Raw genomic sequence first — 57,671 nt, 5'->3', positions numbered from 1 at the left:
TTGCAATCCGTGATGATATTGACGTCAAGGAAGAACTAAGAATGAAGTATCGTTTCTTAGATTTAAGACGCCCAAAAATGCAAAAAAATATTATTTTGAAAGATAAATTTATGTTTGCTGTCCGTCAATTTATGCATCAAAATGGCTTTTTAGACATTGAAACTCCTATGCTAGCTAAAAGTACACCAGAGGGAGCAAGAGACTTTTTGGTACCGACTAGAAAAGCTAATGAATTCTGAGCTTTGCCTCAAAGCCCACAACTGTTTAAACAATTATTGATGATTTCAGGCTTTGAAAAGTATTATCAATTTGCTCGTTGTTTTAGAGATGAAGATAGCAGAAAAGATAGACAACCTGAATTTACGCAGTTAGACATTGAATGTGCTTATCAAAATGTTGAAGATTTTCAAGCTTATATTGAAAAATTATTTAAATATGCAATGCATGAACTAGGCCATGAAATTCAAATACCATTCAAACGTGTTAATTATTTTGATGCTTTACGCGATTATGGGTCAGATAAACCGGATTTGCGCTTTGGTTATAAAATTCAAGATATTGATTATTTTTGCAATGATACAGACTTTAATATCATTAAAAATGCTAAAGCTAAGCGTTTATTACATGTGGATACAATAATTAGTAAAAAAGAATTTAAAGTTTTAGAAGAAATAGCAACCAAAAATTCAGCTAACATTTTATTCTATTTTACGTATGATAAAGGCGTTTTGGGAACAACAAACTTTGCTAATAAAGTACCAGAAGCAGTTGCTAATTTATATAAAGAATTAGGAAGCAAAGATGGATCATACTTTATTGTTGCACACGATTTTGATAAAGCAACTAAGGCATTAGGTGCTCTACGGGTAACTTTAAATGAAATATATCATTATTCCGATGATAATGAATTTAACTTTTCATGAATTGTTAATTGACCAATGTTCGAATACAATGAGGAAGAGAATCGTTGAGATGCTGCCCACCACCCATTTACCCAATTCGACCATGAAATAGATGAATTGGATAAATTAGACCTATCGCAAGTTAGAGCAAGAAGCTACGACTTAGTCTTAAATGGTTTTGAATTGGGATCGGGTTCAGCTAGAATTTATGATCCAAAAACTCAAAAGAAGATGTTTGATTTAGTCGGCTTAAGCGAAGATCAAATACAATCACGTTTCGGTTGGTTTATTAAGGCTTTAGAATATGGGGTCCCTCCGCATTGCGGAATCGGTTTAGGTCTTGATAGAATTATTATGATTTTAGCGAAGGAAAAATCTATTCGTGATGTTATTGCCTTTCCAAAGAATGCTAAAAATCAAGATATTTTTACCGATGCACCAAGTTCAGTTGATAAAAGTCAACTTGATGAGTTATTTTTAATGTTAAAGGAAACTAATGAAGCCTAAAAAAATTAAATATTTATACCCTCTTATAAAACCTTATGAAGTTAAAAAAATAAAAACTAGTGACAATATTTATGAGCTTCATGTTGAATTATTCGGTAATCCTGATGGCATTCCGGTTATATTTATTCACGGTGGACCAGGGGGTGGAACATCAAAATATGCACATTGCTTTTTTGACCCAAAATACTATAAAATAGTTACTTTAGATCAAAGAGGATGTGGTAAAACTGTGCCCCAAATGTCACTGGTTAATAATACAAGTCAGCATTTAGTTGAAGATCTTGAGCTTGTTCGTAAAACATTAAATATTGATAAATGAATTCTTTTCGGCGGTTCATGAGGTAGCACTCTTAGTTTACTTTATGCCATTAAATACCCTCAAAATATTTTAACAATGGTGCTTAGAGGCGTTTTTTTAACAAGAAAAATTGATATTGATTGATTATATCAACAGGGTGCATCATTTTATAAGCCATTCGAATTTGAGCGCTACCAAAATGTTATCGAACCAAGTAAAAGACATAATATGGTGCATGCCTACCATGAATTAATGCATTGTGGAGATCCGAAAATCCGTGAAAAAGCCCTTTTAGAATGAGCATACTTTGAATCGGCTTCTGCATCAGTTAAAAAATATACTTATCCAAAAGAAAGTGAAGATAAACAAAAATATTTTGAAATTGCTTTAATCGAAAATCACTTTTTCTTTAATGATTCATTTATGCCTGAAAATTACATTTTGGATAATTCTAAAGCTTATGAAGAAATTCCAACATTTATTGTGCACGGAGAATATGATTGGGTAACTTTACCAGAAGGTGCTTATTTACTATCGAAAAAGTTAAAAAACTGCAATTTAAAAATCACAAGAAGAGCTGGACACAGCGTTTTTGACACTAATAACCGCAAAGAGCTAGTCAAAATTATGGATGAACTAAAATTAAAATTTAGCTAATTTTAATTAAATATAATCACGCGCCAGTGTGGTTATTTATTTTTTTCATAAAAAATAAATTAATTGCTAGAATTTTTACTCTTTTAATCTAAAATATTATGGGACTTTTTAAAGGAGGTAAAAATGAGACGTAAACCAGTTATATTTAGTGATGTCGACGGTACAATTTATAGCCGCGATAATTATGTTTCAAACTCCAATTTAAGCATTATTAAGGGTAATGATTTGAGTTTTAATATTGCAACCGGGAACCCAATTTGTCCGAAAATGATAAAATTAGCCAAATTAACAAATGCGGAATTTATCATTGGTTCTTCAGGTGCGCAAATTTACTCAACCAAAAAATTTAAATATATTCATGAAGTTTTCATTGAACCAAAAATTGTTAAAATTATTTTTGAGCTATTTAAAAAATATAATGTTTCTTCTGCGGCATGGAGTTCAGATATCTTTTATGTTTTTAAAGAAGAAGATATGGAGTTTTTAAATAGAATTTATTTTAAATATGAAAATTTTGACCAATTTGAGCTATATACAGGGCAGAAAGATTTATTGCCAATCTCAAAAATGGAAGTTTACTTTGAAAATTCTTCAAACGTAGATGAGTTAATGACTGAGTTAGAAAAGCTTGATTGCCAAGTAATTAAAACTCATATGAATATTGAAATTATCCCTAAACAAACTTCAAAAGGGCAAGCAATTTTATGAATGCTTGAAAACGTATTTGATAATAACACTAAAGATGATATTATGGTTATCGGCGATAGCGAAAACGATTTCTCTATGTTTAAAACATTTAATTATTCATATGCAATGGACAATGCCAAAGATTATGTTAAAAACGAAGCGAAATTCGTTACAAAAGCCGTAACAGAACACGGATTAGGATTAGCAATCCTAGATTATCTATCAAAATGAAATAAATAATCATAAAATTAACGTTATCAAATGTTAATTTTATTTTAATATCATTAGAATAATATATTTACTTTAGTAAAATAAGTGTAATTTAAGGAGCAAAAATGGCAAGATTTATTGACGAGATAAAATTAATTTTACAAGCCGGTAAAGGTGGAGACGGTATTATTTCTTTTAGAAGAGAAGCACATGTTGACAGAGGAGGACCTGACGGTGGAGACGGTGGTAACGGCGGAAACATCTATTTTGTAGGTGATTTAGGAAAAAACACACTACTTTCACTATATGGGAATAAAAAAATAACTGCACAAGATGGAGTTAATGGCGGACATAAAAATCTTTATGGCGCAGCTGGAAAAGATACCTATGTCAAAGTTCCACTTGGTACGGTTGTTTATAATGGTGATAAAATAATTGCTGACGTTGTTGAAGCCGATACTCCATACTTAGTTGCTGCCGGTGGTAAAGGCGGACGTGGAAACACGAAGTTTAAAACACCACGTAAAACTGCTCCTAGAATTTGTGAAAACGGTTTAAAAGGCGAGACATATGAAGCGCATATTGTTTTAAAAGTTATGGCCGATGTTGGAGTTGTGGGCAAACCATCATCTGGGAAGAGCACTTTATTAAGCGCTATTTCAAATGCACAAGCAAAAGTTGCTGAATACGAATTTACAACTCTAGTACCACAATTGGGTTTAGTTAAATTTTATGACAATTCATTTACTGTTGCTGATTTACCTGGTTTAATCAAAGGTGCTTCGCTCGGCAAGGGCTTAGGATTTAGATTTTTAAAACATATTGAAAGATGCCGTGTAATAGCTCATATAATTGATTTTGGCGATCCTGAAAAAGATCCTGTTAAAGATTATGAAACTATTAATGAAGAGTTAGCTAAATATAGCGATTTATTGAAAAATAAAGCTCAATTAGTTATTGCTAATAAATCCGATTTAGACGCTTTTGATAACAATCTAAAAGAATTTAAAAAAGTCTATCCTACAGTTAAATTAGTAAAAATTTCAGCTTTAAACAGAGATAATTTGGATGAAGTTAAAGCGACATTATGGCAACTAATAGAAGAAAATAGAAATGTTGTTACAAATGAAGCGGAAGACAAGGTTGTTGAAATAATTCTTGAAGAACAATTTAAAGTTGTCAAACTATATGAAGGTTTTTGAGAAATATCTGGCAAAAAAGTTGAAGAAATATATGAAAGAATTCCTTTGATAAGCTATGATAACCTTTTAAGATTTAATAATTTATTAAAATCAATAGGTGTTTGAGACGAGTTGCTTAAAAAAGGTATTGAAGTTGGTGATACTGTTAGAATCTTTGGCTATGAATTTGAATGAGATGGAAGTTATTAAAATAATAAAAAAAGCAGGTGACTGCTTTTTTGTATTAAAAATATTATAAATTTGATTGACTAAAACTATTGTGAAACAATGTTTTTAGATATATTTTTATTTTTTATAAATTTTATAAGTTTAATAAATTCTCATATTATTGTAACACCAAAACCACAAATTATTGAGGTAATAACTGCATTATTATCATTATAGATTGTTCCCATTTTAAAGAATTTCGCAATATCTGGGACAAATCCAATAATTAAAATTGATGTAACTGATGAAAGCGCAGCAACATAAACTAATCAATATTTTTTTAAGCTTGAAGCAAAAATACTTTTACCACTAAATAAGTTTATTGTGTTAATTCCGCAACAAATTCCAAGAGTAATGAATGCCGGCGTAGATGCATAATGGCTAAAGTCACTTCCGACTAGTCCTTGGTTTTTTGCTGATAAAGCACCAATTGTATATGCCACCATTGTTAAGAGTGATGCAAACATTGACTGTCAAAGCAGGTGATAACCCATTCCGCGCGAGAAGATACTTTCATTTTTGTTAAATGGTTTTCGATTCATAACATTATCTTCATTTACAACGAAACCAAGAGCAATTGCTGGTATGCCATGAGAAACCAAGTTAATTCACAATAGTTGCGAAGCACTAAAAATGAAAAATTCATCTTGGTAATTATCTTTAAAAATTAAATAGAATAGCACCATTCCAAACAGCATTACAATAATTTCTGCGATGGAACTTACTAATAAGTTCATTATAACGGCTTTAATACGATCAAATATTTTTCTTCCATTTTCAACGGCACCAACAATCGAAGAAAAATTGTCATCAACTAAAATTAAATCTGAAGCTTGTTTTGAAACTTCTGTACCGGTTATGCCCATTGCACAACCAATATCACTAACTTTTAATGCTGGAGCATCATTAACGCCATCACCAGTCATAGCTGCAACTTTATTATGCATTTGTCAAGCCTTAACAATTCTTAATTTGTCCGCAGGATTAACTCTTGCATAAACTGAAATTTTTTCGACATTATTAAATAATTCTTCATCAGTCATTTTTTCTAATTCAGTGCCTGATACGCACATATCACCTTCGCTATAAATGTTTAATTCCTTAGCTATAGCTTTTGCAGTTGAGATGTGATCACCTGTAATCATTACAACTTTAATTCCAGCTTTATGAGCTTTATTAATGCTTTCATATACAGAAGCACGAGGTGGGTCCATTAGGGCAACTAAACCTACAAATTCTAAATCTTTTTCATCATTGTGTGTTATCTTTGCCTGTGCTACAGTCCTTTTGGCAACAGCTAAAATTCTATAACATTTTTCTGCCCATTCATTATTGATTGCTTCAATAGTTTCAAAATCAATGTTTTTGCACCTAGCTAAAACTTGATCTGGTGCACCTTTAGTTATCATTAAATAATTATTATTATCATTGACTAATACAGAGTGCATTTTGCGATCACTATCAAAAGGAAGATTATCTAAAATAGGAAAATCTTGAGTTATTTTTTCTTTTTCTATACCATATGAATAAGCAAATCTTAATAATCCTGTTTCAGTTGGATCACCAATCTCTTCAAAGGTATTAGTTTTTAAATCATAATTAATAAATGCATCATTGCATAAGGTTAGGTACTTAGCCAATGATAAAAATTCGATATTATTATCTGCTTTTAATGAAGATAATTTTATATTTTTATCATTAATATAAGCATCCATTAATGTCATTTTGTTTTCTGTTAGTGTACCAGTTTTATCTGTACAAATTACATTTGCTGAGCCTAGAGTTTCGACGGCCAATAAATTTTTAGCTAAAGCTTTATTTTTAGCCAGTTTAGATACACCAATAGATAATAAAACAGTTGTAAAGGTAATTAGCCCTTCTGGAATTGCGGCGACAGCAAGAGAGATACCTGTCACTAATGCATTTGTATAAACATCATAATTATTTCATTTACCCGTTGAAATATTATTTAATAAAACTTGAATAATAAAGCTTAAAAATAATAAGATAATTCCAGCAAAACCAAATATTCTACTTAATTTATTTAATTTGGTTTGCAATGGAGACAAACCTTTTTTATTTTGTTGCACCATTTGGTTGATTTTGCCCATTGCAGTATTTTTTGCAATAGCTATTACAATGGCGGTTGCCTTTCCCTTAGTTACGTATGTACCTGAATAAAGTAAATGCTTATTTTCGGCATAAATATTTGAATCAATGGCATTAAGGTTAGCTTCTTTAATTACAGCATCACTTTCACCGGTTAATGATGCTTCCACAACTTCTAGATTGTGTGCGCTAATAATTTTGCAATCAGCATTAATTGTATCACCTGCAGCTAAAATTATTAAATCACCTACCACTAAATCTGAAGAAGGAATAATTTTAACTTGCCCATCGCGCATAACTGTGGTATTGCTTTGGTTTAACTTAGCTAAAGCTCTTACGGCTTGATCACTTTTTATTTCTTGATAAGCCCCAATCATACTATTTAATATAACAACAAGCAAAATAATGCCTGGTTCAATATATGAAATAATTAAGTCTGTAGTGCTTTTATTACCACTTACATGTTCATAAATACATAGTCCTAAGCTTATTGAGGCACCAATTAACAGCAAAATAATCATCGGATCTGCAAATTGCTTAAAAAAAGCTATAAAAGGGCTGATTCTCTTCTTTTCTGCTAGTAAATTTTTACCATTAGTTTTTTGTAAATTATCAGCTTCTTGGCTTGATAACCCATTGTAGTTTAAAAGTTCTGTTTCGTTCATAATTTCTCTCTTAAAATTAATAATAATTATTATATAAGAATATTTTTTATTTAATCAGGAATAGTTCAAGAAGCTAAAAAAAAGTAATAAAAAAATGGCGGAACAGAGAGGATTTGAACCTCCGCGGGTGTTTCCACCCCTACAGTCTTAGCAGGACCGCCTCTTCAGCCTCTTGAGTACTGTTCCATTAGTTCATATTATAATATAATTACTTAAAAATAAAAATATAAAAAACACAGCATTTTCTTATCTAAAAATACTGTGTGTAGGTAAAATTAGTTAATTTTGATCATCAGGGTTAAGGGCTAAATCAAAATAAATTGGGCAATGGTCAGAAACTAATTTACCTAGATAAGAACCATCAGTACTATATTCTTTTTTTAAATTATTCGACACATATGATATTCAAGATTCTTTTGAGTCAATATTATAGTCTTTGAATAAACCAGTGTCTGGTAAATTATAAAGATCGTAAACTGTTGGATTTAAGGTTTTTAAATTTGTTTTTACTATGAAGCGGTCATATGGTTCTGATTTTTTGCCTCAATTTTTTGTACCGAGAGAAGATCGACTAGCATCGTCTGAATCGTCAAAAAGCGCTTCGTAACCTTTATCATAAGCTCTTCTGAATAATTCTTTACCATTTTTAGCTTTGATATTAGTGTCACCCATAAAAAATAAATCATCATTTTTTTCATCTAAAAGGTCAAAATATTCCATTAAATTGTCAAGATTAGCTGCTTCATTCGATTCAAACGCACCTTGACCACTAATACCATTAGATTCATTTGCTGATTTTTTACTACCTGGGCTGTCAAAGTGTGAAACAACTAAAGTAAAATCATTTTTAACTAAACCCAATGTTTCGAAAAATGCCCCAAAAGGAGGACGCACATAACCATTTTGTTGTTGGTATATTGATTCAAATGTTTTATTATCGTATGAACGTCCTTTAGTGCCATCGCTAAATTGTTTTACTTTTAATTTTGAACTTTTATAGATAAATGCCGCATCTTCACTTTGTGCATCGCTTGAAGCTGGGTTATATGCACCCTTGTTCTCATCAGTAGCTACATAAGTTCATTTTGCTTGCGAATCTAATCTATTTAATTCATCGATAATATATTTTAATTTATCAACCCTGCCTTTATTAATTTCACATATTCCAACAACATCCATTTTGTTGTAGTGCATAGTTCTAGCTAATGACACTGCTTTAAACTGGTTGATATCGTCTCATTTATTTTTAGGTCCATAATTAAGAATATTTCAAGAACCAATTCTAATTTTATCTTGGGTTAAATTGTTATTGCCTTGATCATCGCCAGCTTGATCATCTGATTCGGTTTTACTATCATTAATCTTTTGATTAACTTCTTTTTTAATTTTGGTTAACTTACTATTAAATTCTTCTGTTTTAGCATTAATTTCATTTGTTTTTAGTTGTTTATTATTTCAGCTCTCTATCTCTTGTTTTAATAAATTGATTTTGATCTTTTGTTCACTTAAATCAACTTTATCATTATTATTTTTATTGATTTTGTCTTCTAAAATTTTAATTTTCTCAGATATAACACTAAAATCAGATTTAGTTGTACTATTTGAACAAGAAATGGATAATGGAAAAAGTAGAGAGCAACTTACAGTTGATAAAATTAATCTTCGTTTCATAATTTCTCCTTAATAATTTTTAATAATGTAGGGCAATTCAAATTGCATCCTCACTAGTTATTAATATTTTATGCTTTATTTTGGGTGAAATTTTTAATGTATCACCAGCTTTCATATCTATTATTAGTCCTTCATTGGTTTCTAATCTTGCTGAACCTTGAATTAATATTGCTAATTCATAGTCTTTATTAGCCATAAATTCAGTTTTAGCTCGATTTGAATAAATAAATTTAACTTTTGTTTTTGGTTTTGATAGTATTAATTCTTCGCTTTCTTCGCCTTCTTTTGGTTTTAAAAAATTTTTAAATAAGTTTATATCAAGCTTTTCTATTGTTGATTTTTTCGGCATAATATTATTATACATTATTTAATGCATAATATTTTATTTATCAATATTGCAAATTTAAAAAAAGTTTTAATTTTTATTATTTTATTTAGATTTTTTAAATGTTTTTTTATGCAGTAATATCTCTATTATTGTGTTATTTTTTTATTATTAATTTTTGATTTTTTCAATAAATTAAGACGAATAAAAAAACAATACCATAGGTATTGTCGGCTCATCGCATTTAGCGAAATGGTGCGAACGAATGGACTTGAACCATCGACCTCACGATTATCAGTCGTGTGCTCTAACCAGCTGAGCTACGCTCGCATATCACTGTTTTACTATTATATAAAACAATGAGAAAATTTGTAGTATTTTTTTAAAAAATTAACGTTTAGAGAATTGACGAGCACGACGTGCTGCGTTAAGACCAGGTTTTTTACGTTCTTTGATACGTGCATCACGTGTAAGCATTCCGGCAGGTTTTAATTTAGCGCGGTAATCTGCACTAGCTAATAATAAAGCTCTCGCTATTCCTAATCTAATTGCGCCAGCTTGACCACTTAAACCACCACCACGAACATTAACAGATACATTGAATTGACCTTTAGTTCCAGTTAATACAAATGGTTGTTCAGCATCTTGAATAAAAATATCTGATGTTAAGTATTCTTTTGCTTCTCTACCATTGATTAAGAATTTTCCACTTCCTGGACGTAATACAACTCTAGCTGTTGAGCTTTTACGACGTCCTAAGCCACGATATTCAACTAATTGATTTGCCATATTTTATCTTACCTCGATGCTTTCTGGTTTTTGTGCTTGATATTTGTGTTCTGGACCCGCAACAACGAATAAATTACGACGTTGTTTGTTTCCTAATTTGGTGTGTGGTAACATACCATGAATTGCTTTTTCAACTAATGCTGTAGGTTTTTTAGCTCTTAATTTTGCAGCTGTAATACTTTTTAGTCCGCCTGGGTAACCAGAGTGTGAGTAGTATACTTTATCACTTTCTTTGTTAGCTGTTAAGATTGCTTTTTCGGCATTAATAACGATAACATAGTCCCCCATATCAGCATTAGGTGTAAAAGTTGGTTTATTTTTACCCCTTAAAATTGTAGCCACAAAAGCTGCTAAACGACCTAGAACTTGCTCTTCAGCATTGATGACGTATCATTTTTTATTTGCTTTTTCACGATTTACGATAGTTGTTTGTCTCATGCTTTCTCCTTTTGCGTTAATTTAAATAAATGCTTATCTATTATATATTTAATTGTTTTTTTTAATAGAAATAATTAAAAAAGTTAGGCAATATTTTTTACCGATTTTTTTGCAACTAAATATTAGTTGTTATTATAATATAAAAAAATATTTTTAAAGAGATTTTGGGGGCTAACATGGAATTTTCTCGTGGCTTAGTTTTATTCAAAAAAATTGATGATATGTGGAAGGTTTTATTGGTTAAGCAAATCAATGATAATTATGGATTTCCTAAAGGGCATGTAATCGGAGAGGAAAGCGATATTGAAACTGCTTTACGTGAAACTAGAGAAGAAGTGGGTATCACTGATATTATTGTTTTTAACGAATTTAACTATACTACAGTGTATTTTGTCGAAATGAATAATAACTATAAAGAAGTTATTTATTTTTTAGCAATACAAAAAAGTGATGAGAAAATAAAAATATTACCTTCAGAAATTAAAGAAGCAAATTATTATGATTTTAAATCGGCTTTAAAAATAATTTCACATAAAGACAATAAAAAAATCCTTAAAAAAGCATATAAGGATTTAAAAAAAGAGTCTAAAAACTTATTTATAACTTGTGATTAATCTTTTAATCGCCTCGTGCATATTGGTTATTGGGCCAAGAAACTTATTTTTAAATTCAAGTTTAATTAATGAATCATTAAAAATAAATTTTTGAGATTCATTAATTTTTGCTTTTAATTTTTTCATTAATTCTTTTAAGTTAATATCGAAAATAAATTGATCTTTTTGAATTCTTAGAAATAAATCTTTGGCTTTATTTTGATCTGTTAAAGATTCATAAATTTGTTCATATTCAGCAATAAAATTTGCTAAAAGAGTAATTTTATTATTTTTATTTTTTGCTTCAATCATTGAATATCATTCGTTTCAAATGTTGATAGCCGCATGGGAGTGCTGCCCTGATCCTTCAGAATTAACTAGTGTTTCAAATTCAATATCTTTTTTATTTTCATCAAAATAACGGTTTTGAATTTCTACCTTTAAATCATTTTCGATTTTAACAACTTCACCATAAAAATATTGTTTTGATTGAAAGGGATTATTATTTTTTTTAAATAATGGGTATCCTTCATTTTCATCTAGTAGATTTTTAAAGCCATAAATTTGGCTGCCAAAGGCAAAAATAACATTAGCTCAATCTCGAAAAATTGCTTCCATTTCGTTATTGATTGAACGCATATAAATAAGATGTGTAAATATAGTTAAACTATTATTTTTATTTTTCTTGCCGAAAATAAAATTATTTCCAAATTCATCAAATTCAGGAATTTTTACAAAATTGTTATTGTCTAAAAAGCCTATGTTACTCGTGTATTGGTCAGTTTTTCTAAAAAACTCATTAATTCCAATTTTTCCATCTTCAGATTTTTTATATAATATTTCCTTATCTCAAATATCAGTGATGCTTAATAAATATTTAAAATTATCGTGATAATATTTTTTGTAATTATCGCTATTATTAGTATCTAAAAAGTTTTTAAGTTGTGCATAATTGTCGTCAAAAACCTGCACCTCTGATCGTACATTTTCAACTAATTCTGCATCAATTATTCTTTGCTGATTATAAAAGCTACTTTGACAACTTGTAAGCAAAAAAGTTGTAGCAACTAATGGGGCTACAGTAAGATTCAACGATTTTTTTAATCATTTTTTCATTGCTCTTCTTGCTTTCTAACTATATTTTTTAAATCTTTAACTTCTTTTAAAGTTAATTGTCTGTATGTTCCTAAAGGCATTTTTTCAATTGTTAAATTTGCGAATGCAATTCTTTTTAAATTGATAACTTTATGTCCAAAGGCTTCAAATATTTTTTTAACATGGTGGTACGAACCAACATTTAAAGCTACCAAATAGCTTTTATCGTTTGAAAACACCACTTCCTGATACGATATTTTACCATTTACCATTACACCAGAATTAAGTTTTTTTAATGTGTCATTGGTTAATGGATTGTCTAATCTTGCTCGGTAAACTCTAATAATTTGATATTTCGGGTGGATTAATTTATTTACAAGATCATAATCATTAGTTAATAAAAGCGCTCCAGTAGTGTTGTAGTCTAGTCTTCCCACAGGCACTAGTCTTTTTTCTCTCGGAACTAAATCAAGCACAGTTTGCCGTCCGTGTTCATCTTTGGCTGTGGTTACCGTTTTAGCTGGTTTATTGAGTAAAAAGTAAATTTTTTGCTGGTCTTTGCTAATTTCAAGTGGTTTATTTTTAATTAAAATTTTGTCAGTTATTAGGCATTTTTGCCCTAATTTTGCAACTTCGCCATTTATCTTGATTAAGCCTTTTTGAATTAGAACTTCAGCATTCCTGCGAGAATAACAGCCATAATGTGCAATGATTTTTTGAATTCTAATTGGTTCATTTTTTCGGTTATTTTCCATAACTAAATTTTAGTACCTCATTTAAGATTTATTTGTTTTTGCTCTTCGGTAAATGTTACTCCCTTATCTAAATTATATTGTATCGATAAGTCAACAACTGCCTTAAAACCTTCTTCAAAATTTTCAAGTGCCAAAGCTCGTAATTTTTGCACACCTTTATATGCTCGGCCATCACAAATTTTATCAGCAACATAAATTATTTTGTCTAGTGTTGTTAACTCAAAATCTAGTGAAGTATGTTTTTTTACTGCGCTTACAATTTCATCATCATTTATTTGATAAATGTATTTCAATCAATAGGCGCCAGCTGTTTGATGTAGTTTATAATGTGGATATTTTACTTTATCAAAGGCGTCTTTATCAAATTGATAAATGAATTTTCTAGACTCATCTTCTTCCAATTCTTTACAAATATCGTGAAAAAGGCCAGCAATATAAGCTCGTTTTGGATTTATGTATGTAACGCCTTTTTTTGCATTTAAACTTTGTGCTAATTTAGCTGCAAATTCAGCACATTTTACACAATGATTTGCTCTTTTATGGCTTAAAATTCCATGTACTATTTCGAATGCATATAAATAATTTTCACCAATATATTTGCGCACCTTATCACTAAGGAACGATAAATTTCCTTGTCTTATATTCGTTGAAGAATGGCTGTATACAGGGTTATTTAATACAAGCAAATTAAATTTTTTTATATTTACTTTAGAAAATTTATTAGACCTTTTAAAAACAACAAATTGAACTAATGTGCAAATTTCTTCGATAAATTCTCATTTATGTAAAGTTGATAATGTATCAGTTCCTGCTAGAAAAAACAATTCATCATTTGGATATTTTTGTTTGAAATATCTTATTGTTTCAAATGTATAGCTAACTCCACCTCTTTTTGTTTCAAATTCTGAAATCTCGAAATTCTCTTCACATTCGCTTATTGCAAGCTTTATCATATTTATTCTATGCTCATTTTTTTCGATTTTTTTATTCTTTTTAAAAGGATTTTTATTCGCAGGAATAAAAATTAATTTATCTAATTTAAGCTCTCTATAGGCAAATTGGGCAATTTTTATATGCGCTTCATGTATTGGATTGAAGCTTCCACCAAATAATGCTATTCTCATATTTATCCCTTTCAAACAATGTCTTCTTGTAAATATCGATTTTGTATATTTTCCTTAGTTTTATTTCTCTCATATTCATCAGCAGTATAAAGTTTTTTGCTTCTTAACTTATCGTTTAAATCTTTAGAGATTCTTTCGATTAATGTATCTTCACGATATGAATCATCAAAAAGTGAAACTGGTTTTAAGATACTAAATTCGTTAACCAATGTCCCCAGTCGGACACCCACGCCACGGACACTTTCGCCATTTCATTTTTGATAAAAAATTTTGGTTATTTCCTTAAAAATTTTATCAGCTTCATTTGTTGCGTATTTAATTTTCTTTTGCTTTGTGCTTCAAGTTCTATCTGCGCTTCTTAAGTTTAATGTCAATGTATAAGCCACAACATTTCTATTTTTTGCCCGCATTGAAACTTTGTTGCATAGCGATTTTATTACTTGTAATATATCTTCATCGTCTTCTAAATCTCAACTTAAAAAAGTTAATTCATTACCAATATTTTTTAAATCATTATGGTCCGAATTTATTTGATCTGTTCCCAATCCTAGGCAGTTATAGATATATTCATTACATTTTTTCCCAAAAATATTAATTAATTCAACATTGTTAATTTCTTTTTTAGCCAAATCTCCAATGGTGTGGATGTTGATTTTATGTAATTTTTCTCCTAAAGGATCACCGATTCCAAAATATTTTTCAATCGGTAAATGATAAAGATTTTTGGCAATTTCATTATCTTTAGTTTGAGTTATTCCATATGGTTTTCCTAATCCAGTTGACATTTTTGCCACTCATTTGGTGTGCGCAATTCCGATTGATATAGGTATCCTAAACTTTTCTTTAATGGCTTTTTGAATTTTAGAAGCAAAATTAAAAGCATTTTGAATATTGCATTCATCACTAACATCTATTCAGCATTCATCAATTGAATACACTTCGATTTTTTTTGAATAATTATCAGATATGAATTGAAAAATTTTATTTGACAATGAAATATAAAGGTCAAAGTTTGGCTCAATAAATTTAGTTTTCGGTTCAATTTCTTTTATTTTAAAAACTGGCCAGCCTGATTTGACGCCTTTATTTTTTAATTCATAACTTACCGCAGCACAAATTGCTCTCTTTTTATTTTTTCCAATTGCTATAGGCTTATTATCTAAACCAGGATTCAAAACTCTATGAGCAGATGCAAAATATGAATCGAAATCAATATGAAAAATTATTTTTTTTGCTTCATTATTCATTTAATATTTCCTTGATTGAACTTGATAACATTGAGGCGCAAAATAAACGATTATGATGTCTTGCTACATTTTCAAAGATTAATAATTCACCTAGTTTCTCCTTTTCATCTTCGCTTATGCTTTCATTATTGATTAATTTTTCATAACTATTAATTATACTTAGCGCTGTATCTATGCTAGTTAAATTAATTTTGTCGATTAATAAATCTGTACTTGCAATGAAAAAGGCACAACCTTTTGCATTAAAGGTTAAATTGATGATTTTATTATCTTGAAGTGAATAAGAATATTCAAGATAATCAGCACATGATTCGCCGTGCTTAATTATTTTGTCTTGCGGCTGATTCACCTGTAAATGAGTTGGTTTTAAGTAATGTTCCATTATTATTTGGCGAACGATTTCGGGTTTATATAACAAGGAAATCACCTCCGTTTTCTAGAGCATACACTAATTTATCTATATCTTCAAAATTATTATAAACAGCTAAGGAAATGCGAATATATGAATTTGGTGCGTATAAATTTTTGAGATAATGCGCACAAAATATTCCACTTCTCACATAAATATTTTTTGTACCTAAATAGTGTGCAACATCGTGACTATCAACATTTTTTACATTGATTAAGATAATATGTTCATAATCTTTTGTATAAATTTCAACATTTTTTAAAGATGATAATTTAGTGAATGCATAGTGGCTTAATTCTTTTAAAATACTGTTAGATTTTTCATATCCAAGATACTCATTGAAAAAATCTAAAGCAGCATTAAACATTCATATACCAGCAAAATTTGGAGTTCCAGATTCGAACGCAGATTCACCAGTGGTTAAGGAATAGTCATTATCTTCACTTATATGAGTTACTGATCCACCACCAAATGAGCTTGGTTTAATTTGATCAAAAAGTTCTTTCTTAATCACTAAAACACCCAAACCAGTCGGCCCATAAAATTTATTACAACTAAAGGCTATAGCATCACAATAATTCATATCAACTGGTTCATAAACAATCGCTTGTGCAGCATCATTAATAATGAAGGTATTATGTTTTTTTGCTACTTTATAAATATCTTTAATATTATTATTATGACTTAGATTATTAGTTAATTGTGATATAGCCACAATCTTTGTGTTTGCATTAATTGAGTCTAAAACACCCTGTTTTACTAATGTTTTAGCATTTTTTCGCTTAGCTAATTCTATTCATGGAATGAAATTTGATGAGTGGTTTTGTGCATCGATAATTATATTATCATCATTTTTAATTAAGCTAGACATTGATCGGGCAAGTGAATTTAATGATTCTGTTGTACCGCTTGTAAAAATAACTTTGTCATCATCAGAAGCATTAACTAGTTTTCTGATTTTAGATTTTACTAACTTAATTAATTCATAATTCTTAATTCCTAATGGCGAATTTATTGTTCGAATGCTTACAGAATTATTTGAATAAAAATCATTTGATGCTTCAATAGCTTGTATTGGTTTAAGCATTAAAGCAGCACTGTCTAAGTAAGTGATTTTATCGGCCATAGGGAAGAATTTTCGTAATTTATACATATTCATATTATATTATCTATATTGAAAATTAATATTAATAATTAAATAGTAGCTGAATTCTTACATTTTTCACATTTTTATTTTTTAAAAAATAAAAATATTCCTAAAACACTTGTACTATAGGTGTTTTAGGAATATTAAATTAATTAATTTCAGATATTGGTTAATTTTTAGCTACAGATTTTGTTGTTTTTCTCTTTTTTACTATTGTATATACACCTCAGAAGATAAAACCTAATAAGATAACTGATGTATAACTTGGTAACAAGAAAAGTGATTTAGTTGTAAACTTTTCACCGATAATTGGAGGAATTAAGTTGCTAAATATAATAAAGGAAATAAGAGCGATCGATATAATATAAATAGTTGTTTCCCATCAAGGCAATTTAAATTCTTTGCGTCGATAAGCAATCATTAAAATTGAAATTATAGTTAGTAAATATTGCATTAAAAAGACTATGTTTCCTGCATCTAATATAAATTTAAATTGATCTTCAATTCCTAAGTATAGGGGAATTAGTGTAAATATAATCATTGAAACTATTGAGACAAAGGTAGATAATATTAATGCATTGCGATATTCACCATACTTATTTTTTTTGGCAAAAGTCGAAGGTATAAAACCGTCTAATGCAAGTGGGGCTATAATTCTTGCATAGTAAACATTAGATGATAATGTGCTTGATATTCTATTAAATAATGTTCCTATTATGAAAATTGCTATGCCAGCTGAAGATAGAGTTGATTTAAAAAAGAATAAGAAGCTTGTTGATGTCGCTAGACTTTCTTGATCTAGGCCCAAAAGCAATAAATAAAGTGATAAATAAATAATTAAAATAGTAGCGAAAATTAGCATTAAAACTTTTTTAAATCTGTTTGTATTCACCTCGGTTCTAATGCCTGCCAACGCCTCTGCACCACCAAAAGCGTATATGAAATTAAGAACTGATCCAGTAATAATTGAGATACTAATTTGGTGGAATCCACTGGTGTTTTGGGCAAAATAATTAGTTTTAAAAGATAAGTATATACCTAAAATTATTCCTAAGATCACCGTTATTCATTTAATAATTGCGGATACCAAAATAAATCATTTAGAAAGTCTTAAGCCAAAAGATGCGATAATCGTTAAAGAGATAAAGAAAATAAGCGACCCTATTTGATATATTGCTTGATGCGATTTATCTACTTCACTTAATAATTGTGATAAAAATAAAATTGTAGTTGCTGAAAATAGTGGAATTTGCGCAAATTGATTTCAACCATTAAAGAAAACTCAAAAACGATTATCAGATGCTTTTTTCGCATAAACATAAGTTCCGCCTACTTCATCTTGATATTTTTGTGAACCTCTTGCAAAAGCTAGAATAACACTAAAGGCAATGAATGAGGTCAAGGCAAAAATTAACATTCCTCATAATCCGTGTTTAATAATTCCTGTAATTGTAGCTATGAAACCAAAGCCGACAATAAAGTTAATTCCATAAAAATAGAATTGTTTTTCGCTTAATTTACCACTCTTTTTAGTTTTCATAAAAAACATTATAAACAAAAAACATTGAAAAAGAAAGTAAAAAACAGTCTTTTTTCAATGTTTTTATTTAAACTAACACCATTAACCCTTATCAACTATTTTGGTGTTTATATCAAAAATAATATCTTTGAAATATAATCCATCAATTTTTCAATTATTTCAAACATTATCTAACGAATTAAATTCTTCAACACTCCCTATTTTTCTTTCTATATAACCTTCAACTGTTTTTATTTTTGTAACTCAAATGCCATATAATTTTCTTTTTGTTTCATCGTCTCCTGTATAAGAACAATCTTTTTGGAGCATATATGTTTTTTTATTATGAACAAATTCAACATAATTTCATGAAAAACATTCATGATTAGGTGAATCTCGAAAGTCTTCCAAAAACATTTCAGGATAAAAATAACTATTTAATGTTTTTTGCCCGCAACAAATATAAAAAGGTGTGTTTGGTATTGAATTAAATAATTCACTAAATTGGATGGTTCATGTTTTTAATGAATATCTCACTTGTTGTTCTTTTAAATAATTCTTAAATGGTTTATTTTTTATTTTAAAATTCTCTAATAAATCATCTAAATTATTGAAGCGACCCAATATGTATTGATCATTGGTTTCTAAGGTTATTTTATTTTCTTCTCTTTGCCCCTTATACACTGCATATGTTAGTGTATCAAAGTCATCAGAGAACTCTTGAGACAGCATAAAATATTCTTTGTCCAAGTTAAACAATAACAATCCATATCTATTTTGTAGGGGATCTTGTGGATATTGAAAATCTTTTTTAAATCCTTCTATTGATTTGTATCACTTTACCATTGTATATCACCTTATGAATTTATTTCTAATTTGAATTTTTTAGCTATTTCTTTTACTAACATAATATCTTTATCTTCAATGTTTTTGGTTTTTTCTTTAACATATATGCCATTTTTTGAATAATTATGAATATGATAATTTTGGTTTTTTTGGGGATCAAAATGATCAAAATGGATGATTTTCTCTTGGTAATTATTTTCCCCAAAAAAAACCAATGTTTTTATTTTGCTGTTTTTTATTATTAAATATTTATCATTTGCTTGCCTTGAAAACAATGGTGTAGGAACATAAATATTTTTATTTATTTGTTCAATAATTTTTATGCCTTTATATATTCAAATTGTTTGAAAAAGTTTTCCATTTTCGTTAAAATCTAAAATAGCTTTTCCCATTAACATCTCCTTACACAAAAAAATTAGTTTATATTACCTTTTTCTTTAAGTTTTCTAGTTATTCTAGAAATCAGCCTTTTATCTTTTTTATTTGGTTCAATTGCCATTTCATCTTTTTTATGTATTAAATTAAAGTGGACATGAGGTGATATTTTATTTAAACCATGTTTATGGCCAAAATCAATTATTTTATGCTGTTTATGAGTTTCATCAAAAAAAATGATGTGCTTAATTTTATTGGCTTCAATCACAACATATTTATCAAACTTATGGTGAGAATATATTGGTGCAGCAAGTGGCCCACTTCTTATTTTTTTAATTATTTTCAATCCATAAATTATTTCCAATGTGTTGTAGAGTTTGCCTTCTTTAACAAACGAGAAATCCCCACAATCAACATTTTTAAACGATCCTCTACCTCCCATTATGTTTTGATTCTCCAATTATTTGATTATATTGATTATCATAATTCAATAGGCTTATGTGTTTATTTTTTGATTTAGGATTGAATGTATCTTTCATGACTAAATTTATTATTTGTTCATTCATAAAATCATACAATCGACCAACAACAATAATGGATTTAGGTTGTATTCTTTTGACCATTTCAAGATAACCACTTTTAAAGGCGTCTAGATTATTTTTAACACCAAATGTTGAAATTATAACCGTAGAACCTTTCGCTATAGCATCGAAACATATATCAAAAGTTTCGGGTCCGCCCCAAGAAACTGTTGGAATTATATTTATGCCGTTATTCATTAAAAAAGAACCAATTCACCTATTTTTATAAGTGTTGTGAGCAACAGTTGGTTGCGTCATTTGTTTATAAATACTAAAATCAGGTGTGGCTACAGCTTTAAATCCTTTTAATTTTTCAAGATATTTTAGAGGATCTCTTCATAACCTTTCTAAATAAGAGTCGATGGTAAACATTGTTATTATAGTCTGTGATTTATTTTTGATGCTGGATAAGTTAGAGAAGTTGGTGAATTTTGAGTTTTTCAATTCATCATAGCTTAACTCTAATGATTTTATTACAGGCATATCTTTTTTTGATTTTCTAACCCAAGGATAAACTGGTCTAATTGTCAAAAAAATATCATATTTTTCTTTTTCCTTTTTTGTAATTATTGATACCTCCAATAAATTATTGTTGACTATGGTTAATAAGATTTTTTGTAATATATTCCGCAGCAGACCGTGATATCTGATTTTTTTTCATCAATTCTTCAGTACTCATAATGCCAATACTATCAATATCTACTAGTATTTCACAAGCCAGCGCTTTAGCTTGTCACTCTGCACTTTCATAGTTTGGTAGCGAGTTGTTTTCTCATACAACATCATCCACTGGGACAAAACCATTTTTTAACAATATGAAATGTGATATTTCGTGAGCAATATGCATCCTACTTGCTCCATCTTTATATTTGCTCGCCTTGATATAAACAGATTCCTTGATCTTAATATTAAATTCATTTTCACTATAACAAACCATCGAAGGCGATTCTTCATATTGTTTATCCCACTCTTTATCTTCGATAATTGAATAGTTAAAATTATCAATTAGTGTGCATAATTTTTCCAATGTGAGTAAAATAGGGAATGGTGTTACTCCGTTTAAATTTAATCATGATTTAAAAACTTTAGCAATCCTTCTAATTTCAGCCCTTGTAATTGGTTTTGTTTTAAAATCCATATCTACTCCTTATCCTTTTTATTGAAAGATCTTAGTAATTTAAAAAGTTTACCTTTTTGATTTTGATCATATTTGCTTAAATCAATTTTGATTGATTTTTTAGAATTTTCAATAGATTGAATTAACTTTTCCTTTTGTTTTTCATCCAAATTATAGTGGCCAACTATTTTATCAGCTCAATCATCTGGTATTTCTTTGATACCATTCTCTACATTGGAAATAAAAGCTACTGAAACACCTAAAAACTCTTGTGCATCAATCAGAACTTCATTATTGTTAATTCTTAATAATCTAAAAAATTTACCAAACTCAGTTAGACTAGACACATTAACCCCTTTCTTATCTCACTAATATCATTATACCGCTTTTGTAATTTTTTTTAACCAAAAAAGTAAAAAAATTTCATAAAATAAAATAAGAGATCAAAAAAAGAATCACTTAGATATGATTCTTTACAAACCTTATTTTTTTTAACTAGAAATTAATTCATTCCAATAAGTGTTAACATTTGTTTCAACAATTTGCTCAATAGGAGACATTTTTACATGATGAACTTTATATTCATATAATGAGTTATTTTTTGATAATGGATCAATTATTGTACTTTCGCTTCCGATTGCATATAAATTTTGCGCATAGTATTGTTCATATGCTTTAGTTTTATCGTCAATTTCTTTTGACTCTTCATCATCAAAATTAAAATAATTTTCCTTTATATAATCAAAAGCACATTGATAAGCTGAAGTATAACCAACATTGTCATAATTATGGTAGTAAGCATATTTTTCAACAATTTCACTATCTATGTTTAATCAGCTATGCTCTTGTTCATTTTTTTGAAGGCCGCCATAAATGTATTTACGAGCATCTCGTATAATATTTTGATAGGTTTGTTGATCTTCGTGGGCAGAAATAATTAAACCATCGACAAGTAATAAGTTACCGCTAGGACGAAGAAAGCGGATATTTCTATCAAGAGCCCTTGAATCATTGTCATTGGCAAAATATGCATCAATAGCATCACCATTATATAAAATGGCGGCTTGTGGTGCTTCATTAGGATCAACTAATTTATTAACTATTTCTAAGCCATCACCGCTAAGATAAATATTTTTAGAGTTAAAACTATGACCGATTCCAGTTTTAATTAAGTTACTATAAGCGTTTAATCATACTTTATATAAGTCTTTATTATTTTCAGTGCTAGCTTCACCTGAAAGGTGTTCAGATGTATATTCTTTTTCGCCAGTAAGCGGATTAACTGATGTTTCAATAAATGTTGAACCATAAACCATACTATCTCGAACTGAATTTGTTAGAGCTCAGCGTTCATAACCTTTATTTCTTAAACCTTTTAAAATACTAATCAAATCTAACTTATTTATCTGTGTTTGGCTAGTTTTGGTATTTTTTTGTTGTTGCAAAATTTCATCAATAATTAACTTATCGTATTGATATAAATCATCAGATAATGAATCTAAATTGAGTTTGCTCTTAATTTTTTTAGGATTATATGCAACGACCATATCTTGGCTAAAATAAGGAACAAAATAGTCTACTAAGTGAACCTCTTTTTTATCTTTTGTTTCTAAAACATTAGTAGCTAGCCAATTATCGTATGATTTTAAGTGTTCATTAACCTGAGCTGTAAAAAGTGATTCTTGATATTTTCTATATTCTGGACTATTGATATACTCATTTAATTTTTTATCCTTTGCCCAGCTTGGTTTTTCCTCGTTTTCTGGTCAGAAAATGTCTAAATAATCGATTTTCTGTAGCAAGTTTTGTTTAATCAACTGTGTGGCTTGCATATCACTGCCGATTCCGGCACTGGCTTTATTGAGCTTAATGTCTTGGGTGAATTCATTAATTGAATCAAAAGCCTTGTAATCGTATTGGTGGCTAAGTTCATCGATATAATCTGGGTGAAAGTAAGATTTATAATTAAAAAATGTTTTTTTACTCGAACATGAAATAACAGTAGATGCAGATAATACTAAAGCTAAAGAAGATAAAGATGCTACAAATTTTTTATTGCTTTTTTTCACTAAAACCCCCGTTGTACTGTGCTTTTAGTAATTTATTCTTTTTTCTTAGTTTAATTATTTTATAACTGATGTAGCTTACATTTAAAGTTAAAGTTATGAATAGTAAAATTGCACCAATAACAAGACCTCAAGATTTAAAGTTTTCTGAATAAAGTTTTGTACCTAGAGTTGATACATTTGTTGTTGTTCTAATGATAATAAAATCATCAAATGATAGGAACATTGCAACTAAAGCTGCGAAGATTATTGACGGAAGCATATGAACAAAATATGTTTTAAATCATGATCTTATTTTGTTATAACCCAAATCCATACTTGCTTCAAAAAGGTAATTATTGAATTTTTCGCTTCGTGGATACATTAAGGTTATGCCATAAGGTAAGGCCATAACTGTATGTGCAATAATTCCGCGATATAAACCTGAACCTGTAATATTAGATAAACCACCAACAAATAAAGCGAAAACTAATACCAAACCAATCGCGATAATATTATCAGGGTTAATTAAAGAAACTTGGGTTACAGTTTTAACTAATTTGTCTGCTGCACGGTTCTTTTGGCGATAAAGAGCATAAACAGTAACAAGTGAAATTGCCGATACAATTATAGCTGTTATTAATGCAATAATGATTGAATTAAGTAATGCACCAGCTCTACCTTCATTTAAAAATGTTTTTCAAGCCTTATCGCTAACTCCGTTTCAGCTAAATGATAAGAAATCTTTATCGCTGGTTTTATTAAATGAAAATATCACTGCAAAAAACAAAGGAATATAAACTAATAGAAGAATAATATGCACGTAAAAACTTTTAAGAAAATTTAAAGCTTTAGACATTTTTACCTCCTCTTATTAATCTTTTGATAATTTTTGGTGTGAAATTAATAATTGCATAGCAAGCTATAAATACACCAATCACAACTAAAACCAAAGTTGAAACTTGAGCAAAGTCATATTCATTTGTTGGGTTAGCATAAGCATTAATTACCGATCCGATAGTTTGCAATTGTTTTGGTCGGCTCAATAATTTATCGCTAATAACGAAAGTAGTGGCTGAAGAAAGGAAAATTAATGAAAAACCGCTGATTATAGCCTTATAAGCGTAAGGCATAACAACTTTAACGATTGTTTGGAACTTGTTATATCCTAAATCCTCCGAAGCTTCAATAATGTTATTGGGCATATCTTTTAAAATTGAGTAAAGAGGCATTATCATAAATGGTAAATTAAGGTAAGTTAATGCCAAAATCATGAATCAAATATTTTCTAAATTATCAGCAGGAACAATAGAAAGGAAAAATCCTCTAATAGCATAAATTTTAGCGATTGTAAAAATTGCCATCGGACTAAGCATCAAACTTAAGGCATAAATTGGTAAAATTTTGCTTTTATTTCGCGCTATAAAATAACTGTAAGGTAAAGCAATAACTAAACACAATAAGGCGGCAATTATCCCAATAAAAATACTGCGTCCAATAAATTTTCAGTTTTTTATGCTTTTAACTAATTTGAACGAATCAAAGCCGTCTATAGGCGTAAAAGCACGAATAATAATTAATAAAATTGGTAATACTATGAAAATTAATGCAATTAAAAAGAATGGCATTAATAATGATAAGCGTTTATTGAATTTCATGACACTTAATTTATTTTTGAGATTCATCAGCTGAATAATCCCATTTAGTATCTTTATGCATTATGTGAATTGAGTCAATAGTTCATGAAAGAGAAACGCGGTCATTAAGTTCGAATTTTTTAGCTGTTTCAACTAAAATTGTATTACCATCTTTTAATTCAACTTTAATATAGTAGTAGCTTCCACGGTATGTGATATTAATGATTTTACCTTTTAATGTACCTTTTTTACGGCTGTCGCTGCTTAAAATAATATCGATATCTTCAGGGCGAATTAACACATCAACTTCTTGATTAATTTTAAATTCTTCCTCTTCATGGATTGTTTTAAAAGTGTGAGAAAGCACTCTAATTTCGCCATCTTCTAAAAATGTACCACTATAAATATTACTTGCTCCAATAAAATTAGCTACTCACTTATTAACTGGGTAGTCATAAATATTTTTTGGTGTATCGAATTGTTCAATTCTACCATCACGCATAATTGCAATTCGATCAGATAATTCTAAAGCTTCATCTTGGTCATGAGTTACAAAGATAAAAGTTAATCCAAGCTGCTGTTGTAGCGAACGCAATAAAACCTGCATTTTTTGTCTAATTTTAGCGTCCAAGGCGCTTAAAGGTTCATCAAGCAAGAGAATAGACGGTTTTAAGATTAAGCTTCTAGCTAAAGCAACACGTTGCTTCATTCCTCCTGAAAGCTCACTAATTTGTTTGTTTTCGCTGCCTTCAAGGCCAACCAATTTGACGATTTTATCAACTTCAGCGTCCATTTCTTTTGAAGTCATTTTGCGAGTTAAACATCTTCTTTCATATGCTTTAGTTTTAAAATCAACATAATTTTCTCATCAAGAATAGTTGAAGTCACTTTTATCCAATCATTTTTGACGTTTTTTATATTGGCGTGTATTTGGCTTTAAGCTTTTCATTTCTTTTTCAAATTGTTCTTGAATAGAGTCAAGCTTACGCATTTGATTCATAGCTTCAATTTCTCATTTTTTTTGCAATTGCTCTAATTTCTCGATGTGTAAAGGATTAATATTTTCTTTTGGTACACGAACTAAATTTAGGCCATAACGAATATTTCTTTCAACATTTAAAAACGGAAAGAGTGCATAATCTTGGAAGATAGTGCTCAAATCACGCTTGTATGGTGGCAAATCCTTAATATCGCGACCATTAAAATGCAATTCGCCACGAGTAACTCTTTCAAAACCTGCAATCATACGTAAAATTGTTGTTTTACCTGATCCACTAGCACCTAAAAGAGTAACGAATTCACCTTTTTTTATTTTTAAATTAATGTTATTCAAGACAACTTTGCCATCGAATTCCTTGACTACATCCCGAAGTTCGATTACATTAGTTCTACGATTTGTGTTTACATTCATATCGTCTCCATTTCAAAATATAAATTATTATTGTTAAGATAAAATCTTAAATTTTAATTTTATAAAACAAGAATACTAAATAAACGAAATGGACTTTTTAGTCCCGTTTATTTAGTCATCAGGGAGGCTAAATCGTAGATATTTTGACTATATTCAATAACAAAAAAATCTAACAAGGGATTCTTGTCATCATTGTAATTTAAGAGAATAAATTTACTCTTATAATGTTCATTTTTTAATACAGTCATAAGCATTTTAGAATTATAATAATAATTATAATAAATTGAAACATATTTATTAAAAATAAATTTACCTAAAAGCGCTGTATTACAGTCATTTTAGGTACAAAAGGAGTAAAATGAAACAATATAAAAACCTGAAAGAAGTACCAACTAAATATCAATTTGACTTAGAAAGCATTTTAGAAGGTAAAAAAATTGAAGATTGAATAGCTCTTTATGAAGCGAAAATGCGTGTAGCAATTGCAAATAAAGATAGTAAATATGAGACTCTTGATGCTTATTTAGCCGACTTGAAGTTAAACAGTGAAATAGAAATTATTACAAATAAAATTTCCAACTATATTTCTAACAATTTAAACCGTGAATTAACTAGTGAAAAATACAATAAGCTTAGCTATGATTTTTCATTTTTAAACCAAAAACTATCTGATGAATTAGGCTCTGAGCATGTAAGATTAGTTAAAAATATCGATAAACTAAGAGTTTGAAAAAATGATGAAAGAATGAAAAATTATCGTAACGGTATTGAGATGCTTGAATTAAGTATTAAGCATAAATTAAGTGATGAAATCGAAGAATATTTAGTTAAAACATCGATTGCTGATGCAGATTTTCATGAAGTTTTCTCGCTTATTACCGATAGTGAATTAGATTATGGTTTTGTGACTGACAAAAAAGGCAAAAAAATCAACCTTTCACCTGCTGTTTTGGAAAAATATTCAAAGAGTGATGATAAAAATGTTCGTCATGGCACAATAAAAAACAAGAAAAAGGCATACTTGAACCATAAGGCATCTTTAGCTAGTTTACTTTTCCAACATTTTCAAACAATTGTGCAGGAAGCAAAAATCAGAAAATATAATTCCGCCGTTGAAATGTTAACTTTTAGTGATCGTGTCGACGATAAAATTTTACAAAAACTATTTGAAAAAGTAGCTTCTCTAAAACACGCAACAGCCAAATATAGCAAGTGACATAAGAAATTTTATGAAGCAAAATATAAAGAAAAATTTGACAAAAAATACGATGGTGCACGTGAATTAGTCAAAATTAAAAATACCTTTAGTGTTGAAGACGCACAAAAAATTATTCTTGAAGCATTTAAACCTTATGGTGATGAATACTACAGAAAAATTAAAGAAGCTTTCGACACAAATTGAGTAGATTATATGACTATTGATAACAAACGTTCAGGTGCCTACTCAATCGGTGAAAGTTATGGGCTAGATAAAAAATATATTTTAATGAACTGAAATGACCAGCTTTCATCAGTTGAAACCTTAGCACATGAACTTGGGCATTCTATGCATTCTTATTATAGTGACAAAAATAATCCGATTGAGCTATCAAAATATCCAATTTTCTTAGCAGAAATTGCTTCTATCTTTAATGAACAAATGCTTTTTGATTACTTATTAAAAACATCTAATGATGATAAATTTAAGTTCAAAATTTTACAATCAATGATTGATGGCTTTTTTGGGACAGTTTCACGTCAAGTTAAATGAGCTAACTATGAATATGATTTATATAATGCAATTGCTAAGGGTGAAGCTTCGCCTTCATACGATTCATTAGCTAAAATTTACTTTGAAGCGCTTAAAAAATATTCAATTAAGTATCCAAAATATAATAAAGATGATCAATTTGGTTGCATTTATGTGCCTCATTATTACTATGGGTTTTACGTTTATAAGTATGCTATAGGGCAATTGGTCGCAAACTACTTCTACCAAAATTATTTAGATAAAGGTAAAGAATACTTACAATATTACATTGAAAACTTTTTAAGTAGCGGATGCAGAGACTTTCCAATTAAGATTTTAGAAAGTATTGGTGTTGATTTATCAAGCGATAAATTCTATGAAATTGGTTTTAATTACATTAATGGATTAATCGATAAATATATTGAAATAGGAAAAAAACTTTTTAAAATTAATTAATATAAAGAGCTATATTAATAGCTTTTTTTATTAAAAAATATTCTTTGTTTTAAAATAAGTTAAAGCAAGGAGGATAGATGGCTGTTGGAATTATTGCTGAATTTAATCCTTTTCATAATGGGCATATAAGGTTATTGAAATATGTTAAAAAACGTTTTCCAAACGATAAAATAATTGTTCTTTTAACTGGTAAATTTTCTCAACGGGGAGAATATAATGTGATCTCTTTTGCTCAAAGAAAAAAATATGCTTTAGCCTATGGCGCTGATAAAGTTATAAAATTAAGTTTTGAGCAAAGTGTTCAAGCTGCGCACATTTTTGCTAAAAATGCTGTAGACAGCCTTTATAAGCATAAAATTGATAAACTAATTTTTGGTAGTGAAGATAATAATATTAAACAAAAAAAAGAGTTAGCACTTTTTTTAAAAAATAATGAAAATTTATTTAATTCAGTTTTTAAAAAGCATATAAAAAATAAAGGAATGAGTTATCCGGCTGCATTTGCTAATACATTAATGGAATTGACGGGCAAAAACTATACATTGCCAAATGATATTTTAGGTTTTGAATATATTAAACATATTGTTAACAATGATTTACCAATTAGGGTTTATTCAATAAAAAGAAATGTAAACTTTCATGATAATAATGTAAAAGGAAAATACGCTTCAGCAACTTATTTAAGAAAATTAATTAAAGATAAAAAATCAATTGAAAAATTTAGCCCAATAACTCTAAAAAGAACATACTTTATTGAGAAAAAATATAAATATTTTTGTAAAATAATACAGAATATACAAAAGGAAAAACTATTTTCAATTCCTTTAATTAGTGAAGGAATTGAAAATTTGCTTATTAAGCAAAGTTATTTAAATAATAATTATGATTCGTTTATTGAAGCTTGTACATCTAAAAGGTATACAACAAGCAGAATTAAACGTATATTCGCCTGAATCGTCTTTAGAGCAGGTGAATTAGTAGAAGGTTAATAATGAAAAAAAGCTTAATTTTATTCAGTTCGTCAATTATGACTTCAACAGCTTTATTGTGTTCTGCATCTTGCGAGGATCAAGTTGCAGTTAAAAATTTCACTGAAAAATTAGAATATGGTAAAGATTTTATTTTTGAAATTGATGAAAATCAATCGATTTTGGATAATGAATATCAAGACATGTTGAAGTTAATTAAACAAGGAGCAATTAAAGATAAAAACGGTAGTGTAATAACTGAAAAAAATGCTCCCAAAAACAGTCAAAAATCATCTTTTACTGCCGACTATTTATTTGTTCGCAATTTGTTAAAACCTGTATTCAAAGATAAAAAACTCAATGATAAATATTTAATTTCTTTAGAATCATTAAGTGATGAAAATTTTGCTGATAAAACCTATAAGATGCACATTAAAATAAAATCTAAGAAATTAAATAAAAGTTTTATTAATTCTAAAAATATATGGAAATCGGAAACATTATTTTATAGCATAGAAAGACATAAACATATAACATTAGTTTCAACCAATAAAGACAAAGATATTATTTCAGCTTATCCATTTATTTTGGATGATTTTGGTATCTATGGTTAAAATATTTTGTTTTTGCTTTTACTTAAATAACTGTAGTGCAGCGTTTTTAGGTAAAGAATAAAATAAAAAAAATAAATCAAAATATTTTTATAAATTACATATTAATATATGTATTTTTTTATTTTAGTGTTAAAATATAAAAGCAATTTTTAATTGCAGAAAGTAGATTTATTTCTCACCTGATGGCCAATAGCCTTGGGTTTCTAGCTACAATTAAAACATATTTTTAATAGTAGTCAGAAGTGGAAATCCACTTTTCTTTATTATTTATCTTAAGGAGTTATCATACAAACATTAAATAGAAACCGTAAACCGACGGCTGAACATATGGTTAATTACGATATTCCTTTTCCTAAGGTTTTTGTAATTGGTTCAAATGGCGATAAAATCGGAGTTTTACCTACAACTCAAGCTGTGCAAATGGCTAAGGATGAAGGCAATGACTTAGTTTTAATTGCTACCGAGCCAAAGCCAATTGCTAGAATTTTAAATTACGGAAAATTTAAATATGAACGCAAGAAGAAACAAAAAATAGCCAAAGAAAAACAAACTACTATCCAAAACCGTCAAATTCGTTTAACTGCAATGATTGGCGATAATGATATTTTGGTTAAAGCACGCAAAGCTAGAGAATTCTTGCTTGATGGCGATAGAATTAAAGTTAGCTTAAAATTCCGCGGTCGTGAAGTCGCTCGTCCAGAACTAGGGCATCAAGTTTTAAACAAATTTTATGCACATGTTGAAGATTTAGCTGACATCGCGAAAGAGGCGACTTTGGTAAATGAACGTTTCTTGGATTTATATATTCAGCCTAATAAAATTAAGGTTCAAAAGTTTAAAAAACTTAATAACTTGACAGATAAACCTCGTTCGACAGAACAAGTTGAAGCTGATGATGACAATGACGATGAAGAGTAATTGTCTCTAAAAAAGCTGTATTACAGTGATTTTAGTAAAATTAGCTTCTTGACTATAAGGAGAAAATATGCCAAAAATGAAAACCAAGAGTGCCTTAACAAAACGCATTAAGGTAACAGGAAGCGGAAAAGTTATGCGTGAGCAAGCTTACCGTTCACACTTAGCCCAAAATAAAACCACTAAACAAAAACGTCAAAGCCGTAAAACCACAACTATGCATGCTTCAGATCTTAAGAGATTTAAAGGCTTATTTTAATTAAATACTAAATAAATTTTAAGGAGAAAACATGAGAGTTAAAGGCGGAACCGTTACAAGAGCAAGACGTAAAAAATGATTAAAATTAGCTAAAGGTTATTTTGGACATAAGTCAATTGGATATAAAGTTGCAAAACAAGCAGTTGTTAAGTCATGAACATATGCATTCCGTGATCGTAAACAAGTTAAAAGAGACTTCCGTAAATTATGAATCGCACGTATTAATGCAGCTGTTAGACCAGAAGGTCTTAGCTACTCAAGATTCATTAATGGTCTTAAAAAAGCAAACATTACAATCAACCGTAAGATGCTTTCAGAATTAGCAATTAATGAACCAAAAGTATTCGCAAACTTAATCCAAATTGTTAAAGAAACTAAATAATAAAATGCAGCAAGAGCTGCTTTTATTTTTTTATTTTGCTGCCAAAATACTGTAGCACAGTGCTTTTAGTAAATATTATCTACAATATTTTTTATCATTTTAATATATACATAATTATATATATTTAGTAGTTTTTATTTATATTTAATATATAATACGTTCATGCTTGCTTTGCAGGCATCATGGTTGGAGGCGTATATGATCAAAATCAAAAATGAAAAAGAAATTATAGCCTTGAAAAAATCATGCAAAATCTTGGCGGAGGTAAAGCAAGTGCTTTATGACTACATAAGACCAGGAATTTCATTAAAAGAAATAGATTCAGCCGCTTTTGATGAAATAATTAAACGTAACGCTAAACCAGGGTTTTTAGGTCTTTATGGCTTTAAAAATACTTTATGTGCTAGCGTAAACGAAGAGCTGATTCATGGAATTCCGGGAAATTACATTCTTAAGGATGGCGATTTGCTAAAAATTGATATAGGATGCATTTATGACGGAATGAATAGTGACAGCGCATTTACGATTAGCGTTGGCAAATCTACTCCTGAAAATGATCTTTTAATAAGAGCTGCAAAAGAGTCTTTTGAAGCTGGATTAAAAGCTATTAAACCAGGAGCTAGAGTTGGTGATATATCGGCAGCTGTTGGTGCCGTGATTAAAAAATACGGCTTTTATACACCTAGTGAATATTCGGGGCACGGAATTGGTTATGAATTACACGAAGACCCGTATGTTTTCAATGATGGCAAAAAAGGAACAGGCGAATTATTACGTGATGGTATGGCAATTTGTATTGAACCAATGATTGTGCAAAATTCACCTAAAGTTAAGGTTCTTAGTGATGGTTGAACAGTTGTTGCAAAAAGTGGCAAAAAAACTTCACACTATGAACATACTATTTTGATTGAAAACGGCAAAGGTGTAAATTTAACGAAAGGAATATAAAATATTCAATGGCTAAAGACGCAATTAAGTTAAAAGCCACTGTGACACAGTCTTTTTCGATGGATGAATATGAAGTTGAATTAGAAAATGGAGCTGTTATTAAAGCTCATATCTCAGGAAAAATTCGTGTTAATAAAATTAGGATTTTACCTGGCGATGTTGTTGACGTGGAAATTAGTCCTTACAACTTATCATTAGGACGCATTACTTATCGTCATAAATAACACAAGGAGAAATTATGAAAGTTAGAGCAAGTGTTAAAAAAATGTGCAAAGACTGTCGTGTTATTAAACGTAAAGGAATTATCAGAATTATCTGTTCAATTCCAAAACATAAACAAAGACAAGGATAATTAAGATGGCTAGAATTTTAAATATTGAAATACCTAACAACAAACGTGTTGTTATCTCATTAACATACATTTACGGAATTGGTTTAGCAACAGCTAAAGAAATTTGTGCAACAGCAAAAATAGATGAAAATATTCGTGTTAAAGATTTAAGTGAAGAGCAATTATCAGCAATTCGTGACGCAGCTAAAGAATATACTACAGAAGGTGAATTACACCGTGAGGTTCAATTAAACATTAAGAGATTAATGGAAATTAAATGCTACCGTGGAATTCGCCACCGTAAAGGTTTACCTGTTCGTGGTCAAGTTACTCAAAAGAATGCTCGTACACGTAAGGGTCCTCGTAAGACTGTAGCTGGCAAGAAATCAACTAGATAATTCATAATCATTTTTTATTAAAAGTACTATAGTACAGTATTATTAGAAAATTTAGGAAGGAAATTATCATATGGCTAAAGCTAAAAAGAAAGTTGTTGTTACAGGAATTGCACACATTCATTCAACAAATCAAAACACAATTATTTCATTTACAGACGAACAAGGTAATGTAGTTGCTTGAAGCTCAGCTGGAGCAATTGGTTACAAAGGCACAAAGAAGAAAACACCTTATGCAGCAGGTTTAGCTGCACAAGCAGCTACTGAAGCAGCTAAAGAAAGAGGTATGAAATCTGTTAGAGTGGAAATTAAAGGTTTAGGAGCTGGCAAAGATGCTGCTCGTAAACAAATCGAAGTTTCAGGTATTACAATTACTGAAATTAAAGATGTTACTCCAGTTCCACACAACGGAACAAGACCTCCAAAAAGAATTCTTAAACGTGAAAAAGCAAGAAAATAATAAAGGAGATTTCTAATCATGGAACAAATGGCAAAATTAGAATATACCGAAATTAAAAGCAATTCACGTCATGCAGATGACGAAGCAACTTTTGTATTACAACCTCTTGAAAGAGGGCATGGACAAACTATTGCTGTAGCATTAAGACGTGAATTATTGTCAAACATTTCATCATTAGCATTATTTGCTATCAAAATTGAAGGAGTTGACCATGAATTCCAAACTATACCTGGTGTAGTTGAGGACGTTACAACTCTTATTATGAACCTAAGAAAAGTTAAATTCCAATACGATCCTGAATTAGTTAGCGATGACGAAATTGTTAAAGCCACAATTAAGGTTGATGAAGCCGGCTTAGTAACTTCTCGTTCAATTGAAATTAACAATTCAAGTGTAGAAATTATCAATAAAACCCTAGAAATTGCAAACGTTTCGTCAAAAGGGTCGCTTAATGTTGAATTATATCTTCGTTCAGGTCGCGGTTTTATTTCAAATGAAGAAAACAAAAAATTAATTGCAAACCCAGCTTTATTTACTTCTAAAATCACCACAAAAATTAAAAAAGGCTTATTTATTGCAACTGATAGTAACTTTTCACCAGTTGAAAATGTAAATTACCAAGTTACAGAATTAAATACTGGTTCAGCTAAAGTAGAAGAAAAATTAATTTTCAATGTTAGAACTAATGGTTCAATTACTGCTAAAGCTGCAATTAAACAAGCTTGCGAAATATTAGTAGCACACTTTAGTTTAGTTGGAAATGTTGATGAATTAAAAGTTGCCGATGTATTTAAAAAAGAAGAAATTATTACAACAACCGAAGAAGACAATGATTTAGATTTAGCTCAATTAAATCTTTCTGTTCGCTCTTCGAATGCCCTTAAAAAAATTGGAAAATTAAAACTTTCAGAAATTGCTTCTATGACTTTTGAAGAATTAGAGCAAACTAAAAACTTAGGTCGCAAATCTTTAGATGAAATTGTTGACAAGCTTAGAGAACACGGTTTAGAATTAAGTAAAGGAGACGAATTATAATGGCAAACCCAACACAAATTTACAAACGCGACACAAAATGACGCACTGGAGTTTTACGTAACTTAGTGAGTGATTTATTTGCAAATGGTCACATTACTACCACATTAACTCGTGCAAAAGAATTACGTCGCCACGCAGAAAAAATGATTACCAAAGCAAAAAAACCTTCTTTAGCAAATCGTCGTGCTGTAGCAAGTTTCTTACGTCTAATTACCGTTAATGTTGATGAAAAACAAATTCCAGTATTAAATTATTTATTCGACACTATAGCGCCTAAATATGCAAACCGTAATGGTGGATACACACGCATTATTAAACTTCCATCTCGTTTAGGTGATAATGCACCTATGGCTGTTATTGAACTAGTTTAGTCATCTTAATTATTTATATTCCAATCGATAATACACGCATTTTGCGTGTTTTTTTTAATAAAATGAAATAAGAATATTTTTATCTTTACTCTTTACTGTTTTTATAAATAAAACTCTATTATGTCTTTATTTGATAGGTTAGTGTGCGTAGAAAATTTAAGTTAATTTTACCAATACTAAAAAGTGTTTAACCAGCATCTTTATTGGTTGATTGTGCCAAAATATCAAAAATTAAGGACAAAAAAGCTAAATAAATTGATCAAAATGAGACAATTACAGGCGAAAACCCTGAGTTTCGGAATAAAAAACAAAAAGTGTAAAATTGACCGTTATTTTTAGTCAAAATACACTTTTTGTCTTTTATTCCGAAATTCATGATAGCATTAATAATTTTTTGTTGAATGCAAAAATCTTTAATAAGTTTTATTTAAAATTTTTTATTTCTTTTTGAAGTAAGGCAAATAAAAGAATAGAATTTTATAAGATAGTAAAACTATCGATAAGGAGACAAAATGGCACAATTAAAGAAATTCAACAATATTATTGTTAGAACACCTGCTTCAAGCATGGTCAATGGTATTTCTTCTGGTTTATATAACCAAACACCTGTAGATTATGAATTAGCTAAAAAACAACACCAAGCTTACATTAAAACATTGGAAGAAGTGGGCTTAACTGTTCGTGTAGCTGATAAATTAGAAGATTATCCAGATTCATGCTTCGTTGAAGACGCTGCAGTTATAGTTCCTGGTCGTCAATTAGCAATTTTAACTAATCCAGGTGCTAATTCACGTAATGGTGAAAAAGAATATATGCTACCAATTTTAAAAGAATTTTTCCCAGATGAAAAAATTAAAAAAATTGTTTCACCAGGTACATTAGATGGTGGAGACGTTATGATGGTAGGCGATACATACTATGTTGGTATGTCTGATCGTACAAACGATGAAGGAATTAGACAATTCCATAATATTTTAGCTGAAATTGGTAAAAAAGTTATTCCTGTACCAATGACAGAAATGTTACATTTAAAAACAGGAGTTAACTATTTAGAACACAATAATTTATTGATTTCTGGAGAATTTTTAAACTATCCTACATTCAAAGATTTTAATCAAGTTGTAGTTGATGCTCCAGGCGAAGAATACGCCGCAAACTGTATTTGAGTTAACGATACAGTTATCGTTCCTAAAGGTTATCCAAAATTACTTGCCAAAGTTAAAGCCCTTAAAAAATCAGATGGTGAACCATACAGAGTTGTTGAATGCGACACATCTGAATACAAAAAACTTGATGGTGGTCTAAGCTGTTTATCATTAAGATTTTAATGTTTTGATGATAAAATTAAATAAAAATCCAAGTAAATATAGAATATCACTTGGATTTTTATTTTAATAAATATTTATCAAAATGCCTGTACTACAGAGATTTTGATAAATATTTAAACATTGTTATATACCTGTGTTTTTTGATTAAGGTAGTTAAGTAATTCGCTTTTGTAAAAAATAAATTCATAAGATATTGATTCTTTGACTTCATTAATATTTTTTAGTTCACTTTTAAATCTACTCATGATATCGTTTGTACTTGTGAGATCATAGAAACCATCTAATATAAAATTATATTTTTTGACAAATTAACAATAAAAACTAGGCTTTATCCTAGTTTAATTTTTAAGTTATTAAAAAATTATTTTTATTTTATCTGTATCAAATTAATAAGTATTACAGCAATTTTAAGAACAATAATGAATAAATATTTTTTTAATAAGTTGTTTTATATGATTGAAATAATTTACTTTATGAGATTATGTATTTTATTTTTTCAGCATACACACTGGCGAATTCGCCACAAACTAATGAAACCTTATTTGTAGAAATCAATAGTCCTGATACGCCTTTAATTTTTTTAAGATTTTCAACTTCTACTTTATTTTTATTATTAATAATGACTTTTAATGATGAGGTTGTATGGTGAACTTCATTAATATTATCTTTTCCACCTAAGAATAATATTAGTTTTTCTATTTCGCTATCTGTTGTTTTAGCTTTTGTTTCGCCACGCAACATCTTGAGTTTTTGCTTGTTTTTAACATGTCAATATAATCAGCAAAAACCTAATGTAAATATTGTTAACAATACAATTAAAAATTTATCTTTTCTCTTCATATTTATTATTATATAAGTAAATTAAAATTAAAAAGTATTAAAATATTAAATATTAAACTAAGGAGCAAGATGAAAAGATTAATTTCAGGGATTAAACCTACTGGAAATTTAACTTTAGGTAATTATATAGGTGCAATTAAAAACTTTGTTAAACTACAAAATGAATATGAAGCTTTCTTTTTTGTGGCTGATTTACATGCGTTAACCACCGGTGGAGTTAATGCTTTAGAGGCTAAAAAAGCGCGTGAAGAAATTGTAAAAATGTATTTAGCTTGCGGTTTAGACCCTCAAAAAGCAACGATTTTTTACCAATCGCAAGTATATGAACATACACTAGCACAGTGATTGTTAACTAGCGAAGTTTCAATGGGCGAATTAATGCGTATGACCCAATTTAAAGATAAAGTGGCAAACTTAGAAAAGCAAGCTAATGGAACTGAAAAAATTCCTGTTGGTTTACTTATGTACCCAATTTTAATGGCAGCCGATATCTTAATTTATAATGCAGATGTTGTACCTATTGGTGAAGACCAAACTCAACATATGGAATTAACTCGTATCATTGCGTCCAGAATTAATAAAAGATATAAAACAAACTTTAAAATGCCTGCTAATTTTGTTCCGCCTGTTGGTGCTAGAATTAGATCATTGCAAGACCCAAGCAAAAAAATGTCTAAAAGTGATCCAACCAACAAAGGTACAATTTACTTGCATGATGATCCTGAACAAGCTTATAAAAAAGTCATGAAAGCAGTGACTGATAGTGAAAACAAAGTTTATATTTCTGAAGATAAACCAGGAATTTTAAACTTATTAAACATTTATGCTGCATTAAAGGATATTACTTTAGAGCAAGCAGAAAAATTATTTATTAATTCAAACTATGTTGAATTTAAAAGTGCTGTAGCACAGGAAGTTAAGGATGAATTAATTAAGATTCAAAAAGCCTATAAAGAAGCTGATTTAGTCATTGAAGAGACAACCAAAAAAGGGGCCATTAAAGCAAAAGCAATATGTGAACCAATAGTTAAAGATTTATTAAATAAAATGGGATTTTAAGGAGTGAACATGAAAATTAAAGCAGATAAATTTCTAAACCATACTACAAGCCATCTTTTAGGGGCTGCTGTTGAAAAACTTTATCCTAGTGTTAAATTAGGCTTTGGCCCAGCAACTGATGAAGGTTTTTACTATGATTTTGATTTTCCTGAAACATTCTCAGTTAGTGAATTAGCAAAAATTGAAAAGTTGATGAAGAAGCTAGCAAGCAGAAACTTAGTCACAATTCAAATTGATAAAAGCGAATATGATTTTGACCAAAAACCTTATAAAAAAGAGCTTTATGACGAATTAAAAGCCCGTGGCGAAACTATCACCTTTTATGCTTTACAAGATCCATTGAATAAAGAAATTGTTTTTAAAGATCTTTGTGCTGGCAATCATGTGGAAAATACAAAAGTTATTAAAAACTTTAAATTATTATCAATTGCTGGCGCTTACTGAAGAGGAAATAGCGACAATAAACAACTAACAAGAATTTATGGATGCTCATTCGCAACAAAAGAAGAATTAGATAATTATTTACAAATTCTGCAAGAAAGAAAAGAAAGAGATCACCGTAAATTAGGCAAGGATCTTAAAATTTTCATGCTTCATAAATTGACTGGTCAAGGTTTTCCAATTTGATTAGAAGATGGAATGTATATTCATAATGCTATTAGGGATTTAGTCCTTAAAAAGGATCGAAAATACGGTTTTACTGAAGTTTTAACTCCACACTTTGGAAGCGAAGAATTATATAAAACTTCAGGACACTTAGCTCACTATAAAGATGATATGTTTGCACCATTAATTGTTGAAAATGAACGACTAATTCCGCGGCCAATGACCTGCCCACACCATATTGTTTGCTTTAATAGTGAAAAGAGAAGTTATCGTGATTTGCCTATTCGTTATTCAGAACAGTCAATGATGTATCGTTATGAAAAATCTGGTGCCTTAACTGGTTTAGAAAGAGTTAGAGCCATGATGCTTACTGAAGGGCATTTATTTGTGCGTGAAGATCAAATAGAAAATGAAATTAAAAATATGTACAACTTAATCAAAGAAACATTAGATATCTTTAAAATTGATATTTCTTATATATCTCTCTCGCTTCGTGATAAAAATGATAAAGAAAAATATTTTGATGATGATGCAATGTGAAATCGCAGTGAACAAATGCTACGTAAAGCATTAGATGATTTGCATGTTGAATATATGCCTGTCGAAGGTGAGGCTGCTTTTTATGGTCCAAAAATGGATATTCAAATCGATACAGTTCTTGGGCACGAAATCACAGTTGCTACTATACAATTAGACTTTTTACAACCTCAAAATTTTGATTTATCATACATTGATGAAAACGGAAAAGAAGCAAGACCAGTTATGATTCATCGTGGTTTAATTGGTACCTATGAACGTTTTGTAGCTATCTTGTTAGAGCAAACCAAAGGTGTTTTACCATTCTGATTAGCACCTAAACAAATCACAATTATTCCAGTAAACAATGAAGAAAATATGGCTTACTGCCAAGAAGTTTATGCAGATCTTTTTGAAGATGATTATCGTGTAAAAATCGATAACCGTGATGAGAGATTGAATAAAAAAATCCGTGAAGCAAACATTAATAAGAGCAAATTTATGTTAATTTTAGGAGCTAATGAAATGGAAAACAAAACCATTAGCTACCGTCAATATGGTTCGGAAAAAACTGTTACAACAACTCTAGAAGAATTTAAGCAAATGCTAAATAAAATGAGAAAAAATTATGAATAATAAAGATAAAAAATCACAATTTGTCACCAAAACTACTGTAGCACAGGCACTTTGAGTGATTTTTTATCTTTCGTTTGTTGTGGCTATTCCACTATTTATTTTTTGGATGTTTGCCACTGATGATTTTTTAAATCAAAAAATATATAATGTCAAAATTATTACTATCATACCTATTTCATACGCAGCAATTGTTTTAATTTTAAATATTGTTTTAGTTTATTTTAAGCTTTTAGATTATAGGTCTTTATCATATTCTCCGGCAATTATAATAGCACTGCTTTCAATGATTTTATTTTCATTAATCAAGTCTTTACAAATTCAATATCGTTTATTAATTTCATCTATTTTGATGTTATTAAGTGCTATATTATCGAATTTGATTTTATATAAATTAACATTAAACAAAAAAGTTGATGGATAAAATCAACTTTTTTGTTTCAATAAAATTTATTTTTTTCTATTTTAAAAACTCGTAAAAAAAGCCATAAAACGAGCAATTTTTATTCATTTTTTTCTTTGTTTATAATATTATTTAAATTCAATATAAATCCTAATATTTACATATAATAGAGGCGATTAGTTCTTATAGTAGTTTTTAATAAAATTTTTATGCATATGCATATATAAAAATCATTGATTTTTATAGCAAAGGAGTTAATTATGAATAAGAATCTGAAAAAATTCACATTGGTCTTAGGCGCGCTAACTGTTGTTACTGCCGGTATTTCAGTCGCATTAATTTCAATTCCATCCAAAGAAAAACCGATTGAACGTGGTAAGGAAGATATCATTATTGAAGATAATAAAAATGATTTATCTCATGTACAAGGTTTACCTAAAATTAATGATATTACTAAAAATTTAAATAAAAACCCTAATGATAATAAAAACGAAAAGCTTAAACGCGAAGCTTCTAAAAAAATTATCAACTCAGATCAAAAAGTTAAATATGTTGCTTTTGGTGACTCAATTGCAGCCGGTTTTATTGGCAATAGTGATAAAGATGAACCGGGTAAATTAGTTAAAAATTCGAATAATCAAATGATTGTCGAAGGTTTTTCGATGCCGGCTTATTTAGCTGAATTTTTTCTTAAAACTAATAAACTACAATCTTTTGAGAACTATGCCGTTTCTTCTTCAACCTTCGAAGATTGAAACTTATTATTTAAGGCTTATGAAGATGAAAACAAGCTAAATATAGATGAATTAGCTAAAATTAAATTACGTTTTGGTGAAAAAGAATATAAAAATAAAATCACCAGAATGATTAATGATTTACAAGAAGCAAATTTAGTTACTCTAACTTTAGGGGCTAATGATTTTTTACATACAGTATTTGAGCAAGCTTCATTAATACCATTTGATAGTATTTTTAGTCAAATTAAAGACAAAAAATTGGATTTACAAGCTATTTTTAGTGTTATTAATAATGCCTTTTCAAGTATTCTTGAACGTACGCAAATTCAACAAGAACAATTAATTAAATATATGAAAAAATATGCTGTGAATGCAAATATAAACTTTATTGGTTACCCCTTGCCTCTAGCCGGTGTATTTAATATGATTGATAATTTAATCAACAAAAACTCTAATGAACTTAATTTCTCTTTAGGCGCAAACATTATTGATATTTTAAATAAAAAAATATCAGCTATAGCATTAAAGCACAAGGTTTTTTACATCGAAACATATGATCATGCTTTTTGAAATAAAAATATCAGCACATTAACTCCAAATTTATTTGATATTCATCCTGGCCTTTTTGGATACAAAAAAATGGCTATGGACATTTTTGCCAAATTAATTTCGCAATCATGAAGCCAAGAAGAATATAAAGATTTAAATTTTGAATTTTCAAATGATTATCGCCAAAAGGACCAATTTAATTATTTGACTGAAGTTAATTATGGTAAAGATCCCGAAGCAATTTTAAAAGAGCTTTATAAAAATGATGCTAAAAAATATCTTTTTGAATATGATTTGCGTCAACAAAAATTGCAGCCAAGATTAAACGAAAATAACTATATCAAGCGTGTTTTAGATCAATGAGGTGTTTCTGATTTAATATTTGGAAGCTTGCTTGATAATGTTTTTGCTAGCGATTTATATAAGAAAATAGATCCATCAAAAAAGCTTGAACACTTTTTCGATAAAAACAATAAAGCAAACAGAAAAGAATTAAAAAAATGATGAGATAACACTGGGATAAGTTCAAACTTAATTTATGATGCACAGAAATATCTTTTCACATATGACTGAGATCAAGATGGCAAACCTGGTGCTGAAAAATATGATATTAAAATGTTCTTTGAAGCTCTTAAAACCAAAGTTAGTGAGCCAAAAAGAATTATTGGATGAATTAAATCTTTAAGCGAAACTACGGTATTTAAAGACCAAAAAGATGAATTCGTTGCAATATTGAGTGAAATTTTCCAAAAATTAACTACCATAGAAATAGATGGCGGCTTAATTGATCAACTAATTGAAACAATTTATTCTGAACCTATTGCGAAATTTATTTCAAAGAAAGACTTAAAAATATTAATTGGTAAATTAGTTAACTCTGCAACCTTGAAATCAGCTATTGGTGATATTACAATAAATTTAATTAACAACATTGATAAATATGCAAAAGCCAAAGACTTTAAAGAATTATGAGAAATTTTTATACAAGATAAAAAGAACACAGACATAATTAATAAAACCTTAAAGGCCTTAAAAATTGAACTATTAAATGATGAACAAATTAAAGAAATTGCAGGCAGAATTTTAGTTAAAGTCAAAGAAAATTATCCAAAATATTTTAAAAATATTGGAGATAACGAACTAAAATCATTAGTCAGTGATATCCTTAATATGGCATTATTAATTGACGAAAAATACCTGTTTACAGACACTTTAGTCAATAAAATAATAGTGGGTCTAAAAAATACACCACTTGATAAATTCTCTTTAACATCAATTTTTGTCGAAACCGGCAAAGAAATTAAAAACAAATTATTGACGCAATTAGAACCTGAACAATTAGCTTATGATTTGATAAGGATTTTTGCCCAAGAAGTTTCAGTTAACAATAAAGATACTGTAAAACAAATGCTTGTTAATATTTTTGAAAATATTGATAAACATGCTCTTGCAGAGTCAATCATTTCGACACTAGAATTAACTGATAATAAATACTTAACTGTGAAGGAGCAAAAAAGCTTAATAAATAAAATCGTTACCGATGATGTGTTTAATGACCTTTTGGTTCATATAATTGACGATTTATATTCAGTTGATAAGCAAAAATTGCTTAGCGCAGGAGACCTTTTTGAGCAAATTAAAGTAATATTTGGCCAAATTACAAACAGCAAAACATATGAAAATATTAAGCCAGTTATTGGTAAATTAATTTCTTATGATGAAATTAGCATTGCCTTAGCTAGACTTTTTGTAATTAATCAAGAAAGTGGCTTCAATATTGATCCGGAAAAAATATTAAGATTAACTTATAAAGTTGTAGAAAATGAGAACTTTAAATTTATTGTGCAAAATATTTTTGATAAATCTATTTTTGCTGACGGCTCAAGTTTCGAATTATTCAAACATCCTGTTGAAATTCTTAAAAAATGAGCGAAGGATGCAAATAATAACAAAGAAGTAGCACAGCACATTGGATTATTAGCGAAAGAAATTTTAGGTGATGATGATTTCATAGATTTAACTTCAAATTTAGTTGTTGACATCTTGAATAAAAAAGCATCAAAATTACTTGAAGGCATTAATAAAGATGACTTTAAAGTTTTAATCAAAGATTTTATTAAAGGGTCTAGTGACTTTGTAAATGACTTAAATTTCATTGAAAACTTCAGTCAAAAATTTCTTGATTCAGTTGGTTCAAAAAATGACCAAAGTATCGATTTTGCTGCGTTATCTAAAGAATTGTTAGATGAGTTAAAGCGTTATATTTTTGAACAAGACGATCATAAAAGCATTTTAAAATTCTTTAAATATGTAGCAAAAAATAATGTGCTATCACATAAAGATTTAATTAAGAAATTTATCCAAAATTACTTTGATACAGTACAATTAGATGATAAAAACATTGATAAATTTGTACAACGCATTTTTGCGAATGTTGAAGTAAATGATGATAATAGGGAAATTATTAAACATGCTAAACCTTTTGTTAAAAAAGCATTATTAAATAAAAATCTAACTAAGATTTTTAGCGAATTGCTAGACGATTTCCTTGACTTCAATGTTGAAGATTTACAAAAGTGTGAATCAATTTATGATTTTCTTCACTTAACATTAGGGCATTTTTCACAATTTAAGTCAATTTCTACTTTAAAAGAATTTGTTCAAAGTTTAGCTAAAGAAAAGGAAACAGTTGATTTTATCTTTGCTATTATCGATAAAACAAATAACAAAATTATTAATAAAGAAACATTATCTAAACTCCTTAAATCTGTAGACAATTGAGATAAATTAATTAATTTATTTGCAAACTTTATTGAAAAAGGTGTTTTTGCAAGTAAGGAAGTTTTTGAAGATTTAACCGATAAGAATAAGTTAATTTCGCAATGATTGCAAAATGGCAACGATAAATATGTTGCTGATCAATTCTTGGTTCTATTTAATGATTTAATACAGAACAAAGATTTACGCGAAACGGTTATTGAAATAGTTGTCTCGCTTATTGGAGATAAATCTATTTTTAAAGGAATTCCATCGAAAGAATTAACTAAATTCTTTAATGATAATATTCCTATCTTGATTGATATTGAAAATAAATACCATTTACTAGAAAAAACATTGCCGATTGCACTTAAGAAAATTGCAGATGTAGGCTATGATAAATTTGTGCCTTCTAAAATATTTAGAGAAGTTGAACAAATTTTATCCAATGCATTAAAGGGTGAAAACCTAGAGCAAACATTAGTATCATTAATGAAAAATCTTTTAAAACAAAATGTCCAAAACGCCGATACTATAGCTAAAATCGTTGCAAATGGAATTAAAATTGTCGTTAATGATTCGAGTTTTATTAAGATAAGAGCATCCAGAATAATTGAAACGTTGCCTGATAAATATAAGAATAATAATTTAGATAGTAAGTTAGCTCACTTTATCCAATTTGTTTTATCGCATCAAAATATTACAGAGATTACAGAAGAAGGAATTAAATCAGTACTTTCAATTGAACAAAATGCCTTGGCTGATGTAAAAACTTTTAATGATTTAGCGTCAATAATTTATAAACAAATATCAAAAAATAAAAAATTGATTAATCCAATCAATGAGGTTGTTATTAGTGCCTCGAGAGATAAAGGCATACAAGAATTTTTATCGCGTTTATTGTTTATTGCATTTGAAAACAAAATTCCTTTAGATGAAAATGACATATTAACTTATATTTCTAATGTTTCTAATATTGACTCCTTACCTTATTTAATTAAGCAATTCATCGCAAATGTTATTTTTTCTGATAATGCTTCATTCGATGAATTTAATGATAGTGATAACATTTTAAGAAAATGGTTAACCAGCAGCGATGAATCAATAGAAACAGAAACAAAAAATAATCTAAAATCACTATTACACAGTATTATTAGTAACAAAAACATTAGAGGAACAATTGGCAAAAATTTAGCAACTATAGCTAAGTCAAAACTAAATTGATTGAAAGATATAGAGAATGAAAAAATAGCTAAATTAATTGCAAAAATTCTTGAAGTCTCATCGAAAATAAATGATCAGTATTTAATAAGTGATAAATTTATCGATAAATTTTATGATGAAATTAAGAATAATACTAAGGTAACAGAAATTCAATACTTCGCATTATTTACTGATTTAATAGGTGATTTAATTAATGCTAATGAAGATGACAAAATACAAACCAAAATTAAAAGATGCATTCAATTAATTTCCCAATTCAAGCTAGATAAAGACGAAATAGAAACATTAGTTGAAATATTGCATGCATCATTAGGTGATAATGATATTAAAAACAGCATAATTAATCTTTTAGTTGATAAAGCTCATCCACAACATGAAAATGAAGATAATAAGAAAATAAGAGAAGACTTTAAAGAATTTATTGATGCGGCTCTTAATTCTGATAACTTTAGGCAAATTGCTAAGACATTATTAGTTCAGTTATTATCAACGGATTATTCTATAAATGAAAATGACGACATACTCGAACAGTTAAGAAATCTGTTTGATAAAGATTCTTCTAGCCAATTGATTGAAAGCGCAAATAATTTAATTTCAGAATTAAGCCAAAAAGCCTATGTTATTGATATTTTGGAGAAATTTGTTTTAGATAAAGACTCTTTAAAGCAATATGAAATTTCAAGCCAACAAATTCAAAAAATTATTCAAAAAATATCTGAAAATGATAAATTTAAAGCTATAGCTAAAAACATAGTTGAATTCATTTTGCTAAATAAAGAAATAAAATTTTCTGACTTAACTGATGTAAATACTTTTGTTAAAAAATGATTAAAATCAAATAATAATGAATTATTTGATCAGGTTAGCGAATTAATTTCTGACTTACTTAAAGTTGATGAAGTAACAGAAATGATAGGTAAGGTAATCTATACAGAATTAGACAAATCACAGCTATTTACTGATGAAAAAGATAAACAGTCTATTAAAAAAATAATATTAAGTTTAACTAAGAACTTTGATAAATTACCACAAGGAACAATTTTGTCATTAATCAAATCGTTCGCGAACGAATTACAAAATAATGATGAAATTAATATTACAAGTGTTATATCTAAAGGCATAAGGGCTATTGTTACTGATTTGAGTAATGAAGAGGAATTTATTCGTTTAATAAAATGAATATTAAATATCCCTGAACTAGCTCAGGAGAAAGATACAATTAAAAATCTAGTAATTAAAGGTTTTGTTCAAGTAGCTAAGAAAATTAATTTAGGTTCAAAAATTTATTCATCATTAGATGAAAAAAACAAAGAAATATTTAAAAAATACCTTAGCGAAGAAGAATTAAATGATGAGTTGCAAAATATCTTATCAGGAACTCATATACAATCATTCATTGTTGATTCAATCGATGTCTTTTTCAATAATGCTGATCAACTTAAAAATGTAGATTCATTATCTCAATTAGCTAAGAAAATGGTTGAGCTTAATACCAATAAAGAAAAAATAGTCGATTCATTAGAAAAAGCTTTCGGTGAAATCTTTAGCAATGAAAAAATTAAAAAGCTTGTTATAGGTTTAATTGCTGACAATATTAAGATTTATGGTGTAAGTCTTACTGATGAGGAGATCAGTAAAATGGTAGATTCAGCTGTAGCTGAGTTGCCTGATTTACTTAAGAAGCTTGAAATAATTAAAAAGTTAGTAGAAAAAACCCCGGAAATAATTGGCGATTTCAAAACAATGAAAGAAGTTTTTGATAGTGCAACTAAAGTTATTATCCAATTATTTGATTTACAAAATTACAATATTGTCAAGGTTATTCTAGATTCAAAAACACTAACTGAAAATCATGAAACAATAAAAAAAGTTATTGATCAAATCATAACCAAAGCTACTTCAGAAGATGAATTATCACTTAAATTTGCAAAAGATTTTGGAATTTATAAGCTTTTCGGAAATTCAACATTAACGGATGATGAGAAAAATAACATCATAAAAGTTGCTTTAAAGTCACAGAATCTTAAAGATTTAATTCTTCTTACTTTTGATGAAATATTCAAAAATCGTCAGGAATATCAAAAACTTGATACATGGGAAGATGCTCTTAATAGTTTCTTTAATAAGGGTAATTTTGAAGAAATTAAAGAGAAATTAAAAGGCTGATTAACCGATATTTCTAAACAAAAAGAAGTAACCAAAGCAATTGGAAACATTATTGCTCAACAATTAAAAAATTCTGGATTTGAAATTCAAGATCAAGATATTAATGAAATAGAGGAATTTTTCGAATCGCTAATCAATGCCTTATTCAATACAGATATAATTAAAGATGCGGTTAATGCAGCATTTAATGAGTTGAAAAAAATTAAAATACATACAATTGAAAAACTAGTGCCGTCAGCTATAGAAGCATTTATTAATTCGGTCAAATCATTCGTGATGAACGGCAATAAATTTTCTATCTCAAAATTAACTGATGGTAGATTGAATAAGATTTTTGATAAAATGAATCTTAAAAGTTTTTCAAATATGATAAATATCTTATTTAAGCGGTCACATTTAGACAGAAATAAAGGAGTTTATAAGCTAATTTATTCTAAAGATGCAACTAATGCAGGTATTGATTTAGGAGAGTCATGAACTAAAATATTCCAAGGCATTAAAACCTTTGGTGATGCCTTTAGACCAATTGTTGAACCTTTAGCTAAAGCATTCTATGAAGATTTACTAAAAGAACCTCTCTACAGTAGTTTTGGTGAATTGAAATCTAAATCTACAACATACCAAAGCTTGTGAAGAGTTTATACATTTTTATTGATGGTTATTAATAATAACACGCCTTACCTCCCATTCTGATCATCACTTACCAATTCAACAGTCGAAGGAATGGTGGCTTATGCTTTTGAAAAAGCCTTTGAAAATGTCGCTAGTCAAAACAAGGATTTATTTGATAAATTAACTAAAAAATACGAAGGCAATTTAAGCTTAATTGGTCTAGATACAAATAAAAAAGTTATTCCATATTACATGGCTGGAATGGAAATTTATAATAATAAAAACAGTAGAGAAACTTATTGGCTTTCCAATCATTATAATCAAGGTTATGGATCAGATCACGTGTTAGTTTATATTTACTACGCGGATAAGGATGATTACCTATATAATAAAGGCAAAAAGTTGGGACAGGTTCTCGATGAAGCACTTAAAAAGGGTTATTTACCAAGTAAAAATTAAAAAAAAGAACTAATTATGGTAAAATTGATTAAATATTTTATATTTAAGGAGAAATTATGTCAACAGGTGGATGAATTGGTGTAATTATTGCTGTCGCTGTGGTTGTTGCCTTAGTTGCTGGTTTCTTAGGATTTTACATTGCTAGAAAACTAATGGAAAAACAACTTCGTGAAAACCCTCCTATTAGCGAAAAAATGATTCGTGTCATGTTTGAACAGATGGGTCGTAAAGCTTCAGAAACACAAATTCGTAATGTGATGCGTTCAATGACCAATGCTAAAAATAACGAAAAATAAATTAAAAATAATTAAGCAGTCAAAGTTTGATATGCACCCTCCTTGCTGGATTTCTTTATCCAGTAAAGAGAGTACAATCAAGTTTGACTGTTTTTTTTGTTGCCAAAATTGCACTACTACACAGGTTTTAGCTAAAAATTTTTTAAATGAATTCGGCAATAGATTTTGTTTTAGTGAAAGAAAAAATTAATATAAGAAATTTGTTTTTAATCAATATTATGCATAAATATTTAAATTTTTAATATAAAATACTTATTATAAGTATTAATAATATTAAAGGAGAACTAATGATTAATGTAAACACATTTAAACCAGGTATTACATTTGAAGACGAAGGCGAAATTTTTGTAGTTATTGAAGCTCAACATTCAAAACAAGGAAGAGGCCAAGCCAATGTTAAAGCTAAGGTAAAAAACTTGCGTTCTGGAAGCATCACAATTAAAAGCTATACTGGTGGAGTTATGGTTAAAAAAGCTCACATCGATAAAAGACCAATGAACTTTTTATATTCAGATGGCGAAAACATTATTTTAATGGATAACGAAACATATGAACAAGTTGAAATTCCAGTGAAAAATGTTGAATGAGAGCTTAATTTCTTAAAAGAAGGTTCAATTGTAAAAATTAGAAAATATCAAGAAGAAATTTTGGACGTTGAATTAGATGCCAATGTTGAATTAGTTGTTACTGAAGCTCCCGATGCCGTTAAAGGAAACACAACAACCAATCCACAAAAACGTATCAAAGTTGAAACAGGTTTTGAGCTTGATGCGCCAATGTTTATTAAAGAAAATGATGTTATTATCGTTTCAACAGAAACTGGCGAATACAAAGGAAAAGGGAACAAATAATGCTTAACGTTGTAACCGTTAACTGCGGCTTAAATCAATCATTTTCAGTTTGTGAAAATACCATTATTGATCTTGTTTCTCAAACCATTGTTGATATTAAAAATGTGAAATTAGATCGTCAGCCTAAAGTTATTATCAATGAAAGTGCTTCAAATATCGAACTAACAATTGATTTAAAAATAAAAAATAAAGCAAATATTAAAGATATTTTTAACACGGTTTTTGAAGAACTTAATAACCGTTTTAGTTCACTTCTAGACATTAAACCACAAAACATTAAATTATGTTTTTGCGGCTTTTACTAGTTAAATGCGTAACGCATTTTTCTTTTTAATCTATAGTATAGGCTTTTTAGAAACAATATAGGGGTTATAGTGCATAATAAAAGGAAAGTTGTAGTTGGAATTAGTGGTGGTGTCGATTCTTCGGTAGCGGCTTATTTATTAAAAAAGCAAGGCTACGAAGTCGAAGGTTTATTTATGCGAAATTGAGACAGTTATGTCAATAATGATTTCTTGGGTAATGAAGATATCAATCAGGATATTTGCCCTCAAGAACAAGACTATCAAGATGCAATTAAAGTTTGTGAAAAATTAAAAATAAAGCTCCATAGGGTCGATTTCATTAAAGAATATTGAGACAATGTATTCGCTAATTTTATTGATGAATATAAAAAAGGACGCACCCCTAATCCTGATATTTTATGCAATAAATATATTAAGTTTGATGCATTTGCTAACTACGCTTTTAAGGTTTTAAAAGCCGATTACATTGCAATGGGTCATTATGCCAAAGTTTTAAATGGACACCTTTACCGAGCAAAAGATAAAAATAAAGATCAAAGCTATTTTTTGGCTCAACTTTCAACTCAACAATTAGCAAAAGTCAAGATGCCCTTAGCTAAATATTATAAAAGCGAGGTAAGAAAAATAGCCACAAAATTAGGGCTAGTTACGGCTCAAAAAAAAGATAGCACTGGCGTATGTTTCATTGGTGAAAGAAATTTTACACAATTTTTACAAAATTATATTCCTGCTCAAAAAGGCGATATCGTTTCAATTGTTTCGAATAAAAAACTTGGCACTCATGATGGTTGCTACTACTACACATTAGGAATGAGGAAAGGGCTAAACTTAGGCGGGATGAGCGAACCGCATTATGTTTGTGGTCGAGATGTTAAAAAAAATATTCTCTATGTTGCTCCATCATCAAATATCTCATATTTAGAAAGTGATTCACTTTTGGCAAGCCAATTAAATCTTAACAATAGTTTTAAATCCAAAGCACTCACAGCTAAATTTAGATATCGTCAAGAAGATGTTCCTGTAAATATCGAAATTTTAGATAACAACTTTGTAAAAGTTTATTATCCACAAAAATCACAAGCAGTAACCCCAGGGCAACAAGTTGTATTTTATGAAGGCAATAAATGCATTGGTGGTGCTGTGATAGAAAAAATATTCTCAAAAGGCAAAGAGCTAGATTACGTTTAGTTAAAAAATGCAGTAATACAGTATTTTTAGAAACAAGGAGATAATATGAATTCTAAAGAAATAAGACAAAAATGACTTGATTTTTTCCAATCAAAAGGCCACTTAATTGTTCCGTCAAAGAATTTAATTCCACAAAATGACCCTTCATTATTATGAATTAATTCAGGTGTAGCAACTTTAAAAGACTATTTTACAGGCAAAAAAATTCCACCGCATAATAGATTGACTAACTCACAAAAAGCAATTAGAACTAATGATATCGAAAATGTCGGAGTTACTGCTAGACACCATACATTTTTCGAAATGTTAGGAAACTTTTCAATTGGCGACTATTTTAAAGTTGAAGCGATTCAATTTGCCTATGAATTTTTATTAGAAGTTTTAAAGCTCGACAAAAATAAATTATATTTTACCTACTATAATGAAGATGAAGTTGCTTTAAAAACTTGGTTAGATTGTGGCGTTGATCCTTCACATATGATTCCCGGGGGTAGAGACACTAACTTTTGGGATGTGGGATCTGGTCCTTGCGGTCCATGCAGTGAGATATTCTATGACAGAGGTGAAAAATATGATACACGTGGCATTGAATTATTGAAAGAAGATATTGAAAATGACCGCTATATTGAAATTTGAAATATAGTTTTCTCACAGTTTAATAATGATGGCGAAGGTAATTACACTGAATTAAAACAAAAAAATATCGATACTGGTGCTGGATTTGAACGAATAGTAGCTGTTATGCAAGACGCACCTACCAACTATGACAGTGACTTATTTGCCGGTATTATAGGGGAAATAGAAAAATTCACCCCATATCGTTATGATAAAAATAACTATTTTACCAAGGAAGAAGAGCAAAGAGAAATTAACACTAATTTTAAAATTATTGCCGACCATATTCGCACTGTTGCAAATGCAATTGCTGATGGTGCTCAAATTAGCAATGTTGGCCGTGGCTACATAATTAGACGTTTAATTCGGCGTTCTGTTTACAAAGGTATGCAGTTAAAAATAGAAGGTTTATTCCTTTACAAATTAGTTCAAGCTGTTCATGATTCCTTACCTTTTGAATATGATGTTGAACAAGTAAGCAATAATATTAAAGAAGAAGAAATTTTATTCCACAAAACTATTGAAAACGGTAGATTATTACTTGAAAAACATATTGATGATAATAAAAAGATTTTTGACGGAGAAATCGCATTTAAATTATTTGAAACTTACGGATTTCCAATCGAGCTAACTATAGAAATATTAGTAAAGAAAAATATTACAGTTGATATGGAATCATATGAAAATTCAAAAAACAAACATATGGAAGCTTCAAGAGGGAGCAAACACACTGGTATGGCTAAAGCTATAAATTCATTGGCTTTAATTAAAGGCAAAAATAGCACATTTGTTGGTTATGACTTCACAAGTTTTAAGTCAAATGTTATCCATCTTTATGATAATGAAAATGAGCTCGAAAAAATAGATAAAGTAGGTTATGTTGTTTTAGATAAAACTCCTTTTTATGCGACAAGCGGCGGACAAAAACATGATGAAGGATACATGCTTCAAAATGGAAATAAAATTAAAATTTTAGATGTTTTTAAAGATAAACACGGTAACCATATTCACTATGTTGAAGGCATTTTGGATAAAAAAACTCCTGTTGAATGCTTTGTCGATGAAGAAAAACGTTTAGCTTGCGCACGCAATCACTCTGCTACTCATTTACTTTTTTCTCAAATGAGAAAAGTTTTAGGTAATCATATTGAACAATTAGGCTCAGACATCACGGAGGAACGTTTTACGTTTGACTTTCCTTCAGATTCTAAACCAAGTGATGAGCAAATTACCAAACTAGAAACAAATATGCGCGAAATAATTAAACGCAATATTGAAAGGAAATATGTAATTTGTACAATCGAAGAGGCTAAAAAATATGGTGCTTATATGACGATTGAAGAAACTGAATATATGGATCCAAAAGCTGTTAGAATGGTTATTTGAGGCGATGTCACAGCTGATTTATGTGGAGGAACGCACCTACCTAATTCAGGTATTTTAGAAGATTTTAAAATTGCTGCTGTTGAAAAAAAACAAGCTGGAATATATCGTTTAAGAGTTATAACTTCTAAAAAATTAGTTAAAGAATTTATGCTTAATCAAATTGATTTTTACAAGGAAGAACTTGAAAATATAATTCGTAAGATTAAAACCTTAGATCCAGAATACGATTTGCCTATGAATTTTTCAGAAGACTTAGAAAAAAAACTAAAACAAATCCACGTCTTTATTGAAAAAGCAAGAGAAGATTTTAAAAACATATCAAAATGTAAGACAAACGTTGAATTTGACTATAGTAAAGTTATTTTGGAAAAAATAGAAAATCACGAAGTATATCAAAACTATGATATTGATTCTTCACAAATTAAAGTTATTGCTTCAACTTTAAGAGAGAAATATCAGGATGCTATCATTGTTTTAGGTTCAAAAGATAATGAAAAAATTCTTTTGACTATTGCATCTAAAAAGATAGATTCAAATAAATTATTTAAAAAGCTTGCCTCAGAATTGAATGGCCGTGGCGGCGGAAACCAAATATTGGCTATGGGTAAGGTTGATAATAACCCTGAAAAAATTAAAATCATTCTCATAGATGAGTTAAAATGCGTACAATAGGACTTGACTTAGGAACTAAAACCTGTGGTTTTGCTATTAGTGATTCGCTAGGAATAAGCGCAAACGCCTTGTATACAATTCGTTTTGATTTAAATGATTTTTCAATGGTTGAAGATGAATTAATTAAAATTATCAGTGAATATAAAGATGTTGATTCAATCGTTATCGGCTTACCCTTAAGAAGCGACGGATCATATAGCGAACGTACTCAATTATTTTATGAATTTGCTAAGAAAATTTCATTAAAAAACACTAATTTAAATGTTTATCTAGTTAATGAGTACGGTTCTACAAAACAAGCAGAAAGTACACTGAAACAAACTAAAATGTCTATAGCTAAGCGAAAAAAAGTAAAAGATACAGTTTCTTCAGTAATCATTCTCCAAGATTTTTTAAATTATGGAGGAGTAAAACTATAATGGCTTGATGAGTAATATTACTAATTGTAAGTATTCCAATTGTTGCTTCTATCGGAATAATAACCTTTATTATTACTACGATCAAGGCAAAAAAAATTCAAAACGACTACAGGCATAAAGATATCATTAAAGCCAAAGCCATAGCTATGGAAAAAAGAGGTGATAATTATGGAGTTTTGCCATATTACTTAAAAGAATTTTTTAATAGTAAAATTGATGATTTAGATATTGAAAATTTAATCAACACAACTTATCTAAATAATAGTCAAAACGTCTTGGTTATAGGAGAAAAAGTAAATTTTGAGGTTGCAACATTAATACAATACAGCGATTCTAAAATATTTACAACCCCAAAATCACTTGACATATTAAGTTGGAATGCGGCAGTCTTAAAGTTTAGAGAAGATTTTAAAAGTCCGTTAAATTTTGACGAAGAAACTAATACCTATGATTTAATAATTGCATTAAACACTAATGATTCTATTGAAAATGTCTATCAAAAAAATTTTGATAGATTAAATAAAAATTCAATGTTGATAATAAGCCTTAGACCTGAACAAATTAAGGAAGCAAGATCTTTTGCTAAAGGTTTAAAATTAGCTGAAATAAGATATGAAATTTCAGCAATTAAGCAACATTTTCTCTATATAGTTAAAGAATAAAACAAAATAATATAATTATTATTAAAAAATGATAATATTTAATATTAAGATAAATACAATAAAGGAGCACCATGTCCAACTCAAATGAAGAAAAAATTCTAATCGCTCGTGAAACCTGAGATAAATATCAAGCTGAATATAATCATTTAATTAAGGTCGAAAGACCACTTGTTCAAGCAGCTTTGAAAGAAGCTAGAGCACAAGGTGACTTATCAGAAAATGCTGAATATGATGCAGCTCGTGACCGTCAAGGAATCGTTGAAGGTAGAATTTTAGAGCTCGAATCTATTTTAGAAAAAGCAATAATTATTTCTGAATCTGGTGAATCATTTTCACAAGCTCAAGCAGGAATTGGCGCGACAGTTAAATACATAAATCTAGCTACCAATCAAGAAAAAACTATCCAAATTATGGGGGTTCATGATTCAAACCCTCTTTTAGGAAAGGTTTCAAACGAATCGCCAATTGCCAAAGCAATGGAAGGCGCAAAAGTCGGCGATGTTGTTGAAGTGGACAGCGCTTCTAAATATTCAATTCGCATAATAAGTGTTGAGTACTAGTTATTTTTCTAGTGCTTTTTTTGTAAAAATATTTCTTTAAAATGCGGTAGTACAGACAAATTAGGAGAATATTATGAATTTACCAATTGATAAAAGAATTAAAAAAGTTTTGTTTACTCGCGAGGAACTTGAAAAAAGAATTTCTGAACTTGCACAATGGGTTAATAATGAATATTCCGATAGCGAAAACCTTGTTATTGTAGGGTTAATGAAAGGTGCAATCCCATTTCTCGCACAATTAATAAAAGACGTTACTGTTGACCATTCATTAGATTTTATGATTGCGTCATCATATGAAGGTGAACATGGTTCAAGCGGAAATGTAAAAATAATAATGGATTTAGCTCACCCTATACATAATAAAGATGTGTTGATAGTTGAGGATATTATAGATTCTGGCATAACCTTAGAAAAAATTACAGGCATTCTTAAAACAAGAAATCCTAAATCATTAAAAATATTAACTTTATTAGATAAGCCTTATCATCGCAAAGCCAACCTTAAGCCTTATATGTATGGTTTTCATTGTCCAGACGAGTTTATTGTTGGGTTTGGTTTAGATTACAAAGAAAAAATGCGTAATATCCCCTATATAGGTGTTTTTGATCAAACTTATCTCGAATAATAATTTGCTTAAATATACGTTTAATAGTGTTTTTAGAAAAAATTGCTTTAATGACATGCACACTCTTTACCAGTTTTTATTTGTCCAGTAAAGAGGGTACATATCATTTCAAGCAAAATATGCATATCTTAAATTAATAATTTTTGTATTTTTGCAACTCGGAAAGTAATTATTTCATATTTTTACTAATGAAAATATTAAGAAAGGAATATATGTCAAAAAAGAAACTTTTTAAACTATTATGTGGAATTTCATTAACATCTGTAATGCCAACATCAACAGCGTGCAGTGTTATTCAAGAAAATAAAAGTAAAAATGGAGATAGTGTTAATGAGCCGACAGGTAAAGATGATCTAAACGAAAAATTAACAGATGATAAAAATAATAGTCAACCATCTAACAAAGATAAAGAAAATAGTGAAGATAAAGATGAAGACGGAAACATATTAAATGGTAATAAATTAATAAAAGTAAATAGTAATATTAGAGAATTATCAAGCACTAAAATAGAAGAAATAGATCCGAAAGCTTTTTCGGAAGCACCTTTTTTACATACTATTAATTTACCTAATGTTCGTACTATAAAAGATTATAGTTTTTTTAAAATGCTTAATAAATTGGAATCTTTAACATTAGGAGTAAATCAAATACCATCAAACGCATTTGAAAATAATTATCATTTAAAATTTGTCAGCCTTCCAAATGTTGGAAAAATAGGTGGCGAAGCATTTAAAGGAGCAGAATCTTTAACATCAATCAACCTTCCAAATGT

At 29.0% G+C, this 57,671-nt stretch carries 57 protein-coding genes and 2 tRNA genes (1 of these 59 cut by a window edge); 33 read left to right on the top strand and 26 right to left on the bottom strand.

Features of this window, described 5'->3' with window-relative positions:
• The 4 genes from aspS to obgE all read left to right on the top strand — a co-directional run.
• Positions 1-1,409, top strand: partial view of an aspartate--tRNA ligase gene (aspS, locus tag T385_RS0102095; RefSeq protein ID WP_029906115.1) — the 3' portion only. The gene continues 307 nt to the left of window position 1, outside the view; the window shows 1,409 of its 1,716 coding nt (coding positions 308-1,716); the start codon falls outside the window, past its left edge; it ends in the stop codon at positions 1,407-1,409.
• The gene (gene pip, locus T385_RS0102090) at positions 1,399-2,364 is read left to right on the top strand and encodes a prolyl aminopeptidase (protein ID WP_029906114.1); all 966 of its coding nucleotides are present in this window, start codon (positions 1,399-1,401) and stop codon (positions 2,362-2,364) included. The genes aspS and pip overlap by 11 nt, the downstream gene beginning before the upstream one ends.
• A 123-nt stretch (positions 2,365-2,487) precedes the next feature.
• A complete protein-coding gene (locus T385_RS0102085; protein ID WP_029906112.1) occupies positions 2,488-3,291 on the top strand; it encodes a Cof-type HAD-IIB family hydrolase in 804 nt (267 codons plus the stop codon).
• Positions 3,292-3,386: 95 nt separating this feature from the next.
• Positions 3,387-4,652, top strand: a complete 1,266-nt coding sequence (gene obgE, locus T385_RS0102080; RefSeq protein WP_029906110.1) for a GTPase ObgE — start codon at positions 3,387-3,389, stop codon at positions 4,650-4,652.
• Positions 4,653-4,717: 65 nt separating this feature from the next.
• Here obgE and T385_RS0102075 read toward each other — a convergent pair whose 3' ends face one another.
• From T385_RS0102075 to rplM, 7 genes are all read right to left on the bottom strand, one after another.
• On the bottom strand, positions 4,718-7,444 hold the full coding sequence (locus tag T385_RS0102075) for a cation-translocating P-type ATPase (RefSeq protein ID WP_029906108.1): 2,727 nt from the start codon (positions 7,442-7,444) through the stop codon (positions 4,718-4,720).
• Between the two features lie 95 nt (positions 7,445-7,539).
• Positions 7,540-7,630, bottom strand: a tRNA-Ser gene (locus T385_RS0102070).
• 93 nt (positions 7,631-7,723) lie between these two features.
• Positions 7,724-9,115: an endonuclease/exonuclease/phosphatase family protein gene (locus T385_RS0102065; protein ID WP_051677961.1), complete on the bottom strand. Its 1,392-nt coding sequence runs from the start codon at positions 9,113-9,115 to the stop codon at positions 7,724-7,726.
• 19 nt (positions 9,116-9,134) lie between these two features.
• Entirely contained in the window at positions 9,135-9,464 is a 330-nt protein-coding gene (locus tag T385_RS0102060; protein WP_156953952.1) for a cupin domain-containing protein, read from the bottom strand.
• 229 nt (positions 9,465-9,693) lie between these two features.
• Positions 9,694-9,770, bottom strand: a tRNA-Ile gene (locus T385_RS0102055).
• 60 nt (positions 9,771-9,830) lie between these two features.
• Positions 9,831-10,229, bottom strand: coding sequence for a 30S ribosomal protein S9 (gene rpsI / locus T385_RS0102050; RefSeq protein WP_029906102.1), 399 nt, complete (start codon positions 10,227-10,229; stop codon positions 9,831-9,833).
• A 3-nt stretch (positions 10,230-10,232) separates the two neighbouring features.
• Complete coding sequence (gene rplM, locus T385_RS0102045) at positions 10,233-10,667, bottom strand: 50S ribosomal protein L13 (RefSeq protein WP_029906100.1); 435 nt, start codon at positions 10,665-10,667, stop codon at positions 10,233-10,235.
• A 176-nt stretch (positions 10,668-10,843) separates the two neighbouring features.
• Between rplM and T385_RS0102040 the strand changes: the two genes are divergently transcribed.
• Entirely contained in the window at positions 10,844-11,281 is a 438-nt protein-coding gene (locus T385_RS0102040; RefSeq protein WP_029906098.1) for a bis(5'-nucleosyl)-tetraphosphatase, read from the top strand.
• Here the strand turns inward: T385_RS0102040 and T385_RS0102035 are convergent.
• The 17 genes from T385_RS0102035 to T385_RS0101955 form a co-directional block, all read right to left on the bottom strand.
• The gene (locus T385_RS0102035; protein ID WP_029906097.1) at positions 11,261-12,376 is read right to left on the bottom strand and encodes an MAG0770 family lipoprotein; all 1,116 of its coding nucleotides are present in this window, start codon (positions 12,374-12,376) and stop codon (positions 11,261-11,263) included. The genes T385_RS0102040 and T385_RS0102035 overlap by 21 nt on opposite strands.
• Positions 12,361-13,110 (bottom strand): pseudouridine synthase, encoded by a 750-nt coding sequence (locus T385_RS0102030; protein WP_029906095.1) that lies wholly within the window; start codon positions 13,108-13,110, stop codon positions 12,361-12,363. Before T385_RS0102030 ends, T385_RS0102035 begins: the two co-directional genes overlap by 16 nt.
• 2 nt (positions 13,111-13,112) lie before the next feature.
• A complete protein-coding gene (locus T385_RS0102025) occupies positions 13,113-14,234 on the bottom strand; it encodes a nicotinate-nucleotide adenylyltransferase (RefSeq protein WP_029906093.1) in 1,122 nt (373 codons plus the stop codon).
• A 2-nt stretch (positions 14,235-14,236) separates the two neighbouring features.
• Positions 14,237-15,481, bottom strand: a complete 1,245-nt coding sequence (locus T385_RS0102020; protein WP_029906091.1) for a Y-family DNA polymerase — start codon at positions 15,479-15,481, stop codon at positions 14,237-14,239.
• Positions 15,474-15,908, bottom strand: coding sequence for an iron-sulfur cluster assembly scaffold protein (locus T385_RS0102015; protein ID WP_245601769.1), 435 nt, complete (start codon positions 15,906-15,908; stop codon positions 15,474-15,476). The genes T385_RS0102020 and T385_RS0102015 overlap by 8 nt, the downstream gene beginning before the upstream one ends.
• Positions 15,889-17,043 carry an aminotransferase class V-fold PLP-dependent enzyme gene (locus tag T385_RS0102010; protein ID WP_029906086.1) on the bottom strand — a complete coding sequence of 385 codons (1,155 nt, stop codon included), beginning with the start codon at positions 17,041-17,043 and terminating at the stop codon, positions 15,889-15,891. The genes T385_RS0102015 and T385_RS0102010 overlap by 20 nt, the downstream gene beginning before the upstream one ends.
• 163 nt (positions 17,044-17,206) lie before the next feature.
• Complete coding sequence (locus T385_RS0102005; RefSeq protein ID WP_029906084.1) at positions 17,207-18,577, bottom strand: APC family permease; 1,371 nt, start codon at positions 18,575-18,577, stop codon at positions 17,207-17,209.
• An 81-nt stretch (positions 18,578-18,658) separates the two neighbouring features.
• On the bottom strand, positions 18,659-19,402 hold the full coding sequence (locus T385_RS0102000) for a hypothetical protein (RefSeq protein ID WP_029906082.1): 744 nt from the start codon (positions 19,400-19,402) through the stop codon (positions 18,659-18,661).
• A gap of 11 nt (positions 19,403-19,413) precedes the next feature.
• Entirely contained in the window at positions 19,414-19,794 is a 381-nt protein-coding gene (locus T385_RS0101995) for a hypothetical protein (RefSeq protein ID WP_029906080.1), read from the bottom strand.
• A gap of 23 nt (positions 19,795-19,817) precedes the next feature.
• On the bottom strand, positions 19,818-20,219 hold the full coding sequence (locus T385_RS0101990) for a hypothetical protein (protein WP_029906078.1): 402 nt from the start codon (positions 20,217-20,219) through the stop codon (positions 19,818-19,820).
• Positions 20,209-20,889: a DUF4417 domain-containing protein gene (locus T385_RS03565; RefSeq protein WP_051677960.1), complete on the bottom strand. Its 681-nt coding sequence runs from the start codon at positions 20,887-20,889 to the stop codon at positions 20,209-20,211. Before T385_RS03565 ends, T385_RS0101990 begins: the two co-directional genes overlap by 11 nt.
• 55 nt (positions 20,890-20,944) lie before the next feature.
• Positions 20,945-21,496, bottom strand: coding sequence for an ImmA/IrrE family metallo-endopeptidase (locus T385_RS0101980; RefSeq protein ID WP_029906074.1), 552 nt, complete (start codon positions 21,494-21,496; stop codon positions 20,945-20,947).
• Positions 21,497-21,498: 2 nt separating this feature from the next.
• Positions 21,499-21,822 (bottom strand): helix-turn-helix domain-containing protein, encoded by a 324-nt coding sequence (locus tag T385_RS0101975; protein WP_029906072.1) that lies wholly within the window; start codon positions 21,820-21,822, stop codon positions 21,499-21,501.
• Positions 21,823-21,966: 144 nt separating this feature from the next.
• Positions 21,967-23,544 (bottom strand): type 2 periplasmic-binding domain-containing protein, encoded by a 1,578-nt coding sequence (locus tag T385_RS0101970; protein ID WP_029906070.1) that lies wholly within the window; start codon positions 23,542-23,544, stop codon positions 21,967-21,969.
• On the bottom strand, positions 23,528-24,379 hold the full coding sequence (locus T385_RS0101965) for an ABC transporter permease (RefSeq protein WP_029906068.1): 852 nt from the start codon (positions 24,377-24,379) through the stop codon (positions 23,528-23,530). The genes T385_RS0101970 and T385_RS0101965 overlap by 17 nt, the downstream gene beginning before the upstream one ends.
• On the bottom strand, positions 24,372-25,205 hold the full coding sequence (locus T385_RS0101960) for an ABC transporter permease (protein WP_029906066.1): 834 nt from the start codon (positions 25,203-25,205) through the stop codon (positions 24,372-24,374). The genes T385_RS0101965 and T385_RS0101960 overlap by 8 nt, the downstream gene beginning before the upstream one ends.
• Positions 25,189-26,568, bottom strand: coding sequence for an ABC transporter ATP-binding protein (locus T385_RS0101955; RefSeq protein WP_029906064.1), 1,380 nt, complete (start codon positions 26,566-26,568; stop codon positions 25,189-25,191). Before T385_RS0101955 ends, T385_RS0101960 begins: the two co-directional genes overlap by 17 nt.
• A gap of 358 nt (positions 26,569-26,926) precedes the next feature.
• Here T385_RS0101955 and T385_RS0101950 point away from each other — a divergent pair, with 358 nt between their 5' ends.
• The 14 genes from T385_RS0101950 to T385_RS0101885 all read left to right on the top strand — a co-directional run bounded on the left by T385_RS0101950 (position 26,927) and on the right by T385_RS0101885 (position 36,759).
• The gene (locus T385_RS0101950) at positions 26,927-28,753 is read left to right on the top strand and encodes a M3 family oligoendopeptidase (RefSeq protein WP_029906062.1); all 1,827 of its coding nucleotides are present in this window, start codon (positions 26,927-26,929) and stop codon (positions 28,751-28,753) included.
• 77 nt (positions 28,754-28,830) lie between these two features.
• Entirely contained in the window at positions 28,831-29,742 is a 912-nt protein-coding gene (locus T385_RS0101945; RefSeq protein WP_029906060.1) for a nucleotidyltransferase, read from the top strand.
• 2 nt (positions 29,743-29,744) lie between these two features.
• A complete protein-coding gene (locus T385_RS0101940; RefSeq protein ID WP_029906057.1) occupies positions 29,745-30,335 on the top strand; it encodes a hypothetical protein in 591 nt (196 codons plus the stop codon).
• Between the two features lie 327 nt (positions 30,336-30,662).
• The gene (infC, locus tag T385_RS0101935) at positions 30,663-31,253 is read left to right on the top strand and encodes a translation initiation factor IF-3 (protein ID WP_029906055.1); all 591 of its coding nucleotides are present in this window, start codon (positions 30,663-30,665) and stop codon (positions 31,251-31,253) included.
• Between the two features lie 67 nt (positions 31,254-31,320).
• Complete coding sequence (rpmI, locus tag T385_RS0101930; RefSeq protein ID WP_029906053.1) at positions 31,321-31,509, top strand: 50S ribosomal protein L35; 189 nt, start codon at positions 31,321-31,323, stop codon at positions 31,507-31,509.
• A gap of 31 nt (positions 31,510-31,540) precedes the next feature.
• Complete coding sequence (gene rplT, locus T385_RS0101925) at positions 31,541-31,891, top strand: 50S ribosomal protein L20 (RefSeq protein WP_029906051.1); 351 nt, start codon at positions 31,541-31,543, stop codon at positions 31,889-31,891.
• A gap of 198 nt (positions 31,892-32,089) precedes the next feature.
• Positions 32,090-32,839: a type I methionyl aminopeptidase gene (gene map, locus T385_RS0101920; RefSeq protein WP_029906049.1), complete on the top strand. Its 750-nt coding sequence runs from the start codon at positions 32,090-32,092 to the stop codon at positions 32,837-32,839.
• Between the two features lie 8 nt (positions 32,840-32,847).
• A complete protein-coding gene (infA, locus tag T385_RS0101915; protein WP_029906047.1) occupies positions 32,848-33,063 on the top strand; it encodes a translation initiation factor IF-1 in 216 nt (71 codons plus the stop codon).
• Between the two features lie 14 nt (positions 33,064-33,077).
• Positions 33,078-33,191 carry a 50S ribosomal protein L36 gene (rpmJ, locus tag T385_RS0101910; protein ID WP_029906045.1) on the top strand — a complete coding sequence of 38 codons (114 nt, stop codon included), beginning with the start codon at positions 33,078-33,080 and terminating at the stop codon, positions 33,189-33,191.
• Positions 33,192-33,196: 5 nt separating this feature from the next.
• Positions 33,197-33,568: a 30S ribosomal protein S13 gene (gene rpsM, locus T385_RS0101905; RefSeq protein ID WP_029906043.1), complete on the top strand. Its 372-nt coding sequence runs from the start codon at positions 33,197-33,199 to the stop codon at positions 33,566-33,568.
• Positions 33,569-33,638: 70 nt separating this feature from the next.
• A complete protein-coding gene (rpsK, locus tag T385_RS0101900) occupies positions 33,639-34,025 on the top strand; it encodes a 30S ribosomal protein S11 (RefSeq protein WP_029906041.1) in 387 nt (128 codons plus the stop codon).
• An 18-nt stretch (positions 34,026-34,043) separates the two neighbouring features.
• Positions 34,044-35,060: a DNA-directed RNA polymerase subunit alpha gene (locus tag T385_RS0101895; RefSeq protein WP_029906039.1), complete on the top strand. Its 1,017-nt coding sequence runs from the start codon at positions 34,044-34,046 to the stop codon at positions 35,058-35,060.
• On the top strand, positions 35,060-35,431 hold the full coding sequence (rplQ, locus tag T385_RS0101890) for a 50S ribosomal protein L17 (protein WP_029906037.1): 372 nt from the start codon (positions 35,060-35,062) through the stop codon (positions 35,429-35,431). Before T385_RS0101895 ends, rplQ begins: the two co-directional genes overlap by 1 nt.
• Positions 35,432-35,943: 512 nt before the next feature.
• Positions 35,944-36,759: a dimethylarginine dimethylaminohydrolase family protein gene (locus tag T385_RS0101885; RefSeq protein WP_029906035.1), complete on the top strand. Its 816-nt coding sequence runs from the start codon at positions 35,944-35,946 to the stop codon at positions 36,757-36,759.
• A gap of 113 nt (positions 36,760-36,872) precedes the next feature.
• On the opposite strand, the gene T385_RS03760 is transcribed toward T385_RS0101885, so the two are convergent.
• Together T385_RS03760 and T385_RS0101880 are read right to left on the bottom strand one after the other, a co-directional pair.
• Positions 36,873-37,004, bottom strand: a complete 132-nt coding sequence (locus tag T385_RS03760) for a hypothetical protein (protein WP_281170966.1) — start codon at positions 37,002-37,004, stop codon at positions 36,873-36,875.
• A 226-nt stretch (positions 37,005-37,230) separates the two neighbouring features.
• A complete protein-coding gene (locus T385_RS0101880) occupies positions 37,231-37,599 on the bottom strand; it encodes a PTS sugar transporter subunit IIB (RefSeq protein WP_029906025.1) in 369 nt (122 codons plus the stop codon).
• A gap of 69 nt (positions 37,600-37,668) precedes the next feature.
• Between T385_RS0101880 and trpS the strand changes: the two genes are divergently transcribed.
• The 14 genes from trpS to T385_RS0101810 all read left to right on the top strand — a co-directional run.
• Positions 37,669-38,658, top strand: coding sequence for a tryptophan--tRNA ligase (trpS, locus tag T385_RS0101875; protein WP_029906023.1), 990 nt, complete (start codon positions 37,669-37,671; stop codon positions 38,656-38,658).
• 9 nt (positions 38,659-38,667) lie between these two features.
• Entirely contained in the window at positions 38,668-40,416 is a 1,749-nt protein-coding gene (gene thrS / locus T385_RS0101870; protein WP_029906021.1) for a threonine--tRNA ligase, read from the top strand.
• Positions 40,409-40,837 (top strand): MAG3450 family membrane protein, encoded by a 429-nt coding sequence (locus tag T385_RS0101865; RefSeq protein WP_029906019.1) that lies wholly within the window; start codon positions 40,409-40,411, stop codon positions 40,835-40,837. Before thrS ends, T385_RS0101865 begins: the two co-directional genes overlap by 8 nt.
• Positions 40,838-41,076: 239 nt before the next feature.
• The gene (locus tag T385_RS0101860) at positions 41,077-49,320 is read left to right on the top strand and encodes an SGNH/GDSL hydrolase family protein (protein WP_029906017.1); all 8,244 of its coding nucleotides are present in this window, start codon (positions 41,077-41,079) and stop codon (positions 49,318-49,320) included.
• 56 nt (positions 49,321-49,376) lie between these two features.
• On the top strand, positions 49,377-49,616 hold the full coding sequence (locus T385_RS0101855) for a YneF family protein (RefSeq protein WP_029906015.1): 240 nt from the start codon (positions 49,377-49,379) through the stop codon (positions 49,614-49,616).
• A gap of 287 nt (positions 49,617-49,903) precedes the next feature.
• The gene (gene efp / locus T385_RS0101850) at positions 49,904-50,467 is read left to right on the top strand and encodes an elongation factor P (RefSeq protein ID WP_029906013.1); all 564 of its coding nucleotides are present in this window, start codon (positions 49,904-49,906) and stop codon (positions 50,465-50,467) included.
• Complete coding sequence (locus tag T385_RS0101845) at positions 50,467-50,772, top strand: MMB_0454 family protein (protein WP_029906011.1); 306 nt, start codon at positions 50,467-50,469, stop codon at positions 50,770-50,772. Before efp ends, T385_RS0101845 begins: the two co-directional genes overlap by 1 nt.
• 69 nt (positions 50,773-50,841) lie before the next feature.
• Complete coding sequence (gene mnmA, locus T385_RS0101840; RefSeq protein WP_029906009.1) at positions 50,842-51,960, top strand: tRNA 2-thiouridine(34) synthase MnmA; 1,119 nt, start codon at positions 50,842-50,844, stop codon at positions 51,958-51,960.
• Between the two features lie 45 nt (positions 51,961-52,005).
• Positions 52,006-54,633 carry an alanine--tRNA ligase gene (alaS, locus tag T385_RS0101835; RefSeq protein ID WP_029906008.1) on the top strand — a complete coding sequence of 876 codons (2,628 nt, stop codon included), beginning with the start codon at positions 52,006-52,008 and terminating at the stop codon, positions 54,631-54,633.
• Positions 54,621-55,052, top strand: a complete 432-nt coding sequence (gene ruvX / locus T385_RS0101830; RefSeq protein WP_029906006.1) for a Holliday junction resolvase RuvX — start codon at positions 54,621-54,623, stop codon at positions 55,050-55,052. Before alaS ends, ruvX begins: the two co-directional genes overlap by 13 nt.
• Positions 55,052-55,714: a BC85_0335 family putative methyltransferase gene (locus T385_RS0101825; RefSeq protein ID WP_029906004.1), complete on the top strand. Its 663-nt coding sequence runs from the start codon at positions 55,052-55,054 to the stop codon at positions 55,712-55,714. Before ruvX ends, T385_RS0101825 begins: the two co-directional genes overlap by 1 nt.
• A 71-nt stretch (positions 55,715-55,785) precedes the next feature.
• Positions 55,786-56,274, top strand: a complete 489-nt coding sequence (greA, locus tag T385_RS0101820) for a transcription elongation factor GreA (RefSeq protein WP_029906002.1) — start codon at positions 55,786-55,788, stop codon at positions 56,272-56,274.
• Between the two features lie 73 nt (positions 56,275-56,347).
• A complete protein-coding gene (gene hpt, locus T385_RS0101815) occupies positions 56,348-56,899 on the top strand; it encodes a hypoxanthine phosphoribosyltransferase (protein WP_029906001.1) in 552 nt (183 codons plus the stop codon).
• A gap of 212 nt (positions 56,900-57,111) precedes the next feature.
• On the top strand, positions 57,112-57,671 hold a 560-nt coding region (locus T385_RS0101810), incomplete at its 3' end, for a leucine-rich repeat protein (protein ID WP_036450771.1).

It is taken from the genome of Mycoplasmopsis opalescens ATCC 27921 (assembly GCF_000712185.1).
Taxonomy (GTDB): domain Bacteria; phylum Bacillota_I; class Bacilli_A; order Mycoplasmatales; family Metamycoplasmataceae; genus Mycoplasmopsis; species Mycoplasmopsis opalescens.
The sequence above is the reverse complement of the archived record's forward strand: the minus strand, read 5'-3'. Positions and strand labels throughout refer to the sequence as shown.